This is a genomic window from Stutzerimonas sp. 21-1 (assembly GCF_056336065.1).
The window spans coordinates 863,775-918,924 of record NZ_CM150500.1 but is presented as its reverse complement, the minus strand read 5'-3'; the positions used below and the strand labels follow the sequence as shown (position 1 = coordinate 918,924).

The following is a 55,150-nucleotide window of genomic DNA, read 5'->3' as shown; positions in this document are numbered from 1 at the left end:
TGCATGCGACCGGCCGGGCCGTGCAGCTCCGGCAGCACGGCGAGAATTTCATCCAGCGGCCAGTCCATGCCCAACAGCGCGCCGACGGCTGCCAGCACGTTGCTGACGTTGAAGCGCCCCAGCAGCGGACTGCGCAGCGAGCGCTCGCCCTGCGGCGTGATCAGTCGCGCATGAATGCCGTCGTCGTCCAGCTGCGGCTCGGGGCAGTACAGATCCGCCGAGGCGTCCTCCAGGCTGTAGGTGATCAGGCGCGACTCTTGCGGCTGCGCAGCCAGGCGACGGCCGAAGGCGTCGTCCAGATTGATCACGCGGCAGCGCAGCCCCGGGATATCGAACAGGCGCGCCTTGGCCGCCGCATAGGCTTCCATGCTGCCGTGGTAATCCAGATGGTCGCGCGACAGATTGGTGAATACCGCCACGTCGAACGCCAGCGCGGCCACGCGGCCCTGCTCCAGCCCGTGCGAGGAGACTTCCATCGCCACCGCGCGCGCTTCGTGCTGCTTCAGGCTGGCCAGCGTCGCCTGCACGCCGATGGCGTCCGGCGTGGTGTGGTAGCCCTGCTCGAGCTCGCCATGAAAGCCGTTGCCCAGCGTACCGATGATGCCGCAGCGCTCGCCGAGACGATCCAGCGCCTGCGCGACCAGTTGGCTGACACTGGTTTTACCGTTGGTGCCGGTCACTCCGAGCAGATGCAGGCTGCGGCTCGGCTCGCCATAGAAGCGGCCGGCGATTGCCGACAGCTGGCTGGCGAGCTGGCGAACCGGCACCAGCACCGCATCGCCGGCCGGCTGCAGCGTAGCGCCTTCGGCTTCATAGGCAACGGCCGCCGCGCCACGTGCAATGGCGTCGGCGATATGGCTGCGACCGTCGTGCTGCAGACCGGGAACGGCGAGGAACAGGTCGCCCGGCAGCACCTTGCGGCTATCGAGGGTCAGCTCGCGGATCAGCACGGAACTGTCGGCCTGGGGCAGCAGTTGATTCAATGGCATCGGCATCAGCCACGCCCTCCCTTGCTCATGGTCGCCTCGGCGGTCTGGACCGGCGCCGGCGGCGGCAGATTGTCCGGAGCCACGTTCATCAGGCGCAGCGCCCGCGCCATCACCTTGCCGAACACCGGCGCGGCTACCAGGCCACCGTAGTACTGCCCCTTGCTCGGCTCGTCGACCACCACCACGGCGGCGATGCGCGGGTTGGACAGCGGCGCGACGCCGGCGAAGAACGAGCGGTAGGCGTCCTTGGTGTAGCCACCGGTGCCGGAGATCTTCTTCGCGGTGCCACTCTTGCCGCCGACGTGGTAACCCGGCACCTGCGCGCGCGCGCCGCCGCCGCCTTCTTCCTCGACGACGGCCTGCAGCATCTTCAACACGGTGCTGGAAATTTGCTTGTCGATGACCTGTACGCCTTCCTGCGTCCGGTCCAGGCGCAGCAGCGACAGCGGCACGTTGACGCCTTCGTTGCCGAGCACGGCGTAGGCATGCGCGAGCTGCACCGCGGTTACGGAAAGGCCATAGCCGTAGGCCAGCGAGGCGGTTTCGGCATCGCGCCACTTGCGATGATTGGGCAGGTTGCCAACGCGCTCGCCAGGAAAGCCCAGGCCGGTGTCCTGGCCGAAACCGGCCTGCTGCATCACCGTGTAGACCGGTTCGGCACCGATATCCAGGGCGATCTTGCTGATGCCGACGTTGCTCGACTTCATCAGAATGCCGGTCAGCGTGAGCATGCCGCCACGCGAGACGTCGCGAATGGTGTAGCGACCGATGCGCATCCAGCCCGGCAGGGTGTTGACCACCGAATCGGGCTGGTATTTGCCGGTTCCCAGCGCGGCCGCGATGCTGAACGGCTTGACGGTCGAGCCGGGCTCGAACACGTCGATCATCGCGCGGTTACGCATTGCCGCCGGCTGCAGATTGCGACGGTTGTTGGGGTTGTAGGTCGGTTGGTTGGCCATCGCGAGGATTTCGCCGGTCTGGACGTCGACCATCACCAGGCTGGCGGCCTTTGCGCCGTATTCCTGCACGACATTGCGCAGCTCACTGTGAGCCAGATATTGCAGACGCAGATCGATCGACAGGGCCATCGCCTTGCCCGGCTTGGCGTTCTGGACGACCTGCACATCCTTGATCAGACGCCCGCGACGGTCCTTGAGCACCTGCCGCTTGCCCGGCACGCCCGCCAGCCACTCGTCGTAGGCCAGCTCCATGCCCTCGCGGCCGCGATCGTCGATGTCGGTGAAACCCACCAGATGTGCGGCCACTTCGCCGGCCGGATAGAAGCGGCGGAACTCTTCCTGCGCATAAACGCCGGGAATTTTCAGGTCGAGCACGGCCTGGCCCTGCTCAGGCGTCAGGCCGCGTACCAGGTAGGTGAATTCGCGCGTCGCCAGCTGCTGCAGGCGCTCGCTCAAGGCGGTGGGATCCTGCCGCAGCGCGGCGGCCAGTTCCGGCCAGCGCGCGCGCGCAGCCTGGAGCTCCTTGGGATTGCCCCACAGGGTCGTGACGGGGGTACTGACGGCCAAAGGCTCGCCATTGCGGTCGGTGATCAGCCCACGATGCGCCGGAATAGGAATATGCCGCACGCTGCGCGCGTCACCCTGGCCCTGCAGGAACGCCTGGTCCATCACCTGCAGATCGACGATACGCCAAGCGATCACGCCGACCAGCAGCGCGAGCAGGGCCAGGACGATACGAAACCGCCAGGGATACAGCGCGCCGTCGAGTTTCATGGCGCCACCAGCTGCACGTCCGCCGCCGCGGGGATGTGCATCTTCAATTGCTCGGTAGCCAGCGCCTCGATACGGCTGTGAGCGGTCCAGGTGCTCTGCTCCAAAATCAGTCGCCCCCACTCGGCCTGCGCTTTATCGCGCACGCTCAGCTGGGCGTACATCTCGTTGAGCAGCTGGCGATTCCAGTGCGCGCTGTAAGCAACCGCAATAGCAGACAGCAGCACGCAGACGAACAGAACCAGCATGAGCAAGCTGCCACGCGGCATGGCGGAAAGCCGGCGGCTCATCGCGCTTTCTCCGCGACGCGCATGACGGCGCTGCGCGAACGGGGATTCGCACGGACTTCGGCTTCGGAGGCAAACTGTGCCTTGCCGATCAGTTTCAAGCGCGGTTCGAAAGGTTTCGGCATGACCGGCAGGCCTCGCGGCAACTGGTCCGCCTCGCCCTTGGCGTGACGCCGCATGAACTGCTTGACGATGCGATCTTCCAGCGAATGGAAGCTGATCACCACCAGCCGGCCACCGACCTCGAGCGCTTCGAGGGCAGCATCCAGCCCCGCCTCAAGGTCACCCAGCTCGTTGTTGATATAGATGCGCAGCCCTTGAAACGCACGGGTCGCCGGATTCTTGCCTTTCTCCCAGGCGGGATTGGCGTCAGTCAGGACCTTGGCCAGATCAGCCGTGCGCTCGAACGGCTTTTCCGCGCGCCGCTGCACCACGGCACGCGCCATGCGCTTGGCGAAGCGCTCTTCGCCGTAATCCTTGAAAACCCGGGCGATATCGTCTTCGTTTGCCTGGGCGATCCACTCGGCCGCGCTGACGCCTCGCGACGGGTCCATGCGCATGTCCAGCGGGCCGTCATTGAGGAAACTGAAGCCGCGCGCCGGATCGTCCAGCTGCGGTGAGGAAACCCCCAAATCCAGCAGGATACCGCTCAGCGTACCGGTCCAGCCGCGCTGCACCACTTCGTCACCGAGCTCTGCAAAGCTTCGCTGCACAACGACAAAGCGGCCGTCTTCGGCCGCCAGTGCTTGCCCCGTAGCGATCGCTAGCGGGTCCTTGTCGAACCCCAGCAACCGCCCCTGCGGGCCAAGCTGTTCGAGCAGCAGCCGGCTGTGCCCACCGCGCCCGAAGGTACCGTCCAGATAGCGACCGTCCGGCCGCACGGCCAGCGCCGCGACGGCTTCGTCGAGCAACACGGTGATATGTCGCAGCTCGCTGATCTGGCTCACAGGATTAGGTCACGTAGTTCTTCCGGCAGACCGCCGGGTTGCTTGATGGCCGCCAGATCCGCGTCGGAAATCGCGTTCCAGTCGTCCTCGTTCCACAGTTGAAACTTGTTCAGCTGCCCAACCAGCATCGCGTGCTTATCGAGCCGGGCGTACTCGCGCAGGCGCGGCGGCACCAGCACGCGGCCGCTGCCATCCATTTCCACGTCCACAGCGTTACCGATGAGCAGACGTTGCAGCCGACGGGTTTCTTCGCGCAGCGAGGGCAGCTCACGCAGCTTCGCCTCGATCAACTCCCATTCGGGCAACGGATAGATGCACAGGCAGCGGTCAACCGCGTCGATCGTGACGATCAACTGGCCTTCGCCACGCGAATTCAGCTCGTCACGATACCGACTGGGCATAACTAGCCGGCCTTTGGCGTCGAGACTGATGGCGTTGGCTCCGCGAAACACGGCTGCGCTTCCCCTGAATTAGCTATCCATGCCCATATAAACCCACTTCGTGCCACTTCCTACCACTTGGGCGCACTATAGAAATGCCCGCCCCCCACCGTCAAGGCGAGCCCGACGGGAAAAACCCTTATGGCGCGGTTATTTAGCGTCGCTAAGCGAGACAGGCGGAATAAAAGGACGGATTCTGAATAGCAAAAGGGATACGACAGAACGAATTACCCGACAAAGTTAAAGTACTTTGTTAAGAGCAATAATCTTTCGGAATAATTGGGGAGTTGTTGGAGCGCAGGAAAATCGGAGAGTCGATCTGTAAGCCGGGTTCTGTCGAGGACAGCCATTCCTCTACGACAGCCATCGCTGACTGCCTCTAGCAACCTACCCGGATCCAGCGCGGGCCACGCCAATGGATCCCTATTTGGTCTTGCTCCAAGTGGGGTTTACCTAGCCACGGACTGTTGCCAGCCGTGCGGTGCGCTCTTACCGCACCTTTTCACCCTTACCGGCGCCGAAGCGCTTAGGCGGTTATTTTCTGTGGCACTTTCCGTAGGCTCGCGCCTCCCAGGCGTTACCTGGCACTTCGCCCTATGGAGCCCGGACTTTCCTCCCTCCCCTTTTGCCGGAACAAAAAGAGACAGCGACTGTCCGATCGACTCTCCGGCCGCCAGAGTACCGTCGCGCGCAGAGCGCTGCAAGGCAGACCGATGCGCAGCGGTCGCGCAATCCAGTGCCGCGACCACCTCAAGCCTTGCGCTCAAGTGCGAGCTGGTAGAGCAGATTCTTGCGTACGCCAGTGATCTCGGCGGCTATCGCCGCAGCCCGCTTGAGCGGAAGCTCCCCCAATAGCAAGTCGAGCACACGTAGCACCTCGGCACTGATGGCCTGGTGGTCCTCCGGCGCTTGCCAACCGGCTACCAGCAGCACGCATTCGCCACGCTGCTGGTTGCTATCGCTCGCGATCCAGGTGCGCAACTGCCCGAGCGGCAGCCCCTTTAGCGTCTCGAACGTCTTGGTCAGCTCACGACAGAGAACGGCGGACCGATCGGCGCCAAAGATCGCCTCGAGATCCTCCACACATTCCAAAATCCGATGCGGCGCCTCATAGAAGATCAGCGTGCGCGGTTCCTCCCTCAACAACTCCAGCCGCGCTCTGCGACCGGCAGCCTTGGCCGGCAGAAATCCTTCGAAAATGAAGCGATCTGAGGGAAGCCCGGCCGCCGACAGCGCCGCAATCAACGCACACGCCCCCGGCACCGGCACCACGCGAATACCAGCCGCACGTGCTTGCCGCACTAGGTGATAGCCAGGGTCCGAGATCAGCGGCGTACCGGCATCCGAAATCAGCGCGATATCGTCGCCCGCCTGCAAACGCTCAAGAAAACGTCCGCCCTCGTCGCGCTCGTTATGCTCATGGCACGCCGCCAAGGGCGTGGCGATCCCGAAATAGGACATCAGACGCGCCGAGTGGCGAGTATCCTCGGCGGCGATCAGCGCGACCTCGCGCAACACTCGCAGCGCCCGCGCACTGATGTCTTCCAGGTTGCCGATGGGCGTAGCGACCACATAGAGCGTACCCGCACCGGAATTCGCAGCGACGGTGGCAGTCACAGGGCTTACCTCATCACAAAAGCAAGCATTGTAGCCCTATTGCCTGCCGCAACATCGCGACCGCGCCGGTGCTTGGGTACAATCCGCGCATTTCGCCATTGCCTTCAGGAACGATTACATGATGGCTCGCCTACGCCCGCTGCTGATTCTCGGCCTCGTTGCACTACTCACGGCCTGCGCCAGTTCCCCCTCATCCACGCTGGGTGAGCTGCCGCGCACACCGCAGGCCACGACGCAGCAATTGTTGCAGCAGGCCGATCAGAGCGATCCTGCGAAAGCCGCCGAGTTGCGCCTGGCAGCGGCCGATCAGAGCCTCGCCAAGGGCGAGACAGCACGGGCCCGAGGCATTCTCGAACAGGTGCCACTGGACAACCTGAAGCCCGCCCAACAGATCTTTGCCAGCACCCTTTTGGCCGAAATCGCACTGAGCGAGGGGCAACCACAACAGGCTCAGCAAGCACTGGCGCATCCGGCTTTCGAGCGCCTCGGTGAGCTGCCGGTCGACCAGCAAATTCGCAGCCAGACGGCTCGCGCACGGATGCTGGAAGCCAACGGGCAGACGCTGGCCGCCGCACGTGAGCGTATCTTCACCGCCCCGCTGCTCAGCGGCACCGCAGCAAAGGAGAACCATGAGGCGATCTGGACCCTCCTTTCCGCACTACCGGCCGGGGAAAGCCAAGGTGCTGGTGGCGATACCGATCTCGACGGTTGGCTATCCCTCGCATCAGCGGTGAAACAGGCCGGCACCCTCACGCAGCAGCAACGTGCGATCGACAGCTGGGTTGCGCAGCACCCTCAACACCCCGCCGCCAAACAGCTGCCGGCGGCGCTCGAGCAGCTGCGCCAGCTCGCCGATCAGCCGCTTACGCACGTCGCCCTCCTGCTGCCGATGCAGGGCCAGCTGGCGTCCGTGGCGCAGGCGTTGCGCGACGGCTTTCTTGCTGCGCACTTGCAGGCCCAGCAGGCAGGCGCAGCCGACTTGCGGATCGAACTCTACGACAGCTCGCGTATTTCCTCGTTGGACGAGGTCTATCAGCAGGCGCAAGCAGATGGTGTCCAGCTCATCATCGGCCCACTGGAAAAAGATCTGGTACGCCAGCTAAGCGAGCGCGAGCGTCTGCCGATCACAACGCTGGCGCTCAATTATAGCGACGCAGGACAGAACACACCGCCACAACTGTTCCAGTTCGGCCTGGCAGCCGAAGACGAAGCGCGCGAAGTAGCCCGGCGCGCATGGGCGGACGGCCATCGCCGCGCCATAGCCTTGGCGCCACGCGGCGAATGGGGTGCGCGCATCCTCGCAGCCTTCCGTCAGAGCTGGGAGGATGCCGGCGGTACGCTGGTCGCCGCCGAACCGCTGGCAGAGCCAGTGGAACTGGCCAACCAAATTGCCGCACTGCTCCAGCTGCGCAACAGCGAATCGCGCGCGCAGAGCATGCAGAACACGCTCGGCAAGGATGTGAGCAGTCAGCCCACACGTCGCCAGGATGTCGACTTCATCTTCCTTGCGGCCACTCCGCAGCAAGCCCAGCAGGTCCGCCCGACGCTGATCTTCCAGTACGCCGGCGACATCCCGGTTTACGCCACATCACACCTGCACGCGGCAAATCAGAACCGTACCCAGTATCTCGATCTCGACGGCATCCGCTTCGCTGAAACACCGTGGCTACTCGATCCACAGCTCCCGCTGCGCCAACAGATCGAGCGACAGTGGCCGCAGGCCGCGGGCAGCCTGGGACGCCTGTACGCAATGGGCGCCGATGCCTACCTGCTCGCCCCGCGACTGAATCAGCTGCTGGCGCTGCCGAATACGCAGCTGGACGGACTGTCTGGCACACTGAGTCTCAATCCGCAGCAACGCATCGAACGTCAGCTGCCTTGGGCGCAATTTCGCGACGGTCAAGTCGAACGCCTGCCACTCAATCCTTTGCCATGAGCGAACACCTGGCGCGGGGGCGCAGCACCGAGACCCTGGCGCACGATTATCTCGTCCGCCAGGGGCTGCGTCTGCTGGCACAGAATTGGAGCTGCCGCAGCGGAGAGCTCGATCTGGTCATGCTGGACGGCGATACAGTAGTATTCGTCGAGGTTCGCTACCGACGCCACGCGGCCTGGGGTGGCGCTGCCGCCAGCGTCGATAGCCGAAAACAGCAAAAGCTGATCAGAGCCGCCGAACTGTTTCTGCAGCAAGAGGCTCGCTGGGCTAAGTACCCCTGCCGCTTCGACGTCATCGCACTGGATGCCGGCGGGCCGATCATGGATCAGCACTGGATCCGCAACGCCTTTGACAGCTGAACGCTCACCACAGCGCGGCATTCGAGCACGCTTACAGCAAGCCTCCCCTGGCTTGCCCATCATTGAAGGTCATCCATCGATGGATATGCAAACCCGTATTCGGCAGCTTTTTCAGGCCAGCATCGACACCAAACAGCAAGCGATGGGCGTCCTCGCGCCCAGCATCGAGCAAGCCGGACAGGCGATGGTTAACGCGCTGCTCAGCGAGGGCAAGATTCTCACCTGCGGCAATGGTGGATCGGCCGGCGATGCCCAGCATTTTTCCTCTGAACTACTGAACCGCTTCGAGCGTGAACGCCCGAGTCTGCCCGCCATCGCGCTGACGACTGATAGCTCGACGCTGACTTCTATCGCCAACGATTACAGCTACAACGAGGTTTTCTCCAAGCAGATACGCGCGCTGGGCCAACCGGGCGATATTCTGCTGGCGATTTCCACCAGCGGTAACTCCGCGAATGTGATCCAGGCCATCCAGGCCGCGCATGACCGGGAGATGCTTGTGGTGGCCCTTACCGGACGAGACGGCGGTGGTATGGCTTCGCTGCTGCTTCCGGAAGATGTCGAAATCCGGGTACCGGCCAACGTTACCGCGCGCATCCAAGAGGTCCATTTGCTGGCCATTCATTGCCTGTGCGATCTGATCGACAATCAGCTGTTTGGGAGTGAAGAATGAAAGCGCTGCGCCTGCCTGCATTCCTCGGCCTGTGCCTGCTCGCTACAGGCTGCAGTTCGGTATTGAACGCCACGCGCGAAGAGCCGATTGCAGACAATCGCGGCACTCGCACTATCGGCAGCACCATCGACGACTCGCTGATCGAAACCAAGGCGGCGGTCAATATCGCCAAGGCCCACGTCGATCTTGACCAGGGGTCGCATATTGTCGTCGCCAGCTACAACGGCGTCGTTCTGCTGGCCGGGCAAACGCCGCGCAGCGATCTCAAGCAGATGGCCGAGCAGGCGGCTAGCTCCGTGCAGCGCGTAAAGCGCGTCCATAACGAGCTGCAGGTACTGCAACCGTCATCGGCCCTGGCGCGAAGCAACGACACTTGGCTGACAACCAAGATCAAGGCTCAGATGCTCGCCGACAACAGCGTTCCGGGCTCGCGCATCAAGGTGATCACCGAAAACGGAATCGTCTATCTGCTGGGCCTGGTGACCCGCCAGGAAGGCAATCGCGCCACCAGCGTGGTGCAAGGTGTCGGCGGCGTGCAACGCATCGTCAAGCTCTTCGAATACATCGATTAACGATCAGTCAGCAGGTGGCCGAGCTGCGGAAAGCACCTCGGCTGCCACGTGAGCAGAAACGAAACGGTCGCTTTCCGGAGTGCGAGAGAAACCGCAAGCACCTCAGCAGCTCCCGCCTTTCGGCGCGCTTAGCCAACCTCGCCCCCGATTCCGCCGATTCCGCCGCCCTTACTTAACAACCTTCAGACTCGGCCGACCCGCCGGACGCTGGCCGCCCTCGCCATCCACCGCGCCGCCCCCATCAGCAGGCGAATCGTCCGGGGATGTCGGCTCAATCTCAAAGACCATACCTTGTCCGTTCTCGCGCGCGTAGATGGCCATCACCGCACCAGCGGGAATGTACAAGGAATGCGATACACCACCGAAGCGCCCCTCGAAGCTTACCGCCTCATTGTCCATTTGCAGATTGCGCACCGCACTCGGCGCCACATTCAGCACGATCTGACCGTCGTTGGCAAAACCGGCCGGAATCTGCACCCCGCGGTATTCGGCATCGACCAACAGATGGGGCGTGCAATCGTTATCAACAATCCATTCGTAAAGCGCTCGGACCAGATAAGGGCGACTCGAATTCATGTGAAAGCCTCCTTCAACGCATAGTGCGCTCAATGGATGAAACACTAGCCTGGAAAGCCTCGCGGGCGAAGTTGCGCTCCATGTAGTCAAGCAACGGTCGGGACGCTCGCGGCAGCTCAACTCCGAGCACCGGCAATCTCCAGAGAATCGGCAACAAGCAGCAATCGACAACGCTCATCTCATCGCTCATGAAGTACGGCTTCTCCGCGAAAACCGGCGAAACACCGCTCAGGCTTTCCCTGAGCTCCTTGCGCGCCTGCGTGCGCGCCTCTTCACGGGTACGCCGATCCAGGATGCGGTCAACCAACGAACACCAGTCCCGCTGGATACGATGCACCAGCAACCGCGTGTGGGCGCGCGCCACCGGATAGACCGGCAGCAGCGGCGGGTGCGGATAACGCTCCTCTAGATATTCAAGGATGACCCCTGGCTCATACAGCACCAGATCACGGTCAACCAGCGTTGGTACGCCAGCGTAGGGGTTCAGCTCGGCCAGCCTCGCCGGGCACTGCCCCGCCTGAACATCAATGACCTCGACAGCGACGCCCTTCTCCGCAAGCGCAAGGCGCACTCGATGAGAGTAATGATCGGCAGGATCGGAATAGCAGGCCAAGCGGTTGGCTGCAGCCATAGGTCCTTCCTCATGCGGTTATCCGAAAGCAGAAAAAACACGCGCGCCCATTGGGCGCGCGTGAGGTGCAGCTTGAACAGCAGAGTACTTAGTGAACGTCTTTCCAGTACTCGCGTTTGAGCAGGTAGGCGAACACGAAGAAGAATGCCAGGAACAGCAGCACGTAGGTGCCGATGCGCTGACTTTCCAGCTTGACCGGGTTGGCCGAGTAAGCCAGGAAGGTCACCAGATTCTTGATCTTCTCGTCGTACTCCGCCTCGCTCAGGGTGCCAGTACCCGGCTCCACAATCATCTGATCGCAAGCTTCCTGAGTGATCGGCGTGCCGGTCAGCGGATCGAACTGCTTGCGTCCGTCCTCAACGACCTGCACCTGCTTGCAACCCATTACGCGGCGGCCCTGCAGCGGTGCCAGCACGTGCGGCATACCGACGTTCGGGAACACCGTGTTGTTGACCCCGTATGGGCGGGCCGGGTCTTCATAGAAGCTGCGCATGTAGGTATACACCCAGTCATTGCCACGAACGCGCGCAACCAGCGTCAGATCCGGCGGCGGAGCACCGAACCAGACCTTGGCGTCTTCGGCCTTCATGCCGGTCTTCATATGATCACCGAACTTGGCGCCAGTGAAGACGACATTCTTCATCATGATGTCTTCCGGAATTCCGAGATCGGTAGCGACACGCTCATAACGCTGATACTGCGTTCCATGGCAGCCCATGCAGTAGTTGGCGAACGTCTTCAGACCATCCTGCATCGCGGCCTTATCGGTCAGATCGATCTCGACCTTGTCCAGGTGAGGCTCGGTGCCGGCCGCGAACGCAAAGACCGGCAGAATCGCGAGAATCAATGCAGCAAATTGCTTTTTCATCAGCCATCCACCCTTTGCGGAACCACTTTGGTCTTCTCGAGCCGGGTGTAGAACGGCATCAGAACGAAGTATCCGAAGTAAATAACAGTACAGATCCGAGCCAGCAACGTGCGCTCCGGAGTAGGCGCGAGAACACCCAGAACACCCAGGATCACGAAGGCGATGCAGAAGGCCAGCAGCGCGATCTTGCTCATCCAACCCTTGTACTTCATGGACTTGACCGGGCTGCGATCGAGCCACGGCAGCACGAACAGCACCGCAATCGAAGCCCCCATCGCCACTACGCCCAACAGCTTGTCCGGAACCGCGCGCAGAATCGCGTAGAACGGAGTGAAGTACCAAACTGGTGCAATGTGCGCAGGTGTCTTAAATGCGTTAGCCACCTCGAAGTTCGGCTTCTCGAGGAAATAGCCACCCATTTCAGGGAAGAAGAACACGATGGCGCAGAAAACGAACAGGAACACCACCACACCGACGATGTCTTTGACGGTGTAATACGGATGGAACGGAATACCGTCCAGCGGTACGCCGTTTTCGTCCTTGGTCTTCTTGATGTCGACGCCCAGCGGGTTGTTCGAACCGACTTCGTGCAGCGCCAGGATGTGCAGCACGACCAGCCCGAGAATCACGATCGGCAGAGCAATCACGTGCAGTGCAAAGAAACGGTTCAGCGTGATGCCGGAGATCAGATAGTCACCACGGATCCACTGAGTCAGATCGTCGCCGATGACCGGAATGGCACCGAACAGCGAAATGATCACCTGGGCACCCCAGTAGGACATCTGCCCCCAAGGCAGCAGATAACCCATGAAGGCTTCGGCCATCAGCGCCAGGTAAATCATCATGCCGAAGATCCACACCAGCTCGCGCGGCTTCTGGTACGAACCGTAGAGCAGACCACGGAACATATGCAGATACACCACCACAAAGAACGCCGAAGCGCCGGTGGAGTGCAGGTAGCGGATGATCCAGCCGTACTCCACGTCGCGCATGATGTACTCGACGGACGCGAAGGCGCCTTCGGCCGAAGGCTCGAAGCTCATCGTCAGCCAGACACCGGTCAGTATCTGGTTGACCAGAACCAACAGAGCCAGCGAACCAAAGAAGTAGAAGAAGTTGAAGTTCTTCGGCGCGTAATACTTGGACAGATGGTCTTCCCACATTTTCGTCGCGGGGAAGCGGGCATCGACCCATTCCATGAACTTGCTCATCAGGCTTTCTCCTGGTCCACGCCGATAATGATGACATTATCGGTTTCGTACGTGTGCGGGGGCACCGGCAGGTTCAACGGAGCGGGCTGCGCCTTGTAAACACGTCCAGCCATGTCGTACTTGGAGCCATGGCAAGGACAGAAGTAGCCGCCCAGCCAATCAGCACCGAGGTCAGCCGCTGCCACTTCAGGACGGAAGGACGGCGCGCACCCCAGATGGGTGCAAAGTCCGACGACCACCAGCAGTTCCGGCTTGATCGCACGGTTCTTCGGATCGACATATGTCGGCTGCACCGACGCCTTGGACTCAGGGTCGGCCACCTGAGGAGTCAGCTTCTCCAGATTGCCGAGCACCTCCTCGGTGCGACGCACGATAAATACCGGCTGACCCCGCCACTCGGCGACCATCTGCTGTCCCGGCTCGATTTTGCTGACATTCACTCTCACCGGTGCACCGGCAGCCTTGGCCTTGGCACTCGGGAACCACGATCCCACGAACGGGACCGCGGCACCCACCGCTCCTGCAGCACCTACCACCGAAGTGGCGGCTACGAGGAAGCGACGCCGGCCAGCATTCACGCCGTCATTGCTCATTCAGTCGTCTCCCATCAGCTTCTTATGACCTGCTTGGAAGCAGGCATTTACTACGTAAAATCGGGCCGCGAAAAATTCGCCAAATGGTAAAGAAAAGCCCCCCTCCTGACAAGGCAATAGCCTGACACAAATCGGCTGGAGCCCTACAGGATCGCGGCCTCCGGCGCGCGACATGCTGTCGCAGCGAATACCTCGCCCATAAAAAAACGCCCGGACCTTGCGGAGCCGGGCGTTCTTTTGAAGCGCTTGTTAGCGCTTGGAGTACTGCGGACGCTTACGCGCTTTGCGCAGGCCGATCTTCTTACGCTCTACCTCGCGAGCATCGCGAGTAACGAAACCAGCTTTGCGCAGCGGGCTACGCAGAGTCTCATCATAAGAGATCAGCGCACGGGTGATGCCATGGCGGATAGCGCCAGCTTGGCCAGTCACACCGCCACCAAGAACAGTAACGTACACATCGAACTTCTCGGCAGTGGCAGTCAGCTCGAGCGGCTGACGAACCACCATGCGCGCGGTTTCGCGACCAAAGAAGTTATCCAGCTCACGATTGTTGATCGAAATCTTGCCAGTACCCGGACGCAGGAAAACGCGTGCGGTTGCAGTCTTGCGACGGCCAGTGCCGTAATTTTGAGTCGCCGACATAATGAACTATTCCGTTAAATCTTCAGTTCTTGGGGCTGCTGAGCGGAGTGCGGGTGGTTGGCACCCTTGTACACCTTCAGCTTACGATACATGTCGCGACCCAGCGGGTTCTTTGGCAGCATGCCTTTTACCGCAGTCTCGATCACGCGCTCGGGCGCCTTGGCGATCAGCTTCTCGAAGTTGATCGACTTGATGCCACCCGGAAAACCGGAGTGAGAGTAGTACATCTTGTCGGAAGTCTTGGCACCAGTAACACGCACCTGCTCCGCGTTGATCACAACGATGTAGTCGCCGGTATCGACGTGCGGGGTGTATTCCGGCTTGTGCTTGCCACGCAGGCGGCTAGCGATTTCGGTTGCCAGACGACCCAGGGTCTGGCCGGCAGCGTCGACGACGAACCAGTCGCGCTTGACGGTTTCCGGTTTAGCAGTAAAAGTCTTCATTCGTTATAGCCTCAGGGGCCGCCCTGAAAATAAGACGGCGAATCTTACTGAATGGTGCTCGCCCTGGCAAGGCCAGGACAGCCGGAAACAGACGCTATCGGGGGCTCGGGTCAGCGCGTCCGCTACGGCGGTGATTCGGCAGGCTAGGCATCCCCTGCCTTCTTTGTGTCACCAGGCTAGGCATCCCCGGCGACAGGCTGCGGAATTATCCTGATTGCCGTAGAAATAGCAACCGCCTTTTTGCCCATCCGACCTGGCGCGCCTTGTGATGCACCCCTACGGCAATATCATCTACCCCCATCGTGTTAGCGTTTCGACGAACGCGAACACCCAATGACACCCGCGCCACCTTGTCGCTAAGCTGCGCGCTTCTGAAACAGATGCACGCAAACTAAATACCGAGGATCGCCTTCAATGATCTCTGCGCACCTGCTCGCGCCGGCTAGCCTTCTTGCGGGCTGGTTGATCTATGCGTTCGCCCTGCTCTGGGCTGCCTGGCGCGCGCCGTGGGTTGAACTGTTCAGCGACACAAGGCGCCAGCACTTGTTGTTTGGCGCCATGCTGGCGATCTTCCTGCTCTGGCTGGTGCGGCGCGACTTCGACTCCGGACTGTCCTTCCATTTTATCGGCCTGACCGCCGTTACGCTTTTGCTTGATTGGCCGCTGGCCATCCTCGCCGCCTTCAGCGCGCAACTCGGCCTGACGCTCACCGGTCACCAGCATCTGATCGCACTGGGCATGAACGGCGCGCTGCTGATTCTTATTCCTGTGCTGATAACCGTAATCTGCGCACGTCTAGTCGAACGGGCTCAACCGCGCAACCTGTTCGTCTTCATATTCTTTTCCGGATTCTTCCCAGCGGCACTGGCGGCGATGTTCTGCGTGCTGGCCTCGCTGGGCATACTGCTGGTGGACGGGAGATATCCCATGCCTCCTTGGCTGGAGGACTTCGCAGGTTATCTCTGGCTGGTAATGTTTCCGGAAGCCTTCATCAACGGCACCGCTGTCACCGCACTGGTGGTTTTCTGCCCGGACTGGCTGGAACGTTTTAACCGCAGCCGCTACCTGCAAGCACCTTGGAAAGATGAAGAACGCTAGCCTGACACTGCAAGCTCCGGGTTCTGCTACCCGGCGCCAGATCAATGCTCACGCAGCGGCAGATCAGCAGAGAACAGCTCATCTTCTACCCCATCACCGGGGACTGCATGCTCTTCAGCGGCCCACGCCCCAAGATCGATCAGTTTGCAGCGTTCGCAACAGAACGGCCGGTGCGGACTTTGCTCCCCCCACTCCACCGGCGCCCCGCAGGTAGGACATATAACGCTGATCGCGGTCACTGCCGACCTCCTCGTAACGTCAGATAGAAACAGTGCAAGCGTTCCACTTCCGTCTGCAGCCAACCCAGGTCGCGATCATTCAGCAACACATCGTCGGCGTGACGCATACGCTCCTCGCGCGAAGCCTGCACCTTGAGAATAGCCCGGACCTGCTCTTCACTAATCCGGTCCCGCCCTACGGTGCGCTCGACCTGCAGTGCCTCCGGAACATCTACCACTAGCACGCGATCTACCTCTCGGTACTGTCCTGATTCCACCAGCAAGGGTGAAACCAGGATCGCGTACGGCGATTCGGCCTTGGCCAGATGCGCGGCAACCTCTGCACGAATCAACGGATGCAACAACTGCTCGAGCCAAACGCGCTCACTTGGATCCAGGAAGATCCGCTCGCGAAGCGCCGCTCGATTCAAAACCCCTTCATGCAGTACGCCCGGGCCAAAATGCTCAACGATTTGCTGCAACGCCGGACGCCCCGGCTCCACCACCCACCGAGCAGCCTGATCGGCATCCACCACATGTATGCCGAGGCTGGCGAAATGGTTGGCCGCCGCAGTCTTGCCGCTGCCAATACCGCCGGTCAAACCGAGAATCCAAGGCTTCATCAACACATCCACGCAATTCCAATGGGTTCGCAGTAGTACTCACTCAGCACGCCAATGCAAGGCGCGGCCAGCCTTTACGCCCCAAATTTAAACGGCGCAGGCTCACATATGCGCGAACTGCAGATAGCCACGAGTAATGGAATCACCCCACAACAACGCAATCCACCCGGCAATGGCCAGATAAGGCCCGAAAGGAATCGGCGTGCTCTGCGCAGCACGGCGTATGCGCAGCAGGATGCTGCCAAGCACCGCCCCTACCAGCGAGGACAACAGAATGGTGAGCGGCAGCACTTGCCAACCGCCCCAAGCACCGATCATCGCAAGCAGCTTGAAGTCGCCGTAACCCATGCCCTCCTTGCCGGTAACCAGCTTGAACAGCCAGTAAACCGTCCCCAGACTCAGGTACCCGGCGATCACTCCCCACAGCGCGTCTACCGGCGAGACAAAAAGGTCACCACTATTAACGATCAGCCCCAACCAGAGCAGCGGCAGCACCAGCGAATCCGGCAACAGCTGATGATCGATATCAATCAGACTCATCGCCAGTAGCCCCCAGGTCAGCAACAGCATGGCGCCTGCCTGCCAAGTAAAGCCAAAGTGCCAAGCCACGTAACCCGAGAGAAGCCCGCAAGCAAGCTCAACCAGCGGATAACGAGCAGGGATAGGCTTCTTGCAAGACGAGCATCTGCCCCGCAGCGCCATCCAGCTCAGTAACGGAATGTTTTCCCACGACCGAATCGCATGCGCGCAATGCGGGCATCGCGAAGGCGGCAGGAACAGGTTGAACGCCGCCCCAGCCGATTCGGGCGGCAGCTCCAGAAACTCCCGCGCCTGCGCCTGCCACTCGCGCTGCATCATGATCGGCAGACGATAGATGACCACATTGAGAAAACTGCCTACTAACAGGCCGAGCAGCCCCGCACACAAAACAAAGGCCAGCGCACGGCTGGCCAGAAATTCAAGCATCATCGATCAGCCGACCACGCTGCCCAGCTGGAAGATCGGCAGGTACATCGCAATGATCAACCCCCCCACCAATACACCCAGGACAGCCATAATCATCGGTTCCATGAGCGTGGTTAGGTTGTCCACCATATTATCAACCTCAGCCTCGTAGAAGCTCGCCAGCTTATCCAGCATTTCATCCAGCGCGCCGGACTCCTCGCCGATTGCCGTCATCTGAATAGCCATCGTTGGGAAGATTCCAGTGGTGCGCATGGAGAAATTGAGCTGTACGCCCGACGAGACATCGCTACGGATCTTCGTCACCGCATTACGAAACACCACGTTACCCGTGGCACCAGCCACTGAATCCAGCGCATCCACCAGCGGCACACCAGCCGCGAACGTGGTAGACAGCGTTCGCGCGTAACGCGCAACCACCGACTTGTAAAGAATATCCCCGACTATCGGCAACTTGAGCAGTAGACGATCGAGCGAGTCGCGAAACTTCTCCGACGACTTGTAGACATGCTTGAACACGAATGCTGCGGCAAACATCACCGCGAACACTACGTACCACCACTCCTGCAGCCAACGCGAAAGGTAGACCACCATCATGGTGAAAGCTGGTAGTTGGGCGCCAAACCCTTCGAATACGCTCTCGAACTGTGGAACCACCTTGATGAGCAGAATCGCCGAAACGATGATCGCCACCACGATCACCGCGATCGGGTAGGTCATGGCTTTCTTTATCTTCGCCTTGAGCGCTTCGGTTTTTTCCTTGTAGGTCGCCACGCGATCCAGAAGCGTTTCCAGCGCACCGGACTGCTCGCCAGACTCGACCAGATTGCAATACAGGTCGTCGAAATATTGCGGTTTCTTGCGCAGCGAGCCGGCGAAACTGTTACCCGCAGCCACTTCTTGCTTGATCTCGTCTACCAGCTTGCGCATGTTGGGGTTGTCGAAACCCTCGCCGATAATGTCGAACGACTGCAAAAGCGGAACTCCCGCTTTCATCATCGTTGCCATCTGCCGGGTGAACAGCGCGATATCCATCGGCTTGATCTTCTTACCCGAACCGAACAGCGAAACGGCTTTCTTGCGGACCTTTAGCGGATTGATGCCCTGCTTGCGAAGCTGCGCCTTGATGAGCGCGGGACTTTGACCAGTCAACTCACCTTTAACCTTGCCACCTTTTCTATCGGTGCCCTCCCAGGTGAACACACTGGTTTTCAACGCTTTTTCCGCCATGGTTAATCCTTGGTCACGCGGTTGACTTCTTCCAGGCTGGTGACGCCATGCATGGCCTTAACCAGTCCCGAAGTGCGCAGATCATTGAAACCATCTTTGCGCGCCTGCTGGGCGATATCGATGGAGTTACCTTCTTCCATGATAAGCCGCTGCAAGGCTGGCGTGATTTTAACCACTTCATAAATACCGACACGTCCCTTGTAGCCACCCTTGCAACTGTCGCAGCCCACTGGACCAAATAGTTTGAATGTGCCGATCTTCTCAGCCGGAAACCCCTCCTTGAGCAGCACCTCGCGCGGCACTTCAACCTCTCTCTTGCACGCCGAGCACAGCTTACGCGCCAACCGCTGAGCGATGATCAGGTTGACCGAAGTCGCAATGTTAAAAGCCGGCACACCCATATTGCGCAGGCGTGTCAGCGTTTCCGCTGCGCTATTGGTGTGCAGCGTCGACATCACCATATGCCCGGTTTGCGCCGCTTTGATGGCAATCTCGGCGGTTTCAAGGTCGCGAATCTCGCCGACCATGATGATGTCCGGGTCTTGACGCAGGAAAGCGCGCAGCGCTTGAGCGAAATCCATACCCTGACGCGGATTGACGTTGACCTGGTTGATCCCCTCCAGGTTGATCTCCACCGGGTCCTCCGCGGTAGAGATGTTCACGTCAACGGTATTGAGGATGTTCAGGCCGGTATACAGCGAAACCGTCTTGCCCGATCCCGTAGGGCCAGTCACCAGGATCATGCCCTGCGGCTGCTTTAGGGCGTTCATGTACAGCTCTTTCTGGGCGTCCTCATAGCCCAGGGCATCGATCCCCATCTGCGCGCTGGCCGAATCCAGAATCCGCATCACGATCTTCTCGCCCCACAGCGTGGGCAGGGTGTTCACGCGAAAATCAATGGACTTGGTTTTTGACACCTTCATCTTGATTCGCCCGTCCTGCGGCTTACGCCGCTCGGCGATATCCAGACTGGCCATGACCTTCAGTCGCGCCGAAATCCTGCTGACCAACTGCACCGGAGGGCGGGCCACCTCGTGCAACATGCCGTCGGTACGAAACCGCACGCGATAGGTCTTCTCGTAAGGCTCGAAGTGCAGGTCGGACGAGCCACCCTTGATGGCATCCAGCAACATCTTGTTGACGAAGCGCACCACCGGCGCGTCATCGGCCTCGCTGTGCTCCGCGCCATCATCCTTCGCCTCTCCAGCCACCTCAACATCTAGGTCATCCAGATCCGAGCTGCTCAATCCGTCCAGTGCCGTGGCGGCCGATTCGAAGAACTTCTCGATGGCCTCGCCTAGCTTGTCATCCTCGACCAGCACGCCTTCGACCGAGAGTCCGGTATTGAACTGGATATCGCTGATAGCCTGATGATTGGTCGGGTCCGATACCGCCACGTACAGCTTGTTGCCACGGCGCTGCAGCGGTAGAGCGCGGTGCTGGCGCACCAGCTTCTCACTGACCAGATCGCGCGGCTGGGCATCTTTATCTAGCGCCGAGAGATCGAAGAACGGCACGCCGAACTGGTCGGCAGCGATTTCCCCAAGCACACGACTCTTAACCAGCTTGTTCTGTACCAGCCAGGTCACCAGCGACGACTGATTGCGCTGTGCCTGCAGTTGCGCCTGCGCAGCAGCCTTTTCATCCAACTGGCCTGCCAGTACCAACTGCCGGGCGAGACCACCGAGAGAAACAGTTTCGTTCATGAAAGCGAACCAGAGGCGGGAGAGAATCGCTGCCTTATAACCTAGTTCGAAGAGCGAGCCAAACCGACAAAAACCGTGTGGCGTTTTTTGTCACTTGCTGACGAGCGCAGCCGTAGTGACTGCCATTCGCCCGCCTCGGCGCCCAGGCCTATCAAGAATCGTGGAGGAGCACCGTGGCCGAGCAAGGATGGCGACGAAAAACGGGTAAACGCCGCCACACGGCGCCCGCCACGTAAAACCAATCCAGATCGGGAAGACCAAATAGTGAGCCAGCGCACACCCTTGACCTCACCTCGAACTATCCCGCCACGCCTGGCATAGAAGCTGCTCCTGTTACGCCGGGTCCAAGACCTTACCAACACAGGAGCTTTTCCATGAAATCCATCAAGAAGCAAAAAGGTTTCACCCTGATTGAATTGATGATTGTAGTTGCAATCATCGGCATTCTGGCTGCTATCGCTATTCCGCAGTTCAACGAATACCGCGCAAAATCCAATGACACTGTCGCAACGGCCGATGCAAAAAATTCCATCAGCGTTTTAGCAGCCGCCCAGCTTTAAGGAGCACATAACATGAAAAAATACCTAATCGGCTTGGCCATGGCCACCAGCATCTTTGCCGCAAACGGCTATGCAGCAGAAATCAAATCCGGCACTCCAATTACTGCAGACGCTGCGGGCTGCGAGCTTCTCTCCCAGGAAGTAACCATTAATCTTTCGAGCAATGTCTTTGGCGCCTTCTCCTGCCAAAAAGCAAACAATGTAATCAAAGTCGCCACCTGTCATAAAGGCGGCAACCGTAAAATCGAAACAATCAAGTGCGCCGTAGTAGACAAAGACGAAGCGGGTAACTCGGTATGGAATGATTCGTCCTGCAAATCCACCGATGACACGTTCGAGTCTCAAAATTTCGGCAAAGCTGCATTTGCAACCACCGCTGGCGGAAGCGTTGCAGCAAAAAGCCTGTCTGGCTTTTGCGATAGCGCAACTCCGCTAGAAGCCGCTGTTAAGTAATAATGGAACTACGCTTAGCAGCGCAAGTGAAGAACGCAACATACGCGAAGGCGCTCTAACGTTATCCAAACCAGAAAGGGGCGCGCAGCCCCTTTCTCCATGAGACTAAAATGAAGCACTCATCAGCATTCACCTTCATTGAAGTGCTAATTACTGTTGCCATAATTTCTACGCTAATCGCGATTGCCATTCCTAGGTTTTTTGAGCTCCAAGCAACCAGCAATGACACCTCCGCATGGGCAGACGCCAAGAACTCAATAAATATCTTAGCAGCAAGCAAAGCGAGATAATCCACCAGCATTGAATAATACAACGAATCAACATTGGAGCTAAAATTCCGAAAGATTCGCACATGGTAATTTACTCATGGCAGCCTCTCCCGATGTCGTAATCGCCTTTCGCCTCGCATCTCGCGCTCGCTTTGCTTGGCTAGCGGCAAGCTCTCTGCTGGCACTGACCATTGCAGTGTTTCTTTCCGCACAGTTCAGCGGTCGTCAGCCCGCCACCGTGGCGCTGGATATCGGCCTGTCATTGCTACGACTACTGTTGCCTCTGATACTCGTCCTGACGACCCAGGAACTGCTGTCGCGCGAATTTGACCGTCGCTATATCCTCAATACGCTTTCCTATCCTAATCCGCGACGCAATCTGTTGCTGGGTCGCTTCGCCGCCGTTGTAGCCCTGACGCTCGGATTGTTGGTGCTGTTGGCCGCCGCGCTGGCGCTGCTGGTCTGGTTGATTGGCCAGAATTACGCACAAGCAACGCCGGTTGCCTTGGGCCCCCAGTATCTGGTTACGATTGCTTTTATCGCCGTTGATCTACAGTTGCTTGCGGCAGTCGCCAGTTTGCTCGCGGTGGTCGCGTCCACACCGAGTTTCGTCCTGATCGGCACGTTCGGTTTCATGCTGGTGGCGCGCTCGTTCGGCGCGATTGTCGAGCTGCTGACCCGCAATACCGCTGTGGTAACCGATGCGGAAAATTATCGATCCGGCATCGGGCTTCTGGGCTACTTGTTGCCCGACCTGGGCGCGCTGGATGTGCGCATGATCGCCCTGTATGGCCGAATGGAATTGCTGCCGGCCGACTGGCCTTGGCTGCTGTTGTCTTGCCTAGTCTACACGGTCGGCCTGCTGGGACTGGCGGTATGGGCATTGCAGCGTAAGCGTTTCGCCTGACATGCGTACGCATCGCTCGCTGAATGTCGCCCTGCTGGGTTTCGCGCTGTTCGCAGCCCTCGCCATTTGGCGCGCCCAACAACCGGTAACGCTGACACCGGCCTTCTTCGCCGATCGCGTGGTAATTCCCGCGCCATTGCTGGTCGTCCTGCATGGCGGTGACCGCTTTCTGGCCGCCGATCTCGAAACCATGCGCCTGGCTGCGACTGGCATGGATGATCGCGGTGTGGATACCGGTTATTTGGTCCGTGCCCAGCGCGAAGTCGCCCGCCTCAACGCCTGCCATGAAGACAATTACTATCTTGCCAACGGCCTGCTCACCTGGGGCGGCGCCGTGGAGCAGGGCAATGACGTGCTGCGCGCTGCGGTCGACTGCCGCTTCTGGGATGAATTTCCGCCGTTCTTCTATGGCATCAACCTTTCCTTCTTTCAGCGCGATAAAGAAGCCGCGGCCCGTATGCTGGAGATCGGCGCGCAGCGTTCAACAGGTAATGCCGCGGCCATGCGCAAGCTGGCGATCATGCTGCGCGCCGAGCAGTTCGCCAACGAGCGCCTGGCACTCAATTACCTGATCCAACAACGCGACAGCACCTCAGACCCACAGCTTCGCGAGATGCTGGACAAGCGTGTCATCCGCCTGCAAGGGCTACTCATGCTGCGCGAAGCGCAGCGCCGTTTCGAGTCCACATATGGTCCTCTGACCCATCTGGAACAGCTGGTCGAAACGCATATCCTCGACAACCTACCTGCCGATCCATTGCGCCTTGGCTATGAACTGCGCGGCGGACAGGTCGAACTGAAAAAACTGAAGATTGCCGGATTGGAGGAATAGCCTTGAGCGCAGCCGTGGAATTCAAGGGCGTCAGCCATACCTTCCGGACCAAGGGCAAGCGGGTCGAGGCTGTACGCGATGTAAGCTTCCGCCTGGATGAAGGGGAAGTATTCGGCTTCGTGGGCCCCAACGGTGCGGGCAAGTCCACCACGATTAAAATCATGCTGGACATCATCAACGACTATCAGGGCCAAGTGACGCTCTATGGCAGCGATGCGCATCGGGCCGAAGCTCGACGCGGCATGGCTTACGTACCGGAAGCGCCAGCGCTTTACGACCAATTCACGCCGCTGGAAATACTGCGTATGGGGCTGTCGATGTACGGCATCGACCGTAGCGACTCCGAAGCCTGGTGCATGCAGTGGCTGGAGCGCTTTTCCATCGCCGAGTACGCCAAGCGGCGCATCCGGCATTTGTCCAAGGGCAATGTTCAGCGCACGGCGTTGGCCCACGCGATGGCCGTTCAGCCTCGGCTGCTGGTGCTCGACGAGCCGCTGTCCGGACTGGATCCGGTAGGGCGCAAGGATGTGGTCGACATTCTCAACGACTACAAGCAGCAGGGCGGCGCGATCTTCTTCACATCGCACGTTCTCCACGATGTTGAACGCATCGCCGATCGGTTCGGCTTCATCAACAAGGGCCAATTGCTGACGGTACGCTCACCACGCGAGTTGGCGGCCGAACGGGCCGACCATTTCGTTGTGCGTTACCAGGCCGACCAGCCGCTTGGGCAGAGCTGCGTTGCGCTTCGCCCCGGTGAGTATGAATCCGAAATGGCGCAGCACGAACTCCCCAACGCCATTGCCCACCTCAACAATACCAGCGGACACTTGCTCGCCATCCAGCCGGTAATATCGTTGGAAAGCGTGTTCTTCCGCATTCTCGCCGAAGCTACCTGACTGCCACCGCCCTCTTCGCGCCTGCGGCTAATCCAAACCGTTTACGCAGGAGTCGACCTGGGCGCCCTGACGGCCACCTACTCGTAAAAAAGAACGCCCTGCATTAGCAGGGCGTTCTTTCTTCTGTGCGGCGTTTTAGATCGCCCCACGCTCACGCAGCAGCTGGATCACCAGCGTTGCGCCCTCCTCCACCGTTGAGGTTTCGGTATCGACCACCAAGTCCGCATTCAGCGGAACGTCATAGGGGAAGGACTCGCCGGGGATGTTGTCATCGCCGGCCGCATACAACCCCTGCGGATCGCGGTGGCGGCAGATTTGTGGCGAAGCCTGGACGTAGACAGTAATCAGCCGGCCGGCGCCGACAAGTGCCTTGGCCTGCTCGCGCCCCTCGGCATCCGGGGCGACGAAGGCCGCGAGCGTCAGCAGCCCAGCTTCGTTGAATTGCTTGGCAACATGTGCGGCGCGGCGCCAGTTCTCGGTGCGACCGGCACGGTCCTGCGGCAGCCCTTTGTTCAGATCGTGGCGCAGGTTCTGACCATCGAGCACGTACACGGCACGCCCCATGTCGAACAGTTTGCGCTCCACGGCATACGCCAAGGTGCTCTTGCCAGCGCCGGACAGGCCGCTGAACAGCACGGTCGCCGGTTGCTGCCCGAAACGTGTGGCGCGCTCCTCGGTAGAAACGTGGGCCAGCATCCCGTGGTGGGCGCCGGCACCGTGAGTAACCGGATCGGCGATGATCATGCCGGCGCCGACGGTGCCGTTGCTCAGCCGGTCGATGACGATGAAAGCGCCGGTGGTGCGGTTCTGTGCGTAGCCGTCCAGCGCGATCGGCGCGTCCAGACTGACGCGGACCTTGCCAATCTCGTTGAGCTGCAGGCTGCTCGCCGCAGCTCGCTCCAGCGTATTCACGTCCACGCTGTGGGCGATGCTGGCGATCGAACCCGGCACGTAACTGGTGGCGCGCTTGATGTCGTATTTTTTGCCCGGCAGCATCGGCTCCTCGCCCATCCACACCAGCATCGCGTCGAAGCTATCGGCGATACGCGGGCGATTGTCGGCATGCACCAGCATGTCGCCGCGCGAGACATCGATCTCGTCTTCCAGCGTCAGGGTGATGGCCTCGCCCGGTGTGGCCTGCTCCAGCTCACCGTCGAACGTGACGATGGATTTGATGCGGCTGGTCTTGCCGGACGGCAGCACGGCGATCTCGTCGCCCTTGCGCACGATGCCGCTGGCCAGGGTACCGGCGAAACCGCGAAAGTTCAGGTTCGGTCGATTGACGTACTGCACCGGGAAGCGCAGGTCGCCCAGATTGCGATCTCCGGCGATCTCGACGCTTTCGAGAATCTCCATCAGCGACTGGCCTTCGTACCAGGGCGCGCGTTCGCTCCGATTGACCACGTTGTCGCCCTTGAGCGCCGACATCGGCACGAAGAACAGCGAGGTCGGCTGCAGTCCGATGCGCTCGGCGAACGCCAGGTAGTCGGCCTTGATGCGCTCGAACACGGCCTGATCGAAGTCCATCAGGTCCATCTTGTTGATGGCCACAACGATGTGCTTGATGCCCAGCAGCGAGGCGATGTAGCTGTGGCGGCGAGTCTGCGTCTGCACGCCGTAGCGGGCGTCGACCAGGATGATCGCCAGGTCGCAGGTGGATGCGCCGGTAGCCATGTTGCGGGTGTACTGCTCATGGCCGGGGGTGTCGGCGATGATGAACTTGCGCTTGGCAGTGCTGAAATAGCGGTAGGCGACATCGATGGTGATGCCCTGCTCGCGCTCGGCCTGCAGGCCGTCAACCAGCAGTGCCAGGTCAACGTCGTCGCCGGTGGTGCCGACCTTCTTGGAGTCCTTGGTGATGGCCTCCATGTGATCTTCGTAAATCATCTTGGAGTCGTGCAGCAGGCGCCCGATCAGGGTGCTCTTGCCATCGTCGACGTTGCCGCAGGTAAGGAAGCGCAGTAGCTCCTTGCGCTCGTGCTGGGCCAGGTAGGCGAGGATGTCCTCGCTGATCAGATCGGATTGATGAGACATGGTGCGAAATCCTTAGAAGTAGCCCTGGCGTTTCTTTTCTTCCATCGAGCCAGCCTGATCGTGGTCGATCACGCGGCCCTGGCGCTCGGAAGTACGGGTCAGGAGCATCTCCTGGATGATCTCCGGCAGCGTCGTGGCGGTGGATTCCACCGCACCGGTCAGCGGGTAGCAGCCGAGGGTGCGGAAACGCACGATCTTCTTAGTGATGCGTGCCTTCTCGTCATCGGACAGGTGCTCAAGGATGCGCTCGTCGTCGATCATGATCAGCGTGCCGTTCTTCTCGATCACCTCGCGCTCTGCGGCGAAGTACAGCGGCACGATTGGAATCTGCTCAAGGTAGATGTATTGCCAGATGTCCAGTTCGGTCCAGTTGGACAACGGGAAGACGCGGATCGACTCGCCTTTCTTCACTTTGCCGTTGTACACGTTCCACAGCTCGGGGCGCTGGTTCTTCGGGTCCCAGCGGTGCTTGCTGTCACGGAAGGAATAGACGCGCTCCTTGGCGCGGGACTTCTCTTCGTCGCGGCGCGCACCACCGAAGGCGGCATCGAAGCCGTACTTGTCCAGCGCCTGCTTAAGCCCCTCGGTCTTCATCACATCGGTGTGCTTGGCGCTACCGTGGGTGAACGGGTTGATGTCCTGGGCGATGCCATCCGGATTGACGTGGGTGATCAGGTCCAGGCCCATCTCGGCGACCATCCGCTCGCGGAAGCGGTACATTTCCTGGAACTTCCAGCGCGTATCGACATGCATCACCGGAAAGGGCAGCTTGCCGGGGTAGAAGGCCTTGCGCGCCAAGTGCAGCATCACGGCCGAATCCTTACCGATGGAATAGAGCATCACCGGGTTGTCGAACTCCGCGGCAACCTCGCGGATGATGTGGATGCTTTCCGCCTCCAGCTGTTTCAGATGCGTCAGTTTGTCGACCATGTCTACTCGCGGTTTGTGCAGATGAACGGCGCAGGGCCGTGGAAAGGCGCCAACTCTAGCACGCGCCCCGATTCTAATCAGGGCGTCAGTTAGATCGAAATCTTATAGATTTATAGCCGCAGACCTGCGCGCAACGGCGCTTGCGCTAGACGCAGAATCCGGCCGTCAGGCCGGGTTGGCGCAATCGATGAAGCGGTGCTCGATGCCGAATTGCGCGGCCAGATAGTCGCCCAGCGCCTGCACGCCATAGCGCTCGGTGGCGTGATGCCCGGCGGCGAAAAAGCTCAGTCCGTTCTCACGCGCGATGTGCACCGTCGGCTCGGAGATTTCGCCGGTCAGGTAGGCATCGACGCCGGCGGCCACCGCCTGCTCTATGTAGCCCTGGGCGCCGCCAGTGCACCAGGCGATACGCTGGATCGGTCGCTGCCCATCAATCAACAGCGGTTCGCGACCGAGCGCTTGGTGGACCTGGCGCTGGAATTCCACCGGCGACATAGGCGCACGCAGCGAGCCGACCAGCCCCACCGATTTCGGATTATCCGGCTCCAGCGCCCCCTCGACGCGCAAGCCCAGCACCCGCGCGAGCTGCGCGTTGTTGCCGACTTCCGGATGCACATCCAGCGGCAGGTGATAGGCGAGCAGACTGATGTCGTGGTTCAACAACGTCTTCAGCCGCCGCTGCTTCATGCCGACGATGCGCGCATCCTCGTTCTTCCAAAAATAGCCGTGATGCACCAGCACCACGTCAGCCTGCGCCTCGACCGCAGCGTCCAGCAGCGCCTGGCTGGCCGTCACGCCGCTGACGATACGCCGCACCTGCGCCAGGCCTTCGACTTGCAGACCGTTGGGGCAATAGTCGGCGATCTTCGCCGCATTCAGATAACGATCGCACTCGGCGACCAGTGTCGTAAGCGCAACGGACATGCGCACCTCTCGAATTCAATGGGAAAGCGAACAGATTCTGCGGCAGCGAAGCTCGGCCGGACGCACTCGTCTGAGGCATCTCGCAAACACCGCGATACTGCAGAGCGCAGCTGCATTTCGTTTGCAGCTTCGTATAATGCCGCCACCTTAAAGGGGCGCTCCCTGCGCTCGCAACCTGTCCGGATCCTTCGCGATGCTCAATGCCCTGCGTTTCATTGGCTGGCCGCTGCTGGTAGGTATTCTCGTCGCGCTGCTGCTCATTCAACGCTACCCACAACTGGTCGGCGGTGCCGCTGAGAGCTACACCCTGGAGCGCGCACCGCAAGCCATCGCGACGACTCCCGGACCGAATTCCTATGCAGCGGCCGTCAGCGGAGCCGCACCGGCGGTGGCCAACCTGTACACCACCAAGGTGGTCGAGAAGCCGCAACAGCAGCCGCTGGCGAAGGACCCGGTGTTCCAGCGCTTCTTCAGCGACAGCCTGCCGCGCCAGCGCCGTATGGAATCGAGCCTCGGATCGGCGGTGATCATGAGCCCGGAAGGCTACCTGCTGACCAACAACCACGTCACCGCCAACTCGGAACAGATCGTGGTGGCGTTGCGCGACGGTCGGGAAACCCTGGCCCGGGTTATCGGCAGCGACCCGGAAACCGACCTGGCGGTGCTCAAGATCGACCTGGCCGAACTACCCGTGATCAAGGTCGGGCACTCCGACAGCATCCGTGTCGGCGACGTCGCCCTTGCCATCGGCAACCCGTTCGGCGTCGGCCAGACAGTGACGATGGGCATCATCAGCGCCACCGGGCGCAACCAGCTGGGCCTCAATACCTACGAAGATTTCATCCAGACCGACGCTGCAATCAACCGTGGCAACTCGGGTGGCGCGCTGGTGGACGCCAACGGCAGCCTCATCGGCATCAACACGGCAATCATCTCCGAGTCCGGCGGCTCACAAGGCATCGGCTTCGCGATCCCGGTGAAGCTGGCACTGGAGGTGATGACGTCGATCATCCAGCACGGCCAGGTCATCCGCGGCTGGCTGGGCGTCGAGGTGCAGTCGCTGACGCAGGAACTGGCCGAGTCGTTCGGCCAGGAAGGCCGCCCGGGCATCGTCGTCGCCGGCGTCTATCGCGATGGGCCGGCTGAGCGCGCCGGATTGCAGCCCGGCGATCTGATCCTGAGCATCGACGGTGAACAGGCCAGCGACGGGCGCAGCTCGATGAATCAGGTGGCGCGCACCCGCCCTGGTGACAAGATCGACATCGACATCCTGCGCAATGGCAAGCCGCTGACCTTCACCGCGGAGGTCGGCATGCGGCCGCCGGTTGCGGCCACCACGCCGAAGCCCACCAAACCCGAGTAGCGCGTCGCTGCCGGCAGGCCCGTGTTATGCCGGCTGGCAGAGCCCGCCCAATGCCGCCAGCAGCGCCTGGTTCTGCTCCGGCGTGCCAATGGTGATACGCAGGAACTGCTCGATGCGCGGCTGGCGGAAGTGGCGCACGATCACGCCCTGCTCGCGCAATCCGGCGGCAAGCCCGCCGGCATCGTGCAGCGGATGGCGGGCGAAGATGAAGTTGGCGGCCGACGGCAGCACCTCGAAGCCCAGTGCCGTCATCGCCGCGACGACCTGTTCACGACTGGCGATTACCTGCTGGCAGGTCTGCTCAAAATATCCACGATCCTCGAATGCCGCGGCGGCACCGGCAATGGCGATGCGATCCAGCGGGTAGGAGTTGAAGCTGTTCTTGATCCGCTCCAGCGCCTCGATCAACTCCGGATGGCCGACCGCGAGACCGACGCGCAAACCTGCCAGCGAACGCGACTTGGACAGCGTCTGGGTCACCAGCAGATTCGGATAGCGGTCGATCAGCGCGATGGCCGATTGGCCGCCGAAATCCACATAGGCCTCGTCCACCAGCACCACGGAATCACAGTTGACCTGCAGCAGCCGCTCAATGGCGTCTAGCGGTAACAGGCAGCCGGTCGGCGCGTTCGGGTTGGGGAAGATGATGCCGCCGTTCGGGCGCGCGTAATCGGCCACGTCGATGCGGAACTGTTCGTCCAGCGCGATGGTTTCGTAGGCGATACCGTAAAGCCCGCAATAGACCGGGTAAAAGCTGTAGGTCACATCGGGGAATAGCAGCGGACGTCCGTGCTGGAACAGGCCGTGGAAGGCATGTGCAAGCACCTCGTCGGAACCGTTGCCAACGAACACTTGGTTCGGCTGCACGCGGTAATAGTCGGCTACCGCCTGCTTGAGGCGTTCGCCGTTGGGGTCGGGGTACAGGCGCAGGTCGTCGCTGACTTCCGCCTGCATCGCTGCGATCGCCTGCGGCGACGGGCCGTAGGGGTTCTCGTTGGTATTGAGCTTGACCAGCTTGCTCAGCTTCGGCTGTTCGCCCGGGACATAGGGCACCAGGTCCTTGACGAAGGGGCTCCAGAATCTGCTCATCCGCCCTTCTCTCCTCGAATTCGATCTGCTTGGCGTCGATGGAAAACCACACGGTGTTTTCCACCAAGTGAGGTGTGGTGGAAAAGGCCTGCGGCCGTTTCCACCCTCCGGCTTACTTGATGCGGTACTCGGCGCTGCGCGCGTGAGCGGTCAACGACTCGCCGCGAGCCAGTACCGATGCGACCTTGCCCAGCTGCGAAGCGCCCTCGGCCGAGCAATTGATGATCGACGAGCGCTTCTGGAAGTCGTACACACCCAGCGGCGAGGAGAAGCGCGCAGTGCCGGAGGTCGGCAACACGTGATTGGGGCCGGCGCAATAGTCGCCCAACGCCTCGGCGGTGTAGCGCCCCATGAAGATCGCTCCGGCATGGCGGATCTGCTCCAAGTACTGCTCGGGATTTTCCACCGACAGCTCCAGGTGCTCAGGAGCGATGCGGTTAGCCACTTCGATGGCCTGGGCCATGTCGGCGACCTGGATCAGCGCGCCGCGGCCCTCGATGGAGGTACGTGCAATCTCGGCTCGCTCCAGCGTCGGCAGCAGGCGGGTAATGCTCTCGGCGACGCGATCGAGGAACGCCGCGTCCGGGCTGACCAAAATCGACTGCGCATCCTCATCGTGTTCGGCCTGGGAGAACAGGTCCATCGCGATCCAATCCGGGTCGGTCTGACCATCGCAGACCACGAGAATCTCCGACGGACCGGCGATCATGTCGATACCAACCTGGCCGAACACATGACGCTTGGCCGTGGCGACGTAGATGTTGCCGGGGCCGACGATCTTGTCCACCGGCGGTACGCTTTCCGTGCCGTAGGCCAGCGCAGCCACAGCCTGCGCGCCGCCGATAGTGAACACGCGATCCACCCCGGCGATGCATGCCGCGGCCAGCACCAGTTCATTGACCTCGCCGCGCGGGGTCGGCACCACCATTACCACCTCGGGCACGCCGGCAACCTTGGCCGGGATGGCATTCATCAGTACAGACGACGGATAGGACGCCTTGCCGCCCGGCACGTAGAGGCCGGCGCGATCCAGCGGAGTGACTTTCTGTCCGAGCACCGTGCCATCGGCCTCGGTGTAGGTCCAGGAATCCTGCTTCTGCCGCTCGTGATAGATACGCACTCGCTCGGCCGCCAGCTCCAGCGCCCTGCGCTGCTCCGGCGTGATGCGTTCCAATGCCTGCTCGAGGCGCGCACGCGGCAGGATCAAGTCGGCCATGCCGGAGACTTCCAGACCGTCGAAGCGCTGGGTCAGCTCTACCAACGCCGCATCGCCGCGTGTACGCACTGCCTGGATGATCTCCAGCACACGCGCGTTCACACCGTCGTCGGAGACGCTTTCCCAGCTCAGCAGATGATCCAGATGCCGGGCGAAATCGGCATCGGCAGCATTGAGTCGGCGGATAGCGGCGGGAACGGTCATGGCGGGCCTCATGGTTGGCTAGGCATCGGGAACTGCTCGTGGTCGTTGTGTACACAACGACCCGAAGATCAGGCTCTAAAGCGCCGCTAGATTAGCAAGCCGACCGCGTGCGCACCCGAGATTTTCGGCTATGGCACGGATAGGCGCGAGCAGGGCGGCGCCGAGGCAGAAGTCAGTGCGGATGTCGCTCGACGGCAGCACGCAGCGAGTCGATCAGCGCCTGGATGCGCGCATGCTGCATCTTCATCGACGCCTTGTTGACCACCAGCCGCGAGCTGATGGTGGCGATCAGCTCCTGCGGCTCCAGGCCGTTGGCACGCAAGGTGTTGCCGGTGTCGACCACGTCGATGATCTTGTCGGCCAATCCCACCAGCGGCGCGAGTTCCATCGAGCCATAGAGCTTGATGATGTCGACCTGGCGACCTTGCTCGGCGTAGTAACGCTTGGCGACGTTGACGAACTTGGTCGCCACCCGCAGCCGTCCCTTGGGCTCCGGCGCACCGACCTTACCCGCGGTCATCAGCTTGCAGTTGGCGATCTTCAGGTCGAGCGGCTCGTACAGCCCCTGGCCGCCGTATTCCATCAGCACGTCCTTGCCGGCGACGCCGAGGTCCGCCGCGCCGTGTTCGACATAGGTCGGCACGTCGGTGGCACGCACGATCAGCAGGCGCACGTCATCCTGGGTGGTCGGGATGATCAGCTTGCGGCTCTTGTCCGGATTCTCGGTGGGCACGATGCCCGCAGCCGCGAGTAGCGGCAAGGTATCGTCAAGAATGCGGCCTTTGGATAGGGCGATGGTGAGCATGAAGCGTTTTCCTTGAACGGCAACGGCCAACCTGAAAGGACGGCCACATGACCAACTGCGATCTCGCAAGCGAGCGTCATGCACGGCAGGAACAGGCCAGAGAGCAGAGTTTACGATCCGTAAAAGAGCATTCCGAGCCTGTTTTCAGCGCCACATGACCGCCGCGGGACGGATCGCTATCAGCCCGGAACGCGGCGAATCTTCGCCCCCAGCAACTGCAGTTTCTCCTCGATGCACTCGTAGCCACGGTCGATGTGGTAGATGCGATCGATCAGGGTGTCACCCTCGGCTACGAGGCCGGCGATCACCAGGCTCGCGGATGCGCGCAGGTCGGTCGCCATCACCGGCGCGCCCTTGAGCCGCTCGACCCCGGTGACGATGGCGGTGTTGCCTTCGACGAGAATCTGCGCGCCCATGCGGTTCATTTCGTAAACATGCATGAAGCGGTTTTCGAACACCGTCTCGATCACCGTGCCGGTACCTTCGGCGATGGCGTTGAGCGCGATGAACTGCGCCTGCATGTCGGTGGGGAATGCCGGGTACGGTGCGGTACGCACGTTGACGGCCTTCGGCCGCTTGCCCTTCATGTCCAGCTCGATCCAGTTACTGCCAGTGTCGATGTGCGCGCCAGCTTCCACCAGCTTGTGCAGCACGGCCTCGAGCAGCGTGGCGTCGGTATCCTTCAGGCGCACACGACCGCCGGTCGCTGCCGCGGCCACCAGATAGGTGCCGGTCTCGATACGGTCGGGCATGACGCTGTAACGGCCGCCACCGAGTCGCTTGACGCCGTCGATGACGATGGTGTCGGTGCCCGCGCCGGAAACCTTGGCTCCCATCGCATTGAGGAAATTGGCCAGATCGACCACTTCCGGCTCACGCGCGGCGTTTTCCAGCACGCTGCGACCGTTGGCCAGAGCAGCGGCCATCATGATGTTCTCGGTGCCGGTGACGCTCACGGTATCGAAGAAGAAGGTTGCGCCGCGCAGGCCGCCGGCCGGCGCCCTGGCCTTGATGTAGCCGCCTTCCACCTCGATCTGCGCACCCATCGCCTCAAGACCGCGAATGTGCAGGTCTACCGGGCGCGAACCGATGGCACAACCACCCGGCAGTGCCACTTCAGCCTCGCCGAAGCGCGCGACCATCGGGCCGAGCACCAAGATTGAGGCGCGCATGGTCTTGACCAGCTCATAGGGAGCGACCAGTGTCTTGATGCTGCTGGCGTCCACCTCGACGCTGAGTTTTTCGTCGATGACGGGCTGTACGCCCATGCGTCCGAACAGCTCGATCATCGTGGTGATGTCGTGCAGGTGCGGCAGGTTGCAGACGGTGACCGGCGTGTCGGCCAGCAGGGTCGCAGCCAGAATCGGCAGGGCGGAGTTCTTCGCGCCGGAAATGCGAATCTCGCCATCGAGGCGAGCGCCGCCGGTAATGATCAGTTTATCCATGAATGTTCCCGTAACCCGCAGGCTGGAAGCTCTGACGAAGGGCGTGGCGCGGTCTTCGCGACGCGCGCGGCCTGGAATGTGAATCGCCTCGACCGCCGCTCAGGCGCGCGAGGCCCAGTCGGCACGACTGAAGAATTTCATGGTGACGGCATGAATGCTGCCATCGGCGATCCACGGATTGAGATGAGCGTAGATCTGCTGTTGCCGCTTGACCGGCCCCAGGGCCGCCAGATCGTCGCTGATCACATTGAGCTGGAAGTTGCAGCCTTCGCCTTCCACTTCCACCACCGCTCCGGGAAGCTTCGCTTCCAGGAAATTCTTCACTTCTAGGGCCTGCATGTTCAACCTCGATCGGCGCAGGACGCGCACGGGCCGGCCATCATACAAAAAAGCCCGGAGGCTGCGAACCCCGAACCGCGCCGGCAGGACGCGGTTCGTCTTATTCCAGCGTTTCGGCTGCCTGGTCGCGTTCAGAGCGCCGCGCATGCCGGCCGCTGTCGCTTTGCACCGCAGGGAAACGCGACGACGCAAAGCGCACCACCAGGATCGCCAGCGCCAACAGCAGGATCGCACCGGACACGTAGACGACCCCCATGTCCGGGCGATGGTGATGGGAAATGTCGGAGATCAGCAGGCGGGTCAGCGCGGTAATCGCCACATAGATCAGGAAGCGCACCGGCATGTGATTGGTCTTGAAATAGATGCCGACCATCGCGCCCAACTCGAGGTAGATGAACAGCAGCAGAATATCGTCGACCGTGATATGACCCTTCTCGACCATGCCGAGGAAGGCCAGGAAAGCCGCCCACGCCGTCACGCCACCGATGGCGAACAGCGCAAGATAATGAAAGCCCTCGACGAGCAAGTTGCCCAGCGCTTCGGCCAGGCCATGAAGCTGGTCGCGCATGCGTTCGGCCCAGCGCAGGCTCATGTGTCGCTCCCCGTAGACGCCGCATCCAGCGGCAGGATGTCCAGCAGCCCGGAGACCCGGGCGATTTCCAGCATGTCGGCCGGCATCCCGGTGATGCGCACCGGACGCTGTGCCGCCCGCGCGTCACGCATGAAGGCCAGCAAGAGCGACAGGCCGACGCTGCTGGACTTCTCTACCGCCGAGCAGTCGAGCAACAGCGCCGCGCCCTTCTCTGCGCGAATCAGCCCCTGGCCCTGCTCACGCAAAACCGGACCGGTACGCAGATCAAGCACACCGAGCAGACGCAACGTTCCGCCCGGCAGGCTTTCGATGCGCCCGTCATTCATCGCCGCTGGCCTGCTGACCGGCCGAAGTGTCCTTAGCGCGAGCCACTACCTCGGCCCAACCGTCGATGGTCTTGTCCAGATCGCCGCCATTCTTCTGCATCGAGTCGGCAAACTGGTCGCGGAACAGCTTGCCGATATTGATGCCGTTGATGATCACGTTGCGCACACGCCATTCGCCATCGTTAACCATCGTGTAGGACACCGGGTAGACCTCGCCTTGGCGCCCGACCACTTCCATGCCGACACTGGCGCGCTTGCCGTCCTGCTTGCCGGTCGGCGGCAATACGCGGATCTGCTGGTTGTTGTATTCCAGCAGGGCGTTGCCATAGAACTGCATCAGGCTGCGCTTGAAGTTTTCCTGAAAGCGCGTCATCTGCTCGGGCGTAGCGCTACGCGAATATTTGACAGTCATGATGCTGCGCGAGATGCCTTCGGCATCCACGACCGGACCGAGGATGCCGTTCAGCGCGTCGTAAAACGCCGAAGGATCGCTGCGGTACTGCTCCTTGTTTGCTTTCAGATCGGCCAGCAGCCGATCGGTGGTCTGCTGAATCAGCTGGTGCGGACTCACCGCAGCCTGGGCAAACAGCGGCAGTACAGTCAGCAGAACCAGCAGCCCGCGACGCAGGGCAGTCATCATTCGAAGCACTCCTTATTCCTTGTTAACCGAGTTGAGCAGGAACTTGCCGATCAGGTCTTCGAGCACCAGCGAAGACTGGGTGTCGCTGATCGTGTCGCCATCACCGAGAGCCTCCTCGTCACCGCCGACGCTGATACCGATGTACTTCTCGCCGAGCAGGCCGGCAGTAAGGATCGAGGCGGTGGAATCGACCGGCACCATGTCGACATCCTGCTGTATTTCCATCGTCACGCGACCGGTGAAGCTATCGCGATCCAGATCGATGGCGGTGACCTTGCCAATGGTCACGCCGGCCATGGTCACCTTGGATCTGACCGTCAGACCGGCAATATTGTCGAAATAGGCATACACCTTGTAGGTATCGGCATTGCCGACACTCAACCCGCTGACCCGCAGCGACAACAGCAACAGCGCCAGCAGACCGGCTAGCAGAAACAGGCCGACACCCATTTCCAGTGAGCGGATACGCATCAGAAATCTCCAAACATCAATGCGGTCAGAATGAAATCGAGGCCCAGCACTGCCAACGAGGCGTATACCACGGTACGCGTCGTGGCCCGGCTGATTCCCTCGGAGGTCGGCTCGCAGTCATAGCCCTGGAACACCGCGATCCAGGTCACCACCAGCGCAAACACCAGGCTCTTGATCACGCCGTTGAGCACATCCGAGCGGAAGTCGACACTGTTCTGCATGTTGACCCAGTACGAACCCTCGTAGACACCGAGCCAGTCCACGGCAACCATCGCCCCGCCCCAGATGCCGACCACGTTGAAGATCAGCGTCAGCAGCGGCAACGAGATGAAGCCTGCCCACAAGCGCGGCGCGATGATGTACTTGAGCGGATCGACACCGATCATCTCCAGGCTCGACAACTGTTCGGTGGACTTCATGTTGCCGATCTCGGCCGCCAGCGCCGAGCCCGCACGGCCTGCAAACAGCAGGGCCGTAACCACTGGCCCGAGCTCGCGCAGCAGCGTCAGGGCGACCATCTGGCCGACCGCCTGCTCCGAACCATAGCTACTGAGGATGTTGTAGCCCTGCAGCGCCAGAACCATGCCAATGAAGATGCCAGACACGACGATGATCGCCAGCGACAACACGCCAACTGCATAGAGTTGCTTCATCAGCAGCGCCAGGCCGTTGCGCAGCCCGCTACGGCCGAACAGCGCGTGGACCAGAAAGATCGTCGAACGCCCCAGTGCCGCAAGCACATCGAGCCCCGCGCGGCCGAGCAGCGCGATCCTGTCCAACAGCGAACGCTTACGCATCGGCGCCTCCCAACAGGTCATCAGCATAGGCCGGCGCAGGAAAATGGAACGGAACCGGGCCGTCGGCCGAGCCCGTCATGAACTGGCGGATGCGCGGATTGTCCGACTCCATCAGCTCGGCCGGCACACCCTGGCCAAGCACCTGACCATCGCCGACCACATAGATGTAGTCGGCGATCGATGCGGTCTCCGCGAGATCGTGGGACACGACGATACTGGTGATTCCGAGCGCATCGTTGAGCAGCCGGATCAGCCGCACCAGAACGCCCATCGCGATTGGATCCTGACCGGCGAACGGCTCGTCGTACATGAGAATCTGCGGATCCAGCGCGATTGCCCGCGCCAGCGCCACGCGACGCTTCATCCCGCCGGACAGCTCGTCGGGCATCAGCTCGACGGCCCCGCGCAGGCCAACCGCCTGCAGCTTCATCAGGACGATATCGCGGATCATCTCCTCCGGCAGACGGGTGTGCACCCGCAGCGGGAAAGCGACGTTCTCGAACACATCGAGATCGGTGAACAACGCACCGCTCTGGAACAACACGCCCATTTGCTTGCGCATGTCGAACAGCTCGCTACGCGAAAGACTCGGCAGGTTGTTGCCGGCCACCCAGATTTCGCCACGATTCGGCATCAGCTGGGCGGCTATCAGACGCAGCAGGGTCGTCTTGCCGCAGCCGGACGGGCCCATGATCGCAGTGACCTTGCCGCGCGGAATGGCAATATCGATATTGTCGAAGATACTTCGCTCACCGCGCATGAAGGTCACTCCCTTCAGCTCGACAGCGAAGTCGTTGCAGGCGCTCATCTGGTCTCCTTGCATGCAGTCTGCGAAACAGACGGCTCCCGACCGCTGCGGGATACTTTCTGCCATGACCGTTTTCGGCGGCGCACTATAGCACCGCCCCCACGGCGACCCAACCGACCGGGGGTTTCCGGACATGTCCAGCGCAGACACTGCCCGCCTCCGACGTCGCCATCGCGGCCTATGCATGGGCATTTTTCTCATCAGCGCGCGCACGATTGGCGCTATAATCGTGCGCTTTTAATCGGACGATCGCGCCCACGATGAGCCAGAGCAGCCTACTGATCGACACCGCGCAACGCACCATCCAGCTGGAAACCGAAGCCGTCGAACAGCTTCGCAGCCGCATCGACGAACGCTTCGTGCATGCCTGCGAGCTGGTCCTAGCCTGCAAGGGACGCGTGGTGGTGGTGGGCATGGGCAAGTCCGGTCACATCGGCCGCAAGATCGCCGCGACGCTGGCCAGCACCGGCACCCCGGCATTCTTTGTACACCCGGCCGAAGCCAGCCACGGGGACATGGGCATGATCACCCGCGACGACGTGGTGCTGGCGCTGTCCAACTCCGGCACCACCAGCGAGATCGTCACCCTGCTGCCACTGATCAAGCGCCTTGGCCTCAATCTGATCAGCATGACCGGCAACCCCGAGTCGGTACTGGCCAAGGCAGCGGCAGTCAATCTAGACGCCAGCGTGGCGGTGGAAGCCTGCCCGCTCAATCTTGCCCCCACCTCCTCGACCACCGTCAGTCTGGTACTCGGCGACGCACTCGCCATCGCGCTACTCGAAGCGCGCGGCTTCACCGCCGAGGATTTCGCATTTTCACATCCAGGGGGCGCGCTTGGCCGGCGCCTGCTGCTCAAGGTCGAACATGTGATGCATACCGGCGAGCGCCTACCCAAAGTCGAGCGCGGCACCTCGCTGCGCGACGCCCTGCTGGAGATGACTCGCAAAGGGCTGGGCATGACCGTCGTGGTCGAACGCGATGGACGCCTCGCGGGAATCTTCACCGACGGCGACCTGCGCCGCACCCTCGACAAGGGTATCGACGTGCGCCAGTCACTCATTGACGACGTCATGACTGCTCGCGGCAAGACAGCCAATGCCGACATGCTGGCCGCCGAAGCGCTGAAGATCATGGAGGACCACAAGATCAACTCGCTGGTGGTGATCGACGACGCAGGGCTTCCGGTCGGCGCGCTGAACATGCACGACCTGCTACGTGCGGGAGTGATGTGATGCAACAGGACCTGCTGCAACGCGCTCGCGACATCCGTCTGGCGATCTTCGACGTCGACGGCGTATTGACCGACGGCCGCCTGTACTTTCTCACTGACGGCAGCGAATTCAAGACGTTCAACACACTGGACGGCCACGGCATCAAGATGCTGATCAATTCCGGCGTGCGCACCGCCATCATCAGCGGCCGCAAGACCCCCGTGGTCGAGCGCCGCGCCCAGAACCTCGGCATCCAGTATCTCTATCAGGGGCGCGAGGACAAGCTGGTGGTGCTCGACGAGCTGCTGACCGAACTGGGGCTGAGCTACGCTGAAGTCGCCTATCTGGGCGACGATCTGCCCGACCTGCCGGTGATCCGCCGGGTCGGCCTGGGCATGGCCGTGGCCAGCGCCGATGCCTTTGTGCGCCAGCATGCCCACGGCGTGACCCGAGCGCGCGGCGGCGAAGGTGCGGCCCGCGAATTCTGTGAGCTGATTCTGCACGCCCAGGGCAACCTGGTGGCCGCTCAATCGGCCTACCTGTAGAGGTTCCGATGCTTCACAAACTGCGCTTTCCCGCCCTGCTGATGCTGATTGCCGCCCTGCTGGTGGCAGTCGGCTACTGGAACATCCGTCCGGAAAGCTTCATGCTGCAGCCGGCAGCGGTCGCCACCGCGGAATCGCCAATCGATTTCTACGTACTCAACGCCCGCACCGTGCAGTTCCAGCCGGATGGCAAGCGTCACTACGAGCTGACCGCGGACAAGATGGAGCACCTCAAGGCCAGCGACGTCAGTCTGCTGACGCGCCCCGACCTGTATGCCTACCGCGGCACGGAACTGCCCTGGCATGTTCGCAGCGAGCGCGGCGAGGTTGCCGCCGGCGGCAGCGAAGTCGAGCTGATCGATCAGGTTCGCGTGGAGCGTACTGACGCCAAGGGCCGCCCCACCATCCTCACCACCAGCCGGATGACGGTCTGGCCCGAGAAGGATTATGCCGAAACCCGGCAAGCCGTTAGAATCGAGGCCGCCAATGGCGTCACGACGGCCACGGGAATGAAAGCGTATCTGGATGATGGCAGGATGCACCTGCTGTCCAATGTAAGAGGCAAGCATGAGCTGCGTTAAGACCCTCCCCCTCCTGCTCGGTTTGAGCGCATTGTTGCTTGGTACCACTGCCTCGGCGCTGCCAGAAGACCGCAACCAGCCGATTCGCGTTCAGGCCGACACGGCCGAACTGGACGACCAGCAGGGCGTGGCCGTCTATCGCGGCGACGTGGTGATCACCCAAGGCACGATGAAGATCACCGGCGATACCGTGACCATCACCCAGGACGGCAACGGCGATGTCGAGGTCTTCACCTCCATCGGCAAGCCTGCCTACTATGAGCAGAAGCCGGCGGTCGACAAGGAGATCGTCAAGGCCTACGGCCTGACCATCCAGTATTTCGCGGCGAACGAGCGCATCGTGTTGATCGACCAAGCCAAAGTGGTGCAGGAAGGCAATACCTTCGAGGGCGAGAAGATCGTCTATGACACCCAGCGACAGATCGTCAACGCCGGCCGCGCCACCAACACCGCGGTGACCACGCCACAGCCACGCATTGACATGGTCATCCAGCCACGCAAGAAAGAGCAGCCGGCGGAGCAGGCGCAGTAATGGCCGTACTTAAAGCGCAGCACCTCGCCAAGAGCTACAAGAGCCGCCAGGTCGTGCGCGACGTCAGCCTATCGATCGAGAGCGGGCAAATCGTCGGCCTGCTTGGCCCCAACGGTGCCGGCAAGACCACCTGTTTCTACATGATCGTCGGCCTCGTGGGTGCCGATCAGGGGCGTGTGCTGATCGACCAGCAGGACGTCACTCACCTGCCCATGCATGGTCGCGCCCGCGCCGGTATCGGCTACCTGCCGCAGGAAGCCTCGATCTTCCGCAAGCTTTCGGTGGCGGACAACATCATGGCCATCCTGGAGACGCGCAAGGATCTCGATCGAGCCGGCCGCCAACAAGCGCTCGAAGCACTGTTGCAGGAATTTCACATCAGCCATATTCGCGACAGCCTCGGCATGAGCCTGTCCGGCGGCGAACGACGCCGGGTAGAAATTGCCCGCGCCCTGGCCACGGCGCCCAAGTTCATCCTGCTGGACGAACCTTTCGCCGGCGTCGACCCGATCTCCGTGGGCGATATCAAGCAAATCATCCACCACCTCAAGGCCAAGGGCATCGGCGTCCTGATCACCGACCACAATGTCCGCGAAACTCTGGATATCTGCGAAACGGCCTATATCGTCAATGACGGCCAGCTGATAGCCGAGGGCGACGCCGAAACCATCCTGGCCAACCAGCTGGTCAAGGAAGTCTACCTGGGCCACGAATTCCGCCTGTGAGCGGTCCGGCACGTCGGTTTTTTTGCGTGACCCAACATTTCTGGCCTAGGCAAAGGCTTCGCTGGCAGGCATATAATTTGCTTTCATTCGGCGCCTAGCGCCTATTGGGAACGGGCGCGGTTGCGCCGGCACATAAGGTTCGAAGTCCTCTGCCATGAAACCATCGCTAGTCCTGAAGATGGGCCAGCAGCTGACGATGACGCCGCAGCTGCAACAAGCCATACGACTGCTGCAGCTTTCCACGCTGGATCTGCAGCAGGAAATCCAGGAAGCTCTGGATTCCAACCCGATGCTCGAACGCGAGGAGGATGGCGACGACTTCAGTCACGCCGACCCCATGGCTGAAGCCGCCGATCAGAACGGTGAAGGCCCCTCGGCCAGCCAGACGAGCAGCGACAATCTTTACGAAGAACCCACGCATAACGCCGACAACCTGGAAGAAGGCGACTGGGGCGAGCGCATTCCTAGCGAACTGCCCGTCGACACTGCCTGGGAAGACATCTACCAGACCAGCGCCAGCAGCCTGCCAAGCAACGACGATGACGATTGGGATTTCACCACCCGCACCTCCAGCGGCGTCAGCCTGCAAAGCCATCTGCTCTGGCAGCTCAACCTGGCGCCGATGAGCGATACCGACCGGCTGATCGCCACGACCCTGATCGACTGCATCAATGACCAGGGCTATCTGGAAGAAAGTCTGGAAGAGGTGCTCGAGTCGCTGGATCCCGAGCTTGAGGTCGAGCTCGACGAGATCGAAGTGGTGCTCCACCGTATCCAGCAGTTCGAACCTGCCGGCATCGGTGCCCGCAACCTTAGCGAATGCCTGCTGCTGCAACTGCGCCAACTGCCCGAACAGACCGCCTGGCTGGAACAGGCTAAGCAACTGGTGAGCAATTACCTTGATGTGTTGGGTAATCGCGACTACAGCCTGCTGATGCGCAGGATGAAGCTCAAGGAAGACGAGCTGCGCCAGGTGATCGAGCTGGTACAGAGTCTCAACCCCCGCCCCGGCTCGCAGATCGAGGCCAGCGAGCCAGAATATGTGGTGCCAGACGTGATCGTGCGCAAGCACAACGACCGCTGGCTGGTGGAGCTGAACCAGGACGCCATGCCGCGCCTGCGTGTCAACGCGCAATACGCCGGCTTCGTCAAACGCGCTGACTCCAGTGCCGATAACACCTTCATGCGCAACCAGCTGCAGGAAGCGCGCTGGTTCATCAAGAGCCTGCTCAGCCGCAACGAGACGCTGATGAAGGTCGCCACGCAAATCGTCGAACATCAGCGCGGTTTTCTCGATCACGGCGACGAAGCGATGAAACCCCTTGTGCTGCACGACATCGCCGAGGCGGTAGGCATGCACGAATCAACCATCTCGCGCGTGACCACGCAGAAATACATGCACACGCCGCGGGGTATTTACGAGCTGAAATACTTCTTCTCCAGCCACGTCAGTACGGCCGAAGGCGGCGAATGCTCGTCCACCGCGATTCGCGCGATCATCAAGAAACTGGTCGCCGCGGAAAACCCCAAAAAGCCATTGAGTGACAGTAAGATCGCTGGTCTACTGGAGGCACAGGGCATCCAGGTTGCCCGTCGCACAATCGCCAAATACCGTGAATCGCTTGGCATCGCTCCCTCAAGCGAACGCAAGCGACTATAGTGCGGCCAGGTTGAATGTTTCGGCGGCAGGTCCTGTACCGGCCACCTTCGCAGCAGGCAATTAGGAGAAGCAGTATGCAAATCAACATCAGCGGTCTTCATCTGGAAGTAACTGACGCCCTGCGTAGCTATGTCGAGGAGAAATTCGAGCGGCTGTCCCGCCACTTCGATCGCATCATCAGCATCCAGGTGATCCTGCAGGTCGAGAAGCTCAAGCAGAAGGCCGAGGGCACACTGCACATCGCCGGTCGCGAAGTGGTGGCCAACGCCGAACACGAAGATATGTATGCCGCCATCGATCTGCTGGTCGACAAGCTCGATCGCCAGCTGATCAAGCACAAGGAAAAGCAGCTCGACCACACCCAGGGCGTAGTGGCTCGCTGACTCGCATCATGATCCGACTGGAATCCATCCTGACCCCTGGGCGTTCCTTGGTGAACGTCCCAGGCGGCAGCAAGAAACGCGTCCTCGAGCAGATCGCCAAGGTGATCGCGCAGGACCTGCCCGACCTCGATGCACAGGCCATCTTCGAGAGCCTGATCGCCCGCGAAAAACTCGGCTCCACCGGTTTCGGCAATGGCATAGCCATTCCGCACTGCCGCATGGCGGGCTGCAATTCGCCGCTCAGCGCCGTGCTGCGTCTGGAAGCACCGGTGGATTTCGACGCCATCGATGGCGCCCCGGTCGATCTGTTATTCGTTTTGCTGGTACCGCAAGCGGCGACGGATGAACATCTCGAATTGCTGCGCCAGATTGCCAGCATGCTCGACCGCGAAGACGTCCGCCAGCGCCTGCGTGAAGCCCCCACCAACGACGACCTTTATCAGGTCGTGGTCGATGTGCAAAACGGCCAGTAGATGCGCCTGATTATCGTCAGCGGCCGCTCCGGATCGGGAAAAAGCACCGCCCTCGACGCTCTGGAGGACAACGGCTTCTACTGCATCGACAACCTCCCGGCCGGCCTGCTCCCTGAGCTGGCCGAACGTGCCCTACTCCACACCGAGCTGCTGCAACCGCAGGTCGCCGTATCCATCGATGCACGCAATTTGCCGAGCCAGCTCAAGCGCTTCCCCGAACTGCTCGACGAAGTACGGTCCCGTCATATCCAGTGCGACGTGATCTACCTCGATGCCGATGACGAAACCCTGCTCAAACGCTTCTCGGAGACTCGCCGGCGTCACCCGCTGACCAACGACAAGCGTTCGCTGGCCGAGGCGATCCGCGACGAAGAGCTGCTGCTCGCTGCGATCATCGACCATGCCGACCTCAAGATCGACACCACGCACCTGAATCTCTATCAGCTGCGCGACACGCTCAAACTGCGCCTGCTCAACCAACCCGAGCCCGGCACCGCTTTTCTCATCGAATCGTTCGGTTTCAAACGTGGCATGCCGGTAGATGCGGATCTGGTGTTCGACGTGCGCTGCCTGCCGAACCCTTACTGGAAAGCTGAGCTGCGTGACTATTCCGGTCTCGATCAACCGGTCATCGACTATCTGTCCGCGCAGCCGGACGTTGACGAGATGTTCCAGGACATTCACGGCTACCTGAGCAAGTGGCTGCCCCGCTTCGCCGCCAGCAATCGTGCCTATGTCACGGTCGCCATCGGCTGCACCGGCGGTCATCACCGCTCCGTTTATTTGGCCGAACGCCTGGGCCAGGCGCTCAAGGCGCCCTTGAAGAATCTGCAGGTCCGCCACCGCGACATAGCCTAGGACGAACAGCCCCATGCCCGCCCGCGACGTCACCATCATCAACAAGCTCGGCCTGCACGCTCGCGCGGCCGCCAAGTTCGTCGGCGTAGCTAATCGTTATCCATGCAGCATTCGCGTCGGACGCTGCCCGGACACTCTGGTGGATGGCAAGAACATCATGGCGGTCATGATGCTGGCTGCCAGCAAGGGCACCGCCCTGCATCTGCAGACCGAGGGTGACGAAGACGAGGCCGCCCTGGCCGCACTGATCGCACTAATCGAAGATTATTTCGAGGAAGGCGAATAGCGCCTGGCGCCCCGGCGAGCGGAATTATTCCTGCTCGCCGCCCAGATTCCACACCATGGCGCCTTGTCGTCAGGACGCCCGTGACGCCCTCTCTATTTCCCCGCGACCGTCATCCGCTCGATAAGCACCGAGCCGGTGCGGATGTTGCTGCGAGTCTCGGTATCGCAGCCGACGGCAACGATCTGGCGGAACATGTCGCGCAGGTTGCCGGCGATGGTGACCTCCTGTACCGGGAACTGGATTTCGCCGTTCTCCACCCAGTAACCGCCGGCACCACGCGAATAATCACCGGTCACCAGATTCAGCCCCTGCCCCATCAGTTCGGTCACCAGCAGGCCACGCCCCATGCGCCGCAGCAGCGCGGCCTGGTCTTCCTCGCCGTGACTGACGAACAGGTTATGCACGCCGCCCGCATTGGCGGTGCTCGGCAATCCTAACTTGCGCCCGGAATAGGTCCCCAGCACATAGGAGATCAGCTGGCCGTTCTCCACAAAGGGCTTGGCATAGGTCGCCAGGCCATCGCCATCATAGGAGGCACTGCCCAGCGCCTGAGCGAGGTGCGGACGCTCGTCCAGACTGAGCCACTCGGGAAAAAGCGTCTGCCCCAGGGCGTTCTCCAGATAGGACGCCTTGCGGTAGAGGTTGCTGCCGGAGATCGCGGCGAGAAAGTGACCGAACAGCCCGGTCGCCAGATCGGCCGCGAACAGCACCGGCACCTCGCACGTCGGCACCGGTCGTGCCCCCAGGCGTCTGACCGCACGCTCGGCGGCGCGGCGCCCGATGCTCAGCGGATCGGCCAATGTATCGGCGCGACGGCTGACGTCGTAGTAGTAGTCGCGCTGCATCTGCCCGGCATGCTCGGCAATCATCACGCAACTCAGGCTGTGGCGCGTGCTGCAATAACTGCCGATGAAGCCGTTGCTGTTGCCGTAGGCGCGGCAGCCTTGATGGGTATTGAGGCTGGTACCGTCGGCATTGCGGATGCGCGGATCGACTGCGAACGCCGCCTCCTCGCAGCGCAGCGCCGTTTCGATCGCCTGTTCGGGGGAAACCGACCAGGGATGGAACAGGTCCAGGTCCGGGAGCTCGCGCGCCATCAGCGCCGCGTCGGCAAGCCCGGCGAATTCGTCTTCGGACGCATGCCGCGCAATGGCCAGCGCAGCAGCCACTGTTTCGCGAATGGCTGCGTCGCCGCTGCCCGTGGTGCTCGCCGAGCCCTTGCGCTGACCGACGTAGAGCGTAATACCGAAGCCCTGGTCGCGATTGAACTCGACGGTTTCAACCTCGCCCTGGCGCACGGTGGTCGACAGCCCCTGCTCCATCGACACCGACACCTCGCTGGCGCTGGCACCCTGCCGACGCGCTTCCTCGATGATGCGCTCGACTTTCTCGCGCAAGCCCGGCTCGACCTGCGGACCGATGCCTTCTACTTCACTCATAAGAACTCCCATGCCCCGCATTCGATCGTGACCCAGCCCGCCGACGGCAGAGCCGGCCCGGCAAGGCTGCTGTTATCATGGCGGCATTTCCCAATGGACCATCCCCATGCCTGAATACTCCGACGACGGCGTTTTCGACGAGAAGAGCAAATCCCAGGTCAAACGCGAGCTGCATGCGCTGCAGGAACTGGGCGAACGCCTGACCACGCTCAAGCCCGACCTGATCGAACGCCTGCCGCTGAGCGACGCGCTGCGCAAGGCACTCGCCGACGCGCCCAAACACACCGCACACATCGCCCGCAAACGCCACATCCAATACATCGGCAAGCTGATGCGTGGACAGGACATCGACGCCATTCTGGCTCTGGTCGACCAACTCGACGCCTCCACCCGCCAGTACAACGAACGCTTTCATGCCCTGGAGCGCTGGCGCGATCGCCTGATCGCCGGCAACGACGAAACGCTGGAAGCCTTCGTCACCGATTACCCCGACACCGATCGCCAGCACCTGCGCGGCCTGATCCGCCATGCCCAGCATGAAGCCGCGCGCAACAAACCGCCGGCGGCGAGTCGCAAGATCTTCAAATACATCCGCGACCTCGATGAAACCAAGCGCGGCCTGAAATAAGCCAGACCGCACGCCTTCCTGCCGCCTCCAGCGGCTTCAGGCGCCCGTTCCGCCGACGGTGATCTCGTCGATCTTCAGCGTCGGCTGACCGACGCCCACTGGCACCGACTGGCCATCCTTGCCACAGGTGCCGACGCCACTGTCCAGCGCCAGGTCGTTGCCGACCATCGACACCCGCGTCATCACCTCCGGGCCGTTGCCGATCAGCGTCGCACCTTTGACTGGCGCAGTGATCCGCCCATCTTCGATCAGATAAGCCTCGCTGGTGGAGAACACGAACTTGCCGCTGGTGATATCCACCTGGCCGCCACCAAGACTGGCGCAGTAGAGGCCGCGCTTGACCGAACGGATGATCTCCTCGGGATCGCTCTCGCCGGCCAGCATATAGGTGTTGGTCATGCGCGGCATCGGCAGGTGCGCGTAGGACTCGCGGCGGCCGTTGCCGGTAGGCGCGACACCCATCAGGCGCGCATTCAGCTTGTCCTGGATGTAGCCCTTGAGCACGCCGTTCTCGATCAGCGTGGTGCACTGCGTCGGCGTACCCTCGTCATCCACGCTGAGCGAGCCGCGCCGATCGGCCAGGGTACCGTCGTCGACGATGGTGCACAGCTTCGAAGCCACCTGTTGACCGATACGCCCGCTGTAGGCCGAACTGCCCTTGCGGTTGAAGTCGCCCTCCAGCCCGTGGCCGACCGCCTCGTGCAGCAGCACGCCGGACCAGCCCGGCCCGAGCACCACCGGCAAGCTGCCGGCAGGTGCCGGCTGTGCCTCGAGATTAACCAGCGCCTGGCGCAACGCCTCGCGCGCATAGCCCATCGCGCGGTCCTCGCTGAGGAAATACTGGTAGCCCAGCCGTCCACCGCCACCCTGGCCGCCCCGCTCGCGGCGGCCGTTCTGTTCGACGATCACGCTGACGTTGAAACGCACCAGCGGCCTGACATCGGCCGCCATGCCGCCATCCATGCCGGCAACCAGAATATGTTCCCAAACGCCCGCCAGGCTCACCGTGACCTGCTTGATGCGCGGGTCGAGCGCTCGCGTGGCGACATCGATGCGCTTGAGCAGCTCGACCTTTTCCGCCCGGCTCAACCCGTCCAGCGGATTCTCCTGGCTGTACAGCGGCGCAAAGGCCGCCCTCGACAGCACCCGTACGCTGCCCTGCTGACCGCTACGGGCAATCGAACGGGCCGCCTGCGCCGCCTGGCGCAGCGCCTCGGCGGTGATCGCATTGCTGTAGGCGAAGCCGGTCTTCTCGCCGGACAACGCGCGAACACCAACGCCCTGCTCCAGGTGGAAGCCGCCCTCCTTGACGATGCCGTCCTCCAGCACCCAGGACTCGCTGACCTGGTCCTGAAAATACAGATCGGCCGCGTCGATACCCGGCCCGGCGAGTTCCCCCAGCAGCGCAGGCAGGTCGTCAATGCCCAGGCCGCCGGGAGTCAGAAGCCGCTCGACGGCGGGCAACAGCAGTTCACTCATAGTCACTCCAAACTCGCCGCGACCAGGCGCGGCACTTCAAATCGTCGGTGGCCGGTCAGCGGCATGCGCTGGCGGATGGCCAATTGCTCCGCGGCATCGCGCCGGGCCGTCAAGGCAGCCTCGCCATCGGCCTGCTCGCACAGGATGCGCCCCCACGGGTCAACGATAGACGAATGACCGTGGGTCAGGCGGCCGCCGGGATGAGCACCACCCTGCGCCGCGGCCAGCATATAGCACTGCGTCTCGATGGCCCGCGCACGTACCAGCGTTTGCCAGTGCGCCGCGCCGGTCACTGCGGTGAACGCCGAGGGCACGCTGACCAGCTCGGCGCCGGCCAGCCGCAGCGCCGTATACAGCTCGGGAAAGCGCAGGTCGTAACAGACTGTCATCCCCAGCCGCCCGAGCGGCGTATCGACCACTACCAGCCCATCGCCCGACGCGTAGTCGTCCGACTCACGGTAGCGACCGCGATTATCCGGGACGTCCACATCGAACAGGTGCAGCTTGTCGTAACGTGCAACCCGTTGCCCATGCTCGTCGAACAACAGCGAACAGGCGTGTGGCCGGGCCTGCGGCTGATCGTCCGGCGGCAACGGCAGTGTTCCAGCCACAATCCATAACCTGAGGTCGCGCGCGGTCTGTTTCAACCACGGCAGGATCGGCCCCTCGCCTGCCGCCTCGGCACGGCCGAGCGCCGGCAGATCGCTACGGCCCATCGCCGCGAAGTTTTCCGGCAGCACCGCCAGCCGCGCGCCGGCTGCTGCGGCCTGTTCGAGCAGAACCCGCGCGCTGAGCAGGTTGGCCTCGACATCGGCCTGGCTGACCATCTGAATGACTGCGAGCGACATGGCAGGTACACCGATCATGCGGAGAAGAACCGGCGGCGACGCTAACGCGCCGCCACCTCAATTGGGCTTTTCGAAGGGCTTGTCGAAGCTGATCTGCGGCGACTGCCAGGGACCCTCGACGTTGTACTGAACGCTGGCGAACCGGGCAACCTTGTCGCCCAGCAGCTTGTCGACCACGAACAACGCGCCGCCGACCGCCGGCGCGCCGACGATCAACGCCGCCAGCGGCAGGTTGTTGCTCACCGGCAGCGTGACCAGCAGCTTCGCATCGATGCGGTCATTCACCATATCCAGCGTGCCATTGAGTTCGAGATTGCTCGATGGCCCGGTCACGGTTATCGGCTCGCGGGTGCGGTAGATTCCGTCGCTGGCCTGCAGCTCGCCGCCCATGCGGTCGTAACTCAACCCCTTGCCGAACAGATCGGAGAAATCCAGGCGCAGCCGCCGACCGATCGAGTTGAAGTTGAGCAGACCGAACACCCGCAACGCCTGCGCGCTCCCTTCGACTTCGACGAACTGGCCCTTGCGCAGCCGCGGCTGCATATTGCCGGAGAAGCGCGCCAGGCCGAACCAGGCCGGCGAGCCCGGCCAGCTGCCATCGACATCCATGCGGAAGCGCTCGCTGGTGGTCGAGGGAGCAAAGCCCCACGCCAACAGCACATCCGCCAGATTGCCCCCGGACAGTCGCCCCTTGAACGCGCTGCGCCCCGCACGCCACTCGCCGGCGCCCTCAATGCGCAATCCTTTCAGATTCAGATCCAACGCCGAGAACGCCACGCCATTGGCTACCGGGCGCATCTTCAGCGCCCAGCGGCCCAGCGGCGCCTCGCCCTGCACCACCTCGGCGACGGTGATGTCCATCGCCGGCAGACGCGTCGGATCGACATCGGCCAGCGGATCGCTACGCTGCGCCGGCTCGACAGTCGGTTCGGCGGCAGGCAGGCGCAGACGCTGCAGATCTGCCACGAGCGGCGCACCCTCGCCATCCGGCAGCTGCACCGTCCCGTTGATCAGATCGCTGCGCAGGTTGAGCGTCCAGGCATCGGTCGCTCGGCGCAGTTCGACACCCAGCGCGTCGATATGCGTGCCGAAGCCATCGAAACGGCCGATATCCAGCTGTGCTTCGCGCAGCAGGGGAACCGTCGTCGAGCCACCGGCGGCCGGCAGATAGCGCTCGCGCACGCTTTGCCACGCCTGCCAGTCGAGCTGCTCCAGCCGCCCGCGCACGCGCAGACCGCGCGCCGTCGGCAGTGCCGCCGCGCCGGCGCCGAGTCGCAATTCACCACGACCGGCCTGCCAGTCAGCCGCCGGCGCCGCGAAGTTCAGGGAGGCGAGTTCGCCATGCTGCACGGCGTAGCGCCGCTCGGCGCCCTGCAGCGTCATACGCAAGGTAGTGTCGCGCCGCTCGCCAGCCGGCTTGCCGAAGGGTGCCGGCAGCTCGATGGCCAACCCGGCCAGCGAAGAGTCGAGTTGCAGGCGGCTATCCGCGCCGGCCAGATCCAGACGCAGCTGATAGGGCAGTTCGCCGCTGGCCGGCAGCGGCTGCTGCAGCCCCAGCCAGGTTGCCAGACGCTGCAGAGCGATATCGCCCTGCGCTTCGATCCGCGTTGCCGGATTACGCCGGTCGCCGGTCGCCACGGCACTGCCCCGGACCGGCCGCCCGAACAGCTGCGCGCGGATGTCGCGGGCGCTGAAGCCGGCATCGGTGTCATAGCGGAACTGACCGGAGAGCTGAGCGAAGTCCAGCTCCGGGCTGGCGATGTGCAGCGTCGCCGCGCGGCTGGCGAAATCAACCAGGACGTGCGGCGGCTCGCCCTTGGCCAGCGGGATCAGCAGCGCCAGCGAGCCGTCCAGCTCACCCTCACCCTGCCAGCCGGCGAAAATCTCGGCGGCACCGAGCGGCGCCTCGCGCAGGATCTTCAGTCCGTCACCGACACTGCTCTGCAACTGTCCGTTGATCGCCAGACGCGGCTTCTGTCCGGGAGCGGCGTGCGGAATTTCCGCCGTGGCGTTCTGCACGCGGCTGTCGAGAATGCGGCCCTCGGCGAGCCGCACGCGCACGCCACTGTCCTCGATCAGCACTTCGCCGCGCCCTTCGCGCAGCGCCGGCCAGCCAGGCTGGTAGGCCAGCTCGGCATCGCGCACCTTGAAATACAGGCTGATGCTGCGCGCACCATCGACGGCGTCCTTGTGCAGACTGCCCTGGTACTGGAAATAGCCCTGCTCGATGGCGCCGCCGCGAATCGCCGTGTGCAGCCATTCGCTGAGCGCCGGACTCAGCGCTGGCGAGCGGGTCGGCAGGTATTTTTCCGTGTAGCGCGCATCGCCCTGCGTGAGGCCGACGCGCAGGTCCATGTAATCCTCGATGGCCGGGTCGCGATTCAGGCGGATGAGGAAGTCACCGGCCAGCTGGCCTTCCTCACCGTCCAGCCGCAGATAGGGCGCGACCAGGGTGAAGGCCTGCTCATCCAGGCTCCAACGCAGCCGCCCCTGCGCCTGACGGTAACGCCAGGGCTGGGGAAACAGCGGCGCCAGATGCAGGGCGAAATCCTGGCTGTCGATGCGCAACTCGCCGCCGGCGAGATCGCCCTGAATGCTGCCGCTGACCTGCTCGGCGGCGGGAATCCAGTGGTGCGCGCCGATCGTCACCTGATCGAGCTGCGCGGCGAACTGCAGTCGCTCGGCGCCGGTCAATCCGGGGCGATAGGTGGCCTGCAGCGCACGCAACGTGCCGCGTGGCGCGAGGTCGGCGAGAATCTCCGCGGCGCTTTCCGGCAATGGCGCCAGCGCCTGCGTCAGGGTCGCCAGCGGCGCGATTCCCAGGCGATCGGCCTGCAGCTGCCAACCGTTGCTGTGTTCGTCGTGCTCGATGAGCAGGCGCGCCTCGCCCCAACGCGATTCACCCAGGTTGAAGCCGAGCTCATCGATCAGCAGCCGATAGCCACGCGCGGTGCGCTCGGCATAGGCGGTCAAGGCCAGATCATCGAGGTTTTGCACCGGGTGTTTGCCATAGGCCGCTTCGACCCGCGGCGCATCGAGGCGCAGCACCGCTCGCGCGAGGCGCTCCTGCCGCCAGCTGAGCCAGGCCTCGCCACCCGCCTGCACGCGGTCGAGCCGCCAGTCGGCGGTCAGCTTCTTCGGCAGCCAGGCCGCCCAGTCGCTCTGCGGCAGGCTCAGATAAACGTCGACCGCTGCCTGCTGCCAGCGCTCGGGCTGCAGCTGCGCCCGAACCTGCAGCGCCAGCGGCTGACCATCGGGCAATACGGTGCGTCCGTCCAGGCGCAGGTCACCGCCATCGTTCTGCAGGCTGAGATTGGCGTAAGTCAGCGTCAGTGGCGTCTCGCCAAAGGGTTCCACGGTCAGCTGGCTGTCGACCAGCACCAGCGCGCGAATCTTCTGCAGCGAGCGCAGGAGCTTGGCGGGATCGGTGGGCGGCTGCTTGTCCCGCGCCGGCAGTCCTTCGACTCGCCAACGGCCATCGGCATCCTGCGTCAGACTGAGGCGCACACCCTCGAAACGCAGCGCCGCCAGACGCAACTCACGCGCCCACAGGCTGCCCGCGATATCCGGCACCACCACCAGCCGCTCCAGGTGCATCGCCGCCGCGCCCTCGCCCAGCAGCACATCGTGCGCAAGCAGCTGTGGCGCCAGCCCTTGCCAGCGCCCTTCGAGGCGCCCCAGCTGGACCGGCATCGCCAGCAGCTCGGTGGCCTTGTCTTGCGCCTGCAGATGATACTCGGCGACCAGCGGCACCAGTTGCCGGCCCAGGCTGACATACAGCGCCGCGACGACCAGCCCCAACGCCGCAATCGACAGCGACTGGCGCAGCAGCACGGCGAGGAAACGGGCGAGGCGGTTCATCGGGCAGCGCTCCGCGGCTCAGGCCTGGGGTGCATTCGGCTCAGAGCAGCACCACGTCGTACTGTTCCTGCGAATACATACTCTCGACCTGGAACTTGATCGAGCGGCCGATGAAGCTCTCCAGATCGGCGACGTTGCCCGACTCCTCGTCGAGCAGCCGGTCGATGACCTTCTGGTTGGCCAGCACCCGATAACCCTCCGGCTGGTAGGCACGGGCCTCACGCAGGATCTCGCGAAAGATCTCGTAGCAGACGGTTTCCGGGGTCTTCAGCTTGCCGCGCCCCTGACAGCTGGCGCAGGGTTCGCAGAGCACCTGCTCGAGGCTTTCGCGGGTACGCTTTCGGGTCATCTGCACCAGGCCCAGTTCGGTGATGCCGATGATGTTGGTCTTGGCATGGTCGCGTTCGAGCTGCTTTTCCAGGGTGCGCAGCACCTGGCGACGATGCTCCTCGTCTTCCATGTCGATGAAATCGATGATGATGATGCCGCCGATGTTGCGCAGGCGCAGCTGGCGGGCGATCGCCGTGGCGGACTCCAGATTGGTCTTGAAGATGGTTTCTTCCAGCGTGCGATGACCGACGAAGGCGCCGGTATTGACGTCGATGGTGGTCATCGCCTCGGCCGGATCGATGATCAGGTAGCCGCCGGACTTGAGCATCACCTTGCGTTCCAGCGCCTTCTGGATCTCATCCTCGACGCCGTAGAGGTCGAAGATCGGCCGTTCCCCCGGGTAGTGTTCGAGGCGATCGCGCAGCTCGGGCATCAGCTCGCCGACGAACTGGCTGACCTTCTGGAAGTTCTCCCGCGAGTCGATGCGGATCTTCTCGATGCGCGGGTTGACCAGATCGCGCAGCGTGCGCATCGCCAGGGTCAGGTCTTCGTAGATCAGCGAAGGCGCGGCAGCGGTCTTCATCTGCCCGGCGATCTGTTCCCACAGCCGGCGCAAATAGCGGATATCCATGAGAATCTCGTCGCGCCCGGCCCCCTCGGCCGCCGTGCGCAGGATGAATCCGCCGGCCTCCTCGATCCCTTCGGCGGCGACGCACTCGGCGACGATCTGCTTGAGTCGCTCGCGCTCGGCCTCCTCCTCGATCCGCAGGGAAATGCCGACGTGGCTGGTGCGCGGCATGTAGACCAGATAGCGCGATGGTATCGACAGCTGCGTGGTCAGCCGCGCGCCCTTGGTGCCGATCGGGTCCTTGGTGACTTGCACCACCAGACTCTGGCCGTCGTGCACCAGCGCACTGATCGGCTCGACGGCGTTGCCTTCGCGCGCGGAAATCTCCGAGGCGTGGATGAACGCCGCGCGATCCAGGCCGATGTCGACGAACGCCGCCTGCATGCCCGGCAGCACCCGCACCACCTTGCCCTTGTAGATGTTGC

At 62.2% G+C, this 55,150-nt stretch carries 60 protein-coding genes and 1 other RNA gene (2 of these 61 only partly in view); 23 read left to right on the top strand and 38 right to left on the bottom strand.

Annotation, left to right across the window (positions count from 1 at the left end):
• The 7 genes from AC0ZJQ_RS04465 to rsmI all read right to left on the bottom strand — a co-directional run.
• Positions 1-995 carry the 5' portion of a UDP-N-acetylmuramoyl-L-alanyl-D-glutamate--2,6-diaminopimelate ligase gene (locus AC0ZJQ_RS04465; RefSeq protein ID WP_167136084.1) on the bottom strand. Its footprint begins 469 nt before the window's first position, so only the first 995 of its 1,464 coding nucleotides appear in the window; it begins with the start codon at positions 993-995; the stop codon falls past the left edge of the window.
• Complete coding sequence (locus AC0ZJQ_RS04460) at positions 995-2,722, bottom strand: peptidoglycan D,D-transpeptidase FtsI family protein (RefSeq protein WP_165593968.1); 1,728 nt, start codon at positions 2,720-2,722, stop codon at positions 995-997. The genes AC0ZJQ_RS04465 and AC0ZJQ_RS04460 overlap by 1 nt, the downstream gene beginning before the upstream one ends.
• Positions 2,719-3,009, bottom strand: a complete 291-nt coding sequence (ftsL, locus tag AC0ZJQ_RS04455; protein ID WP_009867959.1) for a cell division protein FtsL — start codon at positions 3,007-3,009, stop codon at positions 2,719-2,721. The genes AC0ZJQ_RS04460 and ftsL overlap by 4 nt, the downstream gene beginning before the upstream one ends.
• The gene (gene rsmH, locus AC0ZJQ_RS04450) at positions 3,006-3,953 is read right to left on the bottom strand and encodes a 16S rRNA (cytosine(1402)-N(4))-methyltransferase RsmH (protein ID WP_476477370.1); all 948 of its coding nucleotides are present in this window, start codon (positions 3,951-3,953) and stop codon (positions 3,006-3,008) included. Before rsmH ends, ftsL begins: the two co-directional genes overlap by 4 nt.
• Positions 3,950-4,405, bottom strand: a complete 456-nt coding sequence (gene mraZ / locus AC0ZJQ_RS04445; protein WP_009867961.1) for a division/cell wall cluster transcriptional repressor MraZ — start codon at positions 4,403-4,405, stop codon at positions 3,950-3,952. Before mraZ ends, rsmH begins: the two co-directional genes overlap by 4 nt.
• Before the next feature lie 294 nt (positions 4,406-4,699).
• Positions 4,700-5,059, bottom strand: an RNA gene (gene rnpB / locus AC0ZJQ_RS04440) — RNase P RNA component class A.
• Positions 5,060-5,143: 84 nt separating this feature from the next.
• Positions 5,144-6,010 (bottom strand): 16S rRNA (cytidine(1402)-2'-O)-methyltransferase, encoded by an 867-nt coding sequence (gene rsmI / locus AC0ZJQ_RS04435; RefSeq protein WP_476477369.1) that lies wholly within the window; start codon positions 6,008-6,010, stop codon positions 5,144-5,146.
• A 118-nt stretch (positions 6,011-6,128) separates the two neighbouring features.
• On the opposite strand from rsmI, the gene AC0ZJQ_RS04430 reads away from it, so the two are divergent.
• The 4 genes from AC0ZJQ_RS04430 to AC0ZJQ_RS04415 all read left to right on the top strand — a co-directional run bounded on the left by AC0ZJQ_RS04430 (position 6,129) and on the right by AC0ZJQ_RS04415 (position 9,550).
• Positions 6,129-7,946: a penicillin-binding protein activator gene (locus tag AC0ZJQ_RS04430; protein ID WP_009867964.1), complete on the top strand. Its 1,818-nt coding sequence runs from the start codon at positions 6,129-6,131 to the stop codon at positions 7,944-7,946.
• Complete coding sequence (locus tag AC0ZJQ_RS04425; protein ID WP_009867966.1) at positions 7,943-8,305, top strand: YraN family protein; 363 nt, start codon at positions 7,943-7,945, stop codon at positions 8,303-8,305. The genes AC0ZJQ_RS04430 and AC0ZJQ_RS04425 overlap by 4 nt, the downstream gene beginning before the upstream one ends.
• 79 nt (positions 8,306-8,384) lie before the next feature.
• Positions 8,385-8,978, top strand: a complete 594-nt coding sequence (locus AC0ZJQ_RS04420; RefSeq protein ID WP_037019933.1) for a phosphoheptose isomerase — start codon at positions 8,385-8,387, stop codon at positions 8,976-8,978.
• Entirely contained in the window at positions 8,975-9,550 is a 576-nt protein-coding gene (locus tag AC0ZJQ_RS04415; protein ID WP_009867970.1) for a BON domain-containing protein, read from the top strand. Before AC0ZJQ_RS04420 ends, AC0ZJQ_RS04415 begins: the two co-directional genes overlap by 4 nt.
• 168 nt (positions 9,551-9,718) lie before the next feature.
• On the opposite strand, the gene AC0ZJQ_RS04410 is transcribed toward AC0ZJQ_RS04415, so the two are convergent.
• The 7 genes from AC0ZJQ_RS04410 to rplM all read right to left on the bottom strand — a co-directional run bounded on the left by AC0ZJQ_RS04410 (position 9,719) and on the right by rplM (position 14,514).
• Positions 9,719-10,126, bottom strand: a complete 408-nt coding sequence (locus AC0ZJQ_RS04410; protein WP_102827570.1) for a ClpXP protease specificity-enhancing factor — start codon at positions 10,124-10,126, stop codon at positions 9,719-9,721.
• A gap of 13 nt (positions 10,127-10,139) precedes the next feature.
• Positions 10,140-10,757, bottom strand: a complete 618-nt coding sequence (locus AC0ZJQ_RS04405) for a glutathione S-transferase N-terminal domain-containing protein (RefSeq protein ID WP_009867974.1) — start codon at positions 10,755-10,757, stop codon at positions 10,140-10,142.
• Between the two features lie 88 nt (positions 10,758-10,845).
• Complete coding sequence (locus AC0ZJQ_RS04400) at positions 10,846-11,625, bottom strand: cytochrome c1 (protein WP_009867976.1); 780 nt, start codon at positions 11,623-11,625, stop codon at positions 10,846-10,848.
• Positions 11,625-12,836: a cytochrome b gene (locus AC0ZJQ_RS04395; protein WP_102827572.1), complete on the bottom strand. Its 1,212-nt coding sequence runs from the start codon at positions 12,834-12,836 to the stop codon at positions 11,625-11,627. The genes AC0ZJQ_RS04400 and AC0ZJQ_RS04395 overlap by 1 nt, the downstream gene beginning before the upstream one ends.
• The gene (gene petA, locus AC0ZJQ_RS04390; protein ID WP_009867979.1) at positions 12,836-13,429 is read right to left on the bottom strand and encodes a ubiquinol-cytochrome c reductase iron-sulfur subunit; all 594 of its coding nucleotides are present in this window, start codon (positions 13,427-13,429) and stop codon (positions 12,836-12,838) included. The genes AC0ZJQ_RS04395 and petA overlap by 1 nt, the downstream gene beginning before the upstream one ends.
• A gap of 249 nt (positions 13,430-13,678) precedes the next feature.
• Positions 13,679-14,071 (bottom strand): 30S ribosomal protein S9, encoded by a 393-nt coding sequence (gene rpsI / locus AC0ZJQ_RS04385; RefSeq protein ID WP_009867980.1) that lies wholly within the window; start codon positions 14,069-14,071, stop codon positions 13,679-13,681.
• Between the two features lie 14 nt (positions 14,072-14,085).
• Positions 14,086-14,514 (bottom strand): 50S ribosomal protein L13, encoded by a 429-nt coding sequence (gene rplM / locus AC0ZJQ_RS04380; protein ID WP_009867981.1) that lies wholly within the window; start codon positions 14,512-14,514, stop codon positions 14,086-14,088.
• A 414-nt stretch (positions 14,515-14,928) separates the two neighbouring features.
• On the opposite strand from rplM, the gene AC0ZJQ_RS04375 reads away from it, so the two are divergent.
• Positions 14,929-15,612 carry an energy-coupling factor ABC transporter permease gene (locus tag AC0ZJQ_RS04375; RefSeq protein WP_213662723.1) on the top strand — a complete coding sequence of 228 codons (684 nt, stop codon included), beginning with the start codon at positions 14,929-14,931 and terminating at the stop codon, positions 15,610-15,612.
• Between the two features lie 41 nt (positions 15,613-15,653).
• On the opposite strand, the gene yacG is transcribed toward AC0ZJQ_RS04375, so the two are convergent.
• The 5 genes from yacG to pilB all read right to left on the bottom strand — a co-directional run bounded on the left by yacG (position 15,654) and on the right by pilB (position 20,352).
• Positions 15,654-15,851: a DNA gyrase inhibitor YacG gene (gene yacG / locus AC0ZJQ_RS04370; protein ID WP_237264538.1), complete on the bottom strand. Its 198-nt coding sequence runs from the start codon at positions 15,849-15,851 to the stop codon at positions 15,654-15,656.
• Positions 15,848-16,453 carry a dephospho-CoA kinase gene (gene coaE, locus AC0ZJQ_RS04365; protein WP_237264536.1) on the bottom strand — a complete coding sequence of 202 codons (606 nt, stop codon included), beginning with the start codon at positions 16,451-16,453 and terminating at the stop codon, positions 15,848-15,850. Before coaE ends, yacG begins: the two co-directional genes overlap by 4 nt.
• 102 nt (positions 16,454-16,555) lie before the next feature.
• Complete coding sequence (locus AC0ZJQ_RS04360) at positions 16,556-17,422, bottom strand: prepilin peptidase (RefSeq protein ID WP_476477368.1); 867 nt, start codon at positions 17,420-17,422, stop codon at positions 16,556-16,558.
• A gap of 3 nt (positions 17,423-17,425) precedes the next feature.
• Entirely contained in the window at positions 17,426-18,646 is a 1,221-nt protein-coding gene (locus tag AC0ZJQ_RS04355; protein ID WP_155551572.1) for a type II secretion system F family protein, read from the bottom strand.
• 2 nt (positions 18,647-18,648) lie between these two features.
• On the bottom strand, positions 18,649-20,352 hold the full coding sequence (gene pilB, locus AC0ZJQ_RS04350; RefSeq protein ID WP_009867988.1) for a type IV-A pilus assembly ATPase PilB: 1,704 nt from the start codon (positions 20,350-20,352) through the stop codon (positions 18,649-18,651).
• Positions 20,353-20,726: 374 nt separating this feature from the next.
• Here pilB and AC0ZJQ_RS04345 point away from each other — a divergent pair, with 374 nt between their 5' ends.
• The 6 genes from AC0ZJQ_RS04345 to AC0ZJQ_RS04320 all read left to right on the top strand — a co-directional run bounded on the left by AC0ZJQ_RS04345 (position 20,727) and on the right by AC0ZJQ_RS04320 (position 24,272).
• Positions 20,727-20,912, top strand: a complete 186-nt coding sequence (locus tag AC0ZJQ_RS04345; RefSeq protein WP_054093589.1) for a type IV pilin protein — start codon at positions 20,727-20,729, stop codon at positions 20,910-20,912.
• A 12-nt stretch (positions 20,913-20,924) separates the two neighbouring features.
• Positions 20,925-21,365 (top strand): hypothetical protein, encoded by a 441-nt coding sequence (locus AC0ZJQ_RS04340; protein WP_152947535.1) that lies wholly within the window; start codon positions 20,925-20,927, stop codon positions 21,363-21,365.
• A 110-nt stretch (positions 21,366-21,475) separates the two neighbouring features.
• Positions 21,476-21,655: a type IV pilin protein gene (locus AC0ZJQ_RS04335; RefSeq protein ID WP_081002739.1), complete on the top strand. Its 180-nt coding sequence runs from the start codon at positions 21,476-21,478 to the stop codon at positions 21,653-21,655.
• A 76-nt stretch (positions 21,656-21,731) separates the two neighbouring features.
• Positions 21,732-22,541 carry an ABC transporter permease gene (locus AC0ZJQ_RS04330; RefSeq protein ID WP_054093588.1) on the top strand — a complete coding sequence of 270 codons (810 nt, stop codon included), beginning with the start codon at positions 21,732-21,734 and terminating at the stop codon, positions 22,539-22,541.
• A 136-nt stretch (positions 22,542-22,677) separates the two neighbouring features.
• Complete coding sequence (locus AC0ZJQ_RS04325; RefSeq protein ID WP_476477367.1) at positions 22,678-23,373, top strand: hypothetical protein; 696 nt, start codon at positions 22,678-22,680, stop codon at positions 23,371-23,373.
• Positions 23,374-23,375: 2 nt separating this feature from the next.
• Positions 23,376-24,272 (top strand): ABC transporter ATP-binding protein, encoded by an 897-nt coding sequence (locus tag AC0ZJQ_RS04320; protein ID WP_165593980.1) that lies wholly within the window; start codon positions 23,376-23,378, stop codon positions 24,270-24,272.
• A gap of 135 nt (positions 24,273-24,407) precedes the next feature.
• Here AC0ZJQ_RS04320 and cysN read toward each other — a convergent pair whose 3' ends face one another.
• The 3 genes from cysN to AC0ZJQ_RS04305 all read right to left on the bottom strand — a co-directional run bounded on the left by cysN (position 24,408) and on the right by AC0ZJQ_RS04305 (position 28,160).
• Positions 24,408-26,306 carry a sulfate adenylyltransferase subunit CysN gene (gene cysN, locus AC0ZJQ_RS04315; RefSeq protein ID WP_165593981.1) on the bottom strand — a complete coding sequence of 633 codons (1,899 nt, stop codon included), beginning with the start codon at positions 26,304-26,306 and terminating at the stop codon, positions 24,408-24,410.
• 12 nt (positions 26,307-26,318) lie between these two features.
• Complete coding sequence (gene cysD, locus AC0ZJQ_RS04310) at positions 26,319-27,236, bottom strand: sulfate adenylyltransferase subunit CysD (protein WP_314019760.1); 918 nt, start codon at positions 27,234-27,236, stop codon at positions 26,319-26,321.
• 165 nt (positions 27,237-27,401) lie between these two features.
• Positions 27,402-28,160, bottom strand: a complete 759-nt coding sequence (locus AC0ZJQ_RS04305) for a Nif3-like dinuclear metal center hexameric protein (protein WP_314019759.1) — start codon at positions 28,158-28,160, stop codon at positions 27,402-27,404.
• 193 nt (positions 28,161-28,353) lie between these two features.
• Between AC0ZJQ_RS04305 and algW the strand changes: the two genes are divergently transcribed.
• Entirely contained in the window at positions 28,354-29,523 is a 1,170-nt protein-coding gene (gene algW / locus AC0ZJQ_RS04300; protein WP_167136062.1) for a Do family serine endopeptidase AlgW, read from the top strand.
• A gap of 24 nt (positions 29,524-29,547) precedes the next feature.
• Here algW and hisC read toward each other — a convergent pair whose 3' ends face one another.
• From hisC to AC0ZJQ_RS04245, 11 genes are all read right to left on the bottom strand, one after another.
• Entirely contained in the window at positions 29,548-30,612 is a 1,065-nt protein-coding gene (gene hisC / locus AC0ZJQ_RS04295; RefSeq protein ID WP_155551564.1) for a histidinol-phosphate transaminase, read from the bottom strand.
• Between the two features lie 112 nt (positions 30,613-30,724).
• Positions 30,725-32,032 carry a histidinol dehydrogenase gene (gene hisD, locus AC0ZJQ_RS04290; RefSeq protein ID WP_314019757.1) on the bottom strand — a complete coding sequence of 436 codons (1,308 nt, stop codon included), beginning with the start codon at positions 32,030-32,032 and terminating at the stop codon, positions 30,725-30,727.
• A 172-nt stretch (positions 32,033-32,204) separates the two neighbouring features.
• The gene (gene hisG / locus AC0ZJQ_RS04285) at positions 32,205-32,837 is read right to left on the bottom strand and encodes an ATP phosphoribosyltransferase (protein ID WP_008567297.1); all 633 of its coding nucleotides are present in this window, start codon (positions 32,835-32,837) and stop codon (positions 32,205-32,207) included.
• 179 nt (positions 32,838-33,016) lie between these two features.
• On the bottom strand, positions 33,017-34,282 hold the full coding sequence (gene murA, locus AC0ZJQ_RS04280; RefSeq protein WP_102827584.1) for a UDP-N-acetylglucosamine 1-carboxyvinyltransferase: 1,266 nt from the start codon (positions 34,280-34,282) through the stop codon (positions 33,017-33,019).
• A gap of 99 nt (positions 34,283-34,381) precedes the next feature.
• Positions 34,382-34,621: a BolA family protein gene (locus AC0ZJQ_RS04275; protein ID WP_008567299.1), complete on the bottom strand. Its 240-nt coding sequence runs from the start codon at positions 34,619-34,621 to the stop codon at positions 34,382-34,384.
• Between the two features lie 100 nt (positions 34,622-34,721).
• Positions 34,722-35,213 (bottom strand): phosphate-starvation-inducible protein PsiE, encoded by a 492-nt coding sequence (locus tag AC0ZJQ_RS04270; RefSeq protein WP_008567300.1) that lies wholly within the window; start codon positions 35,211-35,213, stop codon positions 34,722-34,724.
• Complete coding sequence (locus AC0ZJQ_RS04265; protein WP_155551562.1) at positions 35,210-35,539, bottom strand: STAS domain-containing protein; 330 nt, start codon at positions 35,537-35,539, stop codon at positions 35,210-35,212. The genes AC0ZJQ_RS04270 and AC0ZJQ_RS04265 overlap by 4 nt, the downstream gene beginning before the upstream one ends.
• Positions 35,532-36,179 carry an MlaC/ttg2D family ABC transporter substrate-binding protein gene (locus AC0ZJQ_RS04260; protein WP_237264520.1) on the bottom strand — a complete coding sequence of 216 codons (648 nt, stop codon included), beginning with the start codon at positions 36,177-36,179 and terminating at the stop codon, positions 35,532-35,534. Before AC0ZJQ_RS04260 ends, AC0ZJQ_RS04265 begins: the two co-directional genes overlap by 8 nt.
• 12 nt (positions 36,180-36,191) lie before the next feature.
• Entirely contained in the window at positions 36,192-36,650 is a 459-nt protein-coding gene (gene mlaD, locus AC0ZJQ_RS04255; protein WP_237264518.1) for an outer membrane lipid asymmetry maintenance protein MlaD, read from the bottom strand.
• Positions 36,650-37,447, bottom strand: coding sequence for a lipid asymmetry maintenance ABC transporter permease subunit MlaE (gene mlaE, locus AC0ZJQ_RS04250; protein ID WP_008567305.1), 798 nt, complete (start codon positions 37,445-37,447; stop codon positions 36,650-36,652). The genes mlaD and mlaE overlap by 1 nt, the downstream gene beginning before the upstream one ends.
• Positions 37,440-38,255, bottom strand: a complete 816-nt coding sequence (locus AC0ZJQ_RS04245) for an ATP-binding cassette domain-containing protein (protein ID WP_008567306.1) — start codon at positions 38,253-38,255, stop codon at positions 37,440-37,442. The genes mlaE and AC0ZJQ_RS04245 overlap by 8 nt, the downstream gene beginning before the upstream one ends.
• Positions 38,256-38,515: 260 nt before the next feature.
• On the opposite strand from AC0ZJQ_RS04245, the gene AC0ZJQ_RS04240 reads away from it, so the two are divergent.
• From AC0ZJQ_RS04240 to AC0ZJQ_RS04195, 10 genes are all read left to right on the top strand, one after another.
• Positions 38,516-39,490 carry a KpsF/GutQ family sugar-phosphate isomerase gene (locus AC0ZJQ_RS04240; protein ID WP_237264517.1) on the top strand — a complete coding sequence of 325 codons (975 nt, stop codon included), beginning with the start codon at positions 38,516-38,518 and terminating at the stop codon, positions 39,488-39,490.
• Positions 39,490-40,014 carry a KdsC family phosphatase gene (locus AC0ZJQ_RS04235; protein ID WP_476477366.1) on the top strand — a complete coding sequence of 175 codons (525 nt, stop codon included), beginning with the start codon at positions 39,490-39,492 and terminating at the stop codon, positions 40,012-40,014. Before AC0ZJQ_RS04240 ends, AC0ZJQ_RS04235 begins: the two co-directional genes overlap by 1 nt.
• 8 nt (positions 40,015-40,022) lie before the next feature.
• Positions 40,023-40,595 (top strand): LPS export ABC transporter periplasmic protein LptC, encoded by a 573-nt coding sequence (gene lptC, locus AC0ZJQ_RS04230; protein ID WP_237264513.1) that lies wholly within the window; start codon positions 40,023-40,025, stop codon positions 40,593-40,595.
• The gene (gene lptA, locus AC0ZJQ_RS04225; RefSeq protein WP_043295795.1) at positions 40,582-41,127 is read left to right on the top strand and encodes a lipopolysaccharide transport periplasmic protein LptA; all 546 of its coding nucleotides are present in this window, start codon (positions 40,582-40,584) and stop codon (positions 41,125-41,127) included. The genes lptC and lptA overlap by 14 nt, the downstream gene beginning before the upstream one ends.
• On the top strand, positions 41,127-41,852 hold the full coding sequence (lptB, locus tag AC0ZJQ_RS04220) for an LPS export ABC transporter ATP-binding protein (RefSeq protein WP_008567311.1): 726 nt from the start codon (positions 41,127-41,129) through the stop codon (positions 41,850-41,852). Before lptA ends, lptB begins: the two co-directional genes overlap by 1 nt.
• Before the next feature lie 154 nt (positions 41,853-42,006).
• On the top strand, positions 42,007-43,512 hold the full coding sequence (locus AC0ZJQ_RS04215) for an RNA polymerase factor sigma-54 (protein WP_237264511.1): 1,506 nt from the start codon (positions 42,007-42,009) through the stop codon (positions 43,510-43,512).
• 74 nt (positions 43,513-43,586) lie between these two features.
• A complete protein-coding gene (gene hpf / locus AC0ZJQ_RS04210; RefSeq protein WP_008567313.1) occupies positions 43,587-43,895 on the top strand; it encodes a ribosome hibernation-promoting factor, HPF/YfiA family in 309 nt (102 codons plus the stop codon).
• A gap of 8 nt (positions 43,896-43,903) precedes the next feature.
• Positions 43,904-44,368, top strand: coding sequence for a PTS IIA-like nitrogen regulatory protein PtsN (gene ptsN, locus AC0ZJQ_RS04205; RefSeq protein ID WP_008567314.1), 465 nt, complete (start codon positions 43,904-43,906; stop codon positions 44,366-44,368).
• Positions 44,369-45,226, top strand: coding sequence for an RNase adapter RapZ (rapZ, locus tag AC0ZJQ_RS04200; RefSeq protein ID WP_237264509.1), 858 nt, complete (start codon positions 44,369-44,371; stop codon positions 45,224-45,226).
• A 13-nt stretch (positions 45,227-45,239) separates the two neighbouring features.
• Positions 45,240-45,512 (top strand): HPr family phosphocarrier protein, encoded by a 273-nt coding sequence (locus AC0ZJQ_RS04195; RefSeq protein WP_008567317.1) that lies wholly within the window; start codon positions 45,240-45,242, stop codon positions 45,510-45,512.
• A 92-nt stretch (positions 45,513-45,604) separates the two neighbouring features.
• Here AC0ZJQ_RS04195 and pmbA read toward each other — a convergent pair whose 3' ends face one another.
• Entirely contained in the window at positions 45,605-46,951 is a 1,347-nt protein-coding gene (gene pmbA, locus AC0ZJQ_RS04190) for a metalloprotease PmbA (RefSeq protein WP_008567318.1), read from the bottom strand.
• Between the two features lie 106 nt (positions 46,952-47,057).
• Between pmbA and yjgA the strand changes: the two genes are divergently transcribed.
• Positions 47,058-47,579, top strand: coding sequence for a ribosome biogenesis factor YjgA (yjgA, locus tag AC0ZJQ_RS04185; RefSeq protein ID WP_008567319.1), 522 nt, complete (start codon positions 47,058-47,060; stop codon positions 47,577-47,579).
• 36 nt (positions 47,580-47,615) lie between these two features.
• Here yjgA and tldD read toward each other — a convergent pair whose 3' ends face one another.
• The 4 genes in view from tldD to rng are tightly spaced (at most 57 nt apart) and all read right to left on the bottom strand, a layout consistent with a single transcriptional unit that may run on beyond the window.
• Positions 47,616-49,058, bottom strand: a complete 1,443-nt coding sequence (tldD, locus tag AC0ZJQ_RS04180) for a metalloprotease TldD (protein WP_008567320.1) — start codon at positions 49,056-49,058, stop codon at positions 47,616-47,618.
• Between the two features lie 2 nt (positions 49,059-49,060).
• A complete protein-coding gene (locus AC0ZJQ_RS04175; protein ID WP_008567321.1) occupies positions 49,061-49,906 on the bottom strand; it encodes a carbon-nitrogen hydrolase family protein in 846 nt (281 codons plus the stop codon).
• A gap of 57 nt (positions 49,907-49,963) precedes the next feature.
• Positions 49,964-53,767: a YhdP family protein gene (locus AC0ZJQ_RS04170; protein WP_476477365.1), complete on the bottom strand. Its 3,804-nt coding sequence runs from the start codon at positions 53,765-53,767 to the stop codon at positions 49,964-49,966.
• Between the two features lie 40 nt (positions 53,768-53,807).
• A protein-coding gene (gene rng, locus AC0ZJQ_RS04165; protein ID WP_008567322.1) for a ribonuclease G crosses the window boundary here: on the bottom strand, positions 53,808-55,150 show its 3' portion. Its footprint extends 115 nt past the window's final position; 1,343 of the gene's 1,458 nt are visible here — the last part of the coding sequence; its start codon lies off the right edge, out of view; it ends in the stop codon at positions 53,808-53,810.

Coding starts and splice junctions, on each gene's coding strand:
- AC0ZJQ_RS04460 (WP_165593968.1), bottom strand. CDS start 2,722: ATGAAACTCGACGGCGCGCTGTATCCCTGGCGGTTTCGTATCGTCCTG.
- ftsL (WP_009867959.1), bottom strand. CDS start 3,009: ATGAGCCGCCGGCTTTCCGCCATGCCGCGTGGCAGCTTGCTCATGCTG.
- AC0ZJQ_RS04430 (WP_009867964.1), top strand. CDS start 6,129: ATGATGGCTCGCCTACGCCCGCTGCTGATTCTCGGCCTCGTTGCACTA.
- AC0ZJQ_RS04425 (WP_009867966.1), top strand. CDS start 7,943: ATGAGCGAACACCTGGCGCGGGGGCGCAGCACCGAGACCCTGGCGCAC.
- AC0ZJQ_RS04420 (WP_037019933.1), top strand. CDS start 8,385: ATGGATATGCAAACCCGTATTCGGCAGCTTTTTCAGGCCAGCATCGAC.
- AC0ZJQ_RS04415 (WP_009867970.1), top strand. CDS start 8,975: ATGAAAGCGCTGCGCCTGCCTGCATTCCTCGGCCTGTGCCTGCTCGCT.
- AC0ZJQ_RS04410 (WP_102827570.1), bottom strand. CDS start 10,126: ATGAATTCGAGTCGCCCTTATCTGGTCCGAGCGCTTTACGAATGGATT.
- AC0ZJQ_RS04405 (WP_009867974.1), bottom strand. CDS start 10,757: ATGGCTGCAGCCAACCGCTTGGCCTGCTATTCCGATCCTGCCGATCAT.
- AC0ZJQ_RS04400 (WP_009867976.1), bottom strand. CDS start 11,625: ATGAAAAAGCAATTTGCTGCATTGATTCTCGCGATTCTGCCGGTCTTT.
- AC0ZJQ_RS04395 (WP_102827572.1), bottom strand. CDS start 12,836: ATGAGCAAGTTCATGGAATGGGTCGATGCCCGCTTCCCCGCGACGAAA.
- petA (WP_009867979.1), bottom strand. CDS start 13,429: ATGAGCAATGACGGCGTGAATGCTGGCCGGCGTCGCTTCCTCGTAGCC.
- rpsI (WP_009867980.1), bottom strand. CDS start 14,071: ATGTCGGCGACTCAAAATTACGGCACTGGCCGTCGCAAGACTGCAACC.
- rplM (WP_009867981.1), bottom strand. CDS start 14,514: ATGAAGACTTTTACTGCTAAACCGGAAACCGTCAAGCGCGACTGGTTC.
- AC0ZJQ_RS04375 (WP_213662723.1), top strand. CDS start 14,929: ATGATCTCTGCGCACCTGCTCGCGCCGGCTAGCCTTCTTGCGGGCTGG.
- coaE (WP_237264536.1), bottom strand. CDS start 16,453: ATGAAGCCTTGGATTCTCGGTTTGACCGGCGGTATTGGCAGCGGCAAG.
- AC0ZJQ_RS04360 (WP_476477368.1), bottom strand. CDS start 17,422: ATGATGCTTGAATTTCTGGCCAGCCGTGCGCTGGCCTTTGTTTTGTGT.
- AC0ZJQ_RS04355 (WP_155551572.1), bottom strand. CDS start 18,646: ATGGCGGAAAAAGCGTTGAAAACCAGTGTGTTCACCTGGGAGGGCACC.
- pilB (WP_009867988.1), bottom strand. CDS start 20,352: ATGAACGAAACTGTTTCTCTCGGTGGTCTCGCCCGGCAGTTGGTACTG.
- AC0ZJQ_RS04345 (WP_054093589.1), top strand. CDS start 20,727: ATGAAATCCATCAAGAAGCAAAAAGGTTTCACCCTGATTGAATTGATG.
- AC0ZJQ_RS04340 (WP_152947535.1), top strand. CDS start 20,925: ATGAAAAAATACCTAATCGGCTTGGCCATGGCCACCAGCATCTTTGCC.
- AC0ZJQ_RS04335 (WP_081002739.1), top strand. CDS start 21,476: ATGAAGCACTCATCAGCATTCACCTTCATTGAAGTGCTAATTACTGTT.
- AC0ZJQ_RS04330 (WP_054093588.1), top strand. CDS start 21,732: ATGGCAGCCTCTCCCGATGTCGTAATCGCCTTTCGCCTCGCATCTCGC.
- cysN (WP_165593981.1), bottom strand. CDS start 26,306: ATGTCTCATCAATCCGATCTGATCAGCGAGGACATCCTCGCCTACCTG.
- cysD (WP_314019760.1), bottom strand. CDS start 27,236: ATGGTCGACAAACTGACGCATCTGAAACAGCTGGAGGCGGAAAGCATC.
- AC0ZJQ_RS04305 (WP_314019759.1), bottom strand. CDS start 28,160: ATGTCCGTTGCGCTTACGACACTGGTCGCCGAGTGCGATCGTTATCTG.
- algW (WP_167136062.1), top strand. CDS start 28,354: ATGCTCAATGCCCTGCGTTTCATTGGCTGGCCGCTGCTGGTAGGTATT.
- hisC (WP_155551564.1), bottom strand. CDS start 30,612: ATGAGCAGATTCTGGAGCCCCTTCGTCAAGGACCTGGTGCCCTATGTC.
- hisD (WP_314019757.1), bottom strand. CDS start 32,032: ATGACCGTTCCCGCCGCTATCCGCCGACTCAATGCTGCCGATGCCGAT.
- hisG (WP_008567297.1), bottom strand. CDS start 32,837: ATGCTCACCATCGCCCTATCCAAAGGCCGCATTCTTGACGATACCTTG.
- murA (WP_102827584.1), bottom strand. CDS start 34,282: ATGGATAAACTGATCATTACCGGCGGCGCTCGCCTCGATGGCGAGATT.
- AC0ZJQ_RS04275 (WP_008567299.1), bottom strand. CDS start 34,621: ATGCAGGCCCTAGAAGTGAAGAATTTCCTGGAAGCGAAGCTTCCCGGA.
- AC0ZJQ_RS04270 (WP_008567300.1), bottom strand. CDS start 35,213: ATGAGCCTGCGCTGGGCCGAACGCATGCGCGACCAGCTTCATGGCCTG.
- AC0ZJQ_RS04265 (WP_155551562.1), bottom strand. CDS start 35,539: ATGAATGACGGGCGCATCGAAAGCCTGCCGGGCGGAACGTTGCGTCTG.
- AC0ZJQ_RS04260 (WP_237264520.1), bottom strand. CDS start 36,179: ATGATGACTGCCCTGCGTCGCGGGCTGCTGGTTCTGCTGACTGTACTG.
- mlaD (WP_237264518.1), bottom strand. CDS start 36,650: ATGCGTATCCGCTCACTGGAAATGGGTGTCGGCCTGTTTCTGCTAGCC.
- mlaE (WP_008567305.1), bottom strand. CDS start 37,447: ATGCGTAAGCGTTCGCTGTTGGACAGGATCGCGCTGCTCGGCCGCGCG.
- AC0ZJQ_RS04245 (WP_008567306.1), bottom strand. CDS start 38,255: ATGAGCGCCTGCAACGACTTCGCTGTCGAGCTGAAGGGAGTGACCTTC.
- AC0ZJQ_RS04240 (WP_237264517.1), top strand. CDS start 38,516: ATGAGCCAGAGCAGCCTACTGATCGACACCGCGCAACGCACCATCCAG.
- AC0ZJQ_RS04235 (WP_476477366.1), top strand. CDS start 39,490: ATGCAACAGGACCTGCTGCAACGCGCTCGCGACATCCGTCTGGCGATC.
- lptC (WP_237264513.1), top strand. CDS start 40,023: ATGCTTCACAAACTGCGCTTTCCCGCCCTGCTGATGCTGATTGCCGCC.
- lptA (WP_043295795.1), top strand. CDS start 40,582: ATGAGCTGCGTTAAGACCCTCCCCCTCCTGCTCGGTTTGAGCGCATTG.
- lptB (WP_008567311.1), top strand. CDS start 41,127: ATGGCCGTACTTAAAGCGCAGCACCTCGCCAAGAGCTACAAGAGCCGC.
- AC0ZJQ_RS04215 (WP_237264511.1), top strand. CDS start 42,007: ATGAAACCATCGCTAGTCCTGAAGATGGGCCAGCAGCTGACGATGACG.
- hpf (WP_008567313.1), top strand. CDS start 43,587: ATGCAAATCAACATCAGCGGTCTTCATCTGGAAGTAACTGACGCCCTG.
- ptsN (WP_008567314.1), top strand. CDS start 43,904: ATGATCCGACTGGAATCCATCCTGACCCCTGGGCGTTCCTTGGTGAAC.
- rapZ (WP_237264509.1), top strand. CDS start 44,369: ATGCGCCTGATTATCGTCAGCGGCCGCTCCGGATCGGGAAAAAGCACC.
- AC0ZJQ_RS04195 (WP_008567317.1), top strand. CDS start 45,240: ATGCCCGCCCGCGACGTCACCATCATCAACAAGCTCGGCCTGCACGCT.
- pmbA (WP_008567318.1), bottom strand. CDS start 46,951: ATGAGTGAAGTAGAAGGCATCGGTCCGCAGGTCGAGCCGGGCTTGCGC.
- yjgA (WP_008567319.1), top strand. CDS start 47,058: ATGCCTGAATACTCCGACGACGGCGTTTTCGACGAGAAGAGCAAATCC.
- tldD (WP_008567320.1), bottom strand. CDS start 49,058: ATGAGTGAACTGCTGTTGCCCGCCGTCGAGCGGCTTCTGACTCCCGGC.
- AC0ZJQ_RS04175 (WP_008567321.1), bottom strand. CDS start 49,906: ATGTCGCTCGCAGTCATTCAGATGGTCAGCCAGGCCGATGTCGAGGCC.
- AC0ZJQ_RS04170 (WP_476477365.1), bottom strand. CDS start 53,767: ATGAACCGCCTCGCCCGTTTCCTCGCCGTGCTGCTGCGCCAGTCGCTG.